Here is a 57,671-nt window from a genome sequence, read left to right as displayed (position 1 = left end):
TCGACGAACTGTGGGTCGTTCGAAAACTTGAATGTCCGCACGATATGAGGCTGAAGGCCGAACGCACGCCAGATTCGGCTAACGGTTGACCGGCTCATACCTGCTTGCTTCGCCATCTCCCGTGTACTCCAATGGGTCCGGCCCTTCGGCTTCGTCTCGAGAGTCTTGACGACGACCTCTTCGACGTCCTCATCCGAGAAGGTCCGAGGGGCTCCGACGCGAGGCTCGTTGAGCAGACCCTCCGCGCGCTTTTCGATGAAGCGCCTACGCCACTTACCGACAGTCTTGCCCGAAGTCCGAAGCCTCCTGCCAACGTCGACGTTGGAGTGCCCCTCGGCGCAGGCAAGAATGATCTTCGCTCGGTGGGCCAGTTCACGGTTCGTTCGAGCCCGGCGTGCAAAACGCTCGAGCTGCTCGCGCTCTTCTTCGGTCAGCTTCAACTCAGCCTTCGGGCGTCCCGTGCGTGCCATGTTCAGGCTTAGATCACAGGCGCTCGACTTTTGGAAGCTTTTTCAGAGACAGGGCACTAGCCCCGCATGCTGGTCTCGGCGTAGGCCGCGTGGGCGCGGAGGAACTCGGCCTCGTCCTCGTCCTCGATCTCCGCATAGACGATGTTGAGGAAGGTGTAGGCCGACGACGCGAGCAGGGTCAGCGCCCCGGGGTCGCTGGCGTAGCTCGCCAGCACCGCGCCAAACAGGGCGTGCTCGGTGTTCAGCCGCGGGCCGTCCTCGGTCCGGGCGAACAAGGGCGCGCGCCGGCCCCCGTCGGCGTGCAGCTCGAGGGACTCGAGGTGGCGCTCGGAGATCAAGCCCGTGCGCTTGCCCCGGACCAGGCGCAGCTCGGCGCGCAGGGCCTCGAGCAAGAGCGCCTCGGGGGTCGGCGGCTCGGCCTGACGACGGCCTCGCTTGCCCTTGCCTTTGCTCTTTTGGGCGCGCTCGGCCTTGCGCTTGGCCTCCTTGGCCGCCGCCTGCTCCCGCGCCCGCTCTTTGGCCTGCTCGCGCTGGCGCTTGGCCTCCTTGGCCGCCGCCTCCCGGGCCTGCCGCTTGCGCTTGGCCTCGCGCTGGCGGGCGCGCTCGAGCTCCCGGCGGCGCTCGGCCTCGTAGCGCTCGCGCTGCTCACGACGGCGCTTGGCCTCCTCGCGTCGACGCTCGGCCTCCCGCGCCTCCCGGGCCCGCTGCTCGGCCATCTCCTCGGCCGAGGGCCCGCGCCACAGCTCGAGCTCGGCGAGCTCGATGGGCCGCTCCCGCGCCGCGGTCTCGGCCGAGATCCACCGGCCGTTGCTGAGCTCGAGCAGGGGCAGGTCGAGGCAGCGGGCGTAGAGCTCCTGGTCGGTGTTCGCCGGGCCCTTCCGCTTCTTGACCCGGCGCTGGTAGGCCCTGCCCTCGCGCATGTGCAGGCGCAGGAACAGGTCGCGCAGGGTCCGACGCGTCGCGGCGAAGCGCCGGCGCCCGGGGGAGTCGATGGGCGGCGAGTCGAGCAGCTCGCGGTAGCCCTCGGCCAACCCCACCCACAGCTCGAAGGCGCGTGCGGCCAGGGTGCGCCGCTGCAGCTTGGTCCAGGTCGCGCGCTTCCAGTCCTCGTCGATGTGGATGGCCTTCGCCGACGCCGACCAGATCGAGCCGCACGCCGGGAGGTTGCCGGGCAGCTCGACGACCTGGACCCGCTTGCCGTCCTCGCCCACGGCGATGACGTTGCGCCCGGGGACGATGGCCAGCCAACCGCGCAGCCCCGCCTCTTCGACGGCCAGCTCGGCCAGCGCCTCGCGGGGCGGCTCGAGGGCCAGCTCCGCCGCGTTTTGCTTGCGCATCGCCGCCGCCCGGCGCCGAGCCAAGACCGCGCTCAGATCCACGGTCCGCCCAAACAGGGCGCGCAGGCACGGCTCGATGTCCGGCCGCTCGAGGACGACCACCGGGCCGTCGGGGAGCTCCTGGCTGACGCGATACTCGAGGGTCTGGATGGGCCCCGCGGCCGCGGCCTCGGCCAGCTCGTCGGCGGACCAGGGCCGCCGCGCCCCGGGGAAGGCCGGCAACGCGGCGAGGGCCTCGAAGCGTCGACGGTCGCGGCTGGACTTGGAGCGGTAGCTGCCCGAGCCCGGGGGCCAGCGACGCAGCAGCCGACGGACCAGGGCCGCCGCGTTGGCCCGCTCGGTCTTGGCCAGCTCGTCGTAGGTCAGCGCCAGCGAGTCGATCAGCTTGGTCTGCCACCCGCGCACGAGCTCGACGATGCGCCGGTAGTCGTCCTGGCTCGGGGCGTCGTGCTCGTCGTTGAGCTCGAGGTCGTCGATCTCGATGGCCACGCTGAGCGGGACCAGGTCCTCTTGGAGCGTGAAGGTCGAGACCTCGCGGCCCTCGGTGTAGACGCAGACCTCGGTCCGGGTCTGGCGCTCGTCCCAGACCAGCCCGACCTCGCCGCGCACCGCCGGCCACGGCCCGAGCTTGCCGAGGCGGCCGTCGATGGGCAGCACGTTGAGGGTCCTGCGCCGCGGCACGCTGCGGTCGTGGACCCGAGCCCGGCGCTCGAACTTGGACCGCCCCTCGAGCCAGTCCGAGACCTCGTCGAGGGCGCGGACGTCGAAGATGCGCTCGAGCAAGCGCAGCTCGACGGCGCTCAGGGCCACGATCGCAAAGTCGACCGTCGGCGGGTCGCGCATGATGAAGGTGTCGGACACCCAGGCCAGGGGCTCGTCGCTGGCGACGTGGTCGATGATCTGGCTCAGGCTCCAGCGCCGCTGACGCTCGCAGCGGCCGTTGACGAAGCCGCGCAGCACGGGCAGCTCGAGGATCCGCGCGGTCGCCGGGACCAGGCCCTGACGCAGCAGCGCGAGGGCCCGCTCCTCGGGGCTGACCCGCGCCGTCGGGCGCTTGAGGGCCGCCTCGATCGCCGCGGCGCCCGGGGTCTCCCCGCCCTCGCTGCGCTTGCGCAGGCGCTTGGCCACGCGCTCGAGGTCCCGCTCGGGGTAGCGCTCGAGCAGGGCGAGCAAGGCCATGAGCTCGGCGCACGCGGCCTCGAGGCCCCGCTCGCGGCGCAGCTCCAGGAACAGGCGATGCAGGCCGCCCCGACCCAGGACCAGGGCGGGGACCATGAGCGCCAGCCACCACTCGCACTCCACCGCGTCCTGGGGCGAGGCGCTCAGGCGCCCGCACAGCTTCTCGACCAGCTCGACGAGGGCCCCAAACACCGGCACGCGCAGGCCCCCCGCGTCGTGGAGGCCGGACCAGTCCTCGCGCACCCGCAGCAGCCCGGTCTGGGTGTGGTGCAGGTCGCCCTGGATCCACATGCGCAGGCCCGGCAGGGGCATGACCAGGTCGAAGCTCGCCAGCTCGCGCCCGGCGATGACCACCGACACGGCCATGTCGCCGCGCACGGCGGACTCGAGGTCGAAGCGGCGCAGCCCGAGCGCGCCCGGGATCGCCCCCTGCCCCGCGCTGCCCCCCGCGCCCTCTCGCGCCACGGCGAAGGGGACCTCGATCAACGTGCTGCCGAGCGTCGGCGTGGTCGAAGGTCGGTCCAGGAACGCCTGCCGCCGACGCAGAGCCGTCAGCTGGGGCAGGAAGGACTCGAGGGACCTGTCGCCGACCAGCGGGCGCAGCTGCTCGCGCTCGGCCTTGGTCAGGATCACCACGGGGTGCTCGATGGAGGCCGCCATGGACGCGGTCATCACCGCGCCATCCGGGAGCCAGGCCACGCGCCGGCCCGCCTCGCGCTCGGCCACCAGCTCCGCGACGCTGACGAAGCCCTCGCGCCCGCGCTCGAGCTTGCGGAACAAGGGCACGTGGGCCAGCGGGTGGTAGTCCTCGGGCGCGCCCCCGAGCTTCCAGTCTGGCCGGGTGGCGAGGTCGCGGCTGCGCGACAGGGAGCGCCGCGCCTGGCTGCGGCTGAGCCCGAAGGCGTCGAGGAAGGCGCGCTCGTAGTCCGACTCGGCCGCGCGCTCGATGTAGAGCTGGAGCAGCTTGCGGATCTCGGCGGGGACGGACTGGCCGCGAAAGCTCGCGGCGAGCTTGGCCACGGCCGCCTCGATACCCGCGAGCACGGCGACGAGCGCCCGGCCCAGGTCCAGATCCGGCTCGGCGCGATCGTAGGTCGGCGCGGGCACCAGGCGGGTCGAGACCACGGCGCGCATGCCCGGCAGCCCCTCCTCGAGGGTGATCTCGTCGAGCAGGCAGCCCTGGGTCACCAGCCGGACCCAGCTGTCGCCGCTGCCGGGCAAAAAGCCGACCTCGCCACGGATCGCGTGGCCGGCGACTCCTCGCCCCTTTTCTTGCCCCTCCTCTTTGCGCGCGGGCAGGCTGCCCTCGATGGCGTGGGTGACCCAGTAGCGCACGTCCGGGAGCTCCGCGAAGTGGGTCCGGGACATGAACTCGAGGCGCTTGAGCTGGCGCGCCTGCTCCCGGGCGAGGACCTCGGTGTAGTCGTCGCACTGCGAGCCGAACATGTGCTCGAGCAGGCGCTCGGTCTCGCCGTCGGCGTAGACCACGAAGGGCACGTCGAGGGGCGCGAACTCGAAGTCTTGGCTGGAAAAGCGCACCGGCCAGCGCGAGCGGATCAGGGCCTCGGTGCTCAGCGCCTTGGCGCCCACGGCCGGCCAGATCGGCGCGCGGGCGATGGCCGCGAACAGCTCGTCGCTGTCGAGGAGCTTGCGCAGCTGCGAGCGCCGGTAGCCCCGGCGCCGCCACCAATCGAAGCAGGCCGCCTCCAACCACTCGGGCGGATCGACGCCCGCGCTCCCGTCGACCCACGCGCTGACCAGGCGGGCGAGGAGCTGATCGTGGGCCTCGACCACGGCGCCGAGCACCGCCTCGAAGGCGTCGTCGCGCAGCAGCCGGGTCTGGGACACGTCGCGGCGCAGGGGCCGGGCGTCGACCAGGGCGCCGAAGCCCTCGACGCAGCCGTCGAGCTCCTCGGTCTCCACGGACACGCCGTTGGCCAGGAGGTGGACCTTGGGCGGGGCCAGCTCGCGGGTGCCCTCGACGCACAGGCCCAGGTAGACCTCGCCGACGACCTCGCCGTCGAGCACGACGGGCGCCCGCTGGACCGCCCCGGCGCTGTCTCGGCCGCGGACGAAGGCCTGGGGATCGGAGATGCGATCGCCGTTGATGCTCACCGGCGTCCGCGACCACCGGCAGGCCTCGCGCAGGATCGTGGCCTCGGCGATGTTGCCCCGCATGTGGCGGAAGAACTCGATCACCAGCCCGGGCCGGAAGCGATCGCGGACGTGGATGTGGGTCCCGGGCTCGGCCCCGCTGAGCGCCTCGACGCGGTCCTCGGCGTCCGGGCGCAGCTCGAGCAGGGTGCCCTCGCCGTCGCCGCCCACGCTCTGGACCCGCAGCCAGCGCGGGTTGAGGGCCATGGCCGAGTTGACCGCGAAGGCCAGCTGCTGGGCGGCGCGCAGGGACTCGAGGGCCTCCGCGGCGACCTCGGCCGGGTCCACGAACAGCGCCCCGTAGATGTTCTCGAGCCAGCTCTGGTCGAAGGGCTCGGCGGAAAAGCGCAGGTGCACGTCGTCGCTGTCGATCTCGAAGGCCAGCGCCTCGGCCCCGGCCAGGACCGCGGCCTCGACGAGCAAGAGCACGTAGTCCCGGGGGTTGGCCAGCTGGTACTGGCGCAGCTTCTCCCGCGCCTTCTCGGCGTCGATGCTAAAGCCGCCGCGTCCCTCGACCTCGCCCGCGCCGAGCAGGTCCGCCATCAGCTCGCTCATGGCGTCACCTCCCGCGCCCCGGCCGAGCGGACCCGTCGGCGTTCTCGGGCCGCGTGGGTCGCGACCAGCAGGGCTTCGTCGGTCTCCGCGTCGAGCTGCCTGCCCAGGAAGAAGGCCTTGACCGCCATGTAGGCCCCGAGCTCGGGCTCGTCGACGGCCAGGGCGGCGATGGTCCGCACGCTCGGGTGGTCGGCGTTGAGGACCACGACCCGGCGGCTGGCGAACAGGCCGCGGCCGAGCTCGCCGCAGTCCTCGCTCCGGGTCAGCTCGCCGAACTGCGCCTGGGTAATCGCCACGGCCTCGCGGACCGCGGACCCGGCGTAGTCGAGGTGACCCAGGCGGACCCCGCCGACCTTGGCCCCCCAGGTGTCGAGCAAGCGCGCGACCTGGGCGGCGAGGATCTGCCAGCGCTGGGCCTCCTCGCTGTTCCGGGGCGGCAGCGCCGTGCACCAGGCCTCGACGTCGACGACCGTGGGCGCGACGCGCTCGAGCAGGGCCCGCCCCGCCGCGTACGCGGCCGCCCACGCAGGCGAGCTCCCCTTGCCCTTGTCCTCCCGCACCCGCGGCAGCCAGACCACCAGGTGGCCCTCGGCCTCGAGCTTGACCGTCAGCTCCGAGCGCCGCGTCGCAACCACGACCTCGCGCTTGGCCGGGCGGCGCAGGTCTTCGAGAGTCCAGGTCTGCCCGCCAGGGCTGACGAACACCGGCATGGCCGCGCAACCTTCGGCGAGCTTGGCCGGGGACTTCTCGTGGACCGCCGCGCAGCGCCACAAGTAGGCGAGCACCCACGCGTCGTCCTCGGACAGCTCCGGCAGCGCCGCCGCGGACGGCCCCGTCGCGCCCGCGCGCTTGACCACGGCGTCGCGCAGGGCCTCGAACACCGCCGCGCACAGCTTGGTCGCCACGAGCTCGCGGACCGAGCGCATGAGCCGCTCGAAGCCCGCCTCGCGGATGACGTCGTCGCGGGTCAGGGTGTGCTCGAGCTTGGGCGAGTCGGCCTTGAACGCGACCCCGGGGATCATCTCCTGCTCGCACAGGGTCAGGCCGCGGTTGTAAAAGCCCGCGAAGCTGGCCCCGTCGTCGCGGTGGCCGACGATGATGTGCTCGCCGTCGACGAGCTTGGCCTCCGCCGAGATCGGCACGTCGAGGGCGAAGGGCTCGTTGATCAGCTCGCCCTCGACCCGCACGTCGCCGCGGACGTGGCGGCACCAGTAGGCGATGACCTCCGCGGCCCGCTCGCGGAAGCGGTTGAAGGCCCGGCGATCCATCTGCTTGAAGATGCGGATCTGCGTGCCCTCGACGGGCTGGTCGAGGCGCACGAGCTGAAAGCGGCGGCGCTCGTCGAACACGATGCGCCAGTGCTCGCCGGCCCGCCCGGTGTCGATGCACACCGCCTCGGGCTCGATCGCAAACACCGACACGAAGCCGATGCCGAACTTGCCGATCTTGGTCCGGTCGCCGTCCTTGCTCGACGAGAACAGCCGGGTCAGGCGGGTGTCGATGATCTCGCGGTTCATGCCCGCGCCCCAGTCGTTGACGTGGACCACGAGCTTCCCGCCCTCGTGGACGAAGTCGATCTCGACCTCCTGCGAGCCTGCGTCCAGCGAGTTTTGAATCAGCTCGCGGAAGAAGGCCATCGAGTCCGAGAACTGATTGACGAGGCGATCGAGGGCGTCGTCGACGGACAGGGGTTCGGGCTTGGCCACGGCCGGCCCAGACTAAACCGCGGGCCCGCGGGATCGCCAGGCGTCCCCGAGGGCTGCGCTAAAGACCCGTGCGCGCCCAGGTCTCGGCTTCGCTGCGGCTGGAGAAGGCCTTCATGGCCTGCCCGGCGGCGAGCGACATCGTGGCCACGACGACGTGGTAGAGGCGGTTGTCGGTCACGATCGCCACGCGGACCACTTGGTCGCGCCAGCGCTTGTTCCAGTCGACGAAGGCGTGGCGAGCGTCCAGGTCGTAGCCGCCCATCTCGGAGCAGTCGAGGATCACCGTCGCCAGGCCGACGCTGGCGATCTGCTCCCCGAGGGTCCCGAGGGTCTCGTCGAGCTGGGCCCGGGTCAGGTGCCCGTCGAGCTTGACGACGAAGGGCTCCGCGCTCAGGCGCATGCCCGATTGCGACGCCGACGCGATTGTGGCTCGAAGACCCATGACTCATGGATGGCGTACGCCGCCACAATCCACAAGTTCCACGCAAGCTTTGCCCGTGACCCTGAACACGGGCGCCCGCGGGGGTACTCAGAGGGTCGGCCAAAACGAGTTTTGCCCGACCCTCTGCCTATTTTAGCCGTCGTGGACGACGCCACGCCCTCCCTGCCCCACGTCCACGACTCAGAGACTGTGAGTAAATCACAGTCTCTGACTATTTTAGCCGTCGTGGACGACGCCACGCCCTCCCTGCCCCACGTCCACGACTCAGAGACTGTGAGTAAATCACAGTCTCTGACTATTTTAGCCGTCGTGGACGACGCCACGCCCTCCCTGCCCCACGTCCACGACTCAGCTGGGCCGCTCCCCCCACCACGCGCGCGCTTCACGACGCAGCCCCTCGCGCACGTCGACCAGCTCGCGGTCCTGGCCCGGCGCGTTCAAGATGGCGTCAAAGCCCGCGTCGAAGTCCTCGCACACCGTCGTGGGCGCCCTGGCCCGGGCCATCATCAGGACCGCCGACATGAACACGCGGACGGTCCGCCCGGCGATGCCGTCGATGTCGATGACCACGGCGTTGGCCCGGGTGTGCGGGTCGTAGCGGCGAAACTGGGCCTTGGCCCGCTCGCGGTTGTCGGCGTCGGGAGAGACCAGCGCGCCGACGCTGCGCAGCAGCGCCAGGGTGCACAGGCCCGCGGGGTAGCGCTCGACGGTCTCGTCGAGATAGCGGTCGACCAGATCCATGTCCCGGCGCATGGGCTGGTCGGACCACGCGAAGATCACCAGCGGCCCGCAACGACCGACGCGCAGCGAGCTCGTTTGTGCGAGCTCCTCCAAATATCCAGTGGAGGGCCCGCCAGCGCCGTCCCTAGCGCTCACCGCTCCAGCGTAGCGGATCGACCCCCCGCGCCGCGACCGACTTTGGATCAACTCGCGGAACGGGCGCGGACCAGACCCCGGGCGTGCCAGCCCTCGACGACGTCGGAGACCGCCCCGCGCAGCTCCTGGGACAGCTCCAAGCCGTCGAGCAGGCCCTCGACCTCGGGCTCTTCCCCCGCGCGCACCCGCCCGTAGACCGCCGACAAGCGCATGCCCAGGCGCAGGAGCTCGAGCGCCGCTGGGATGTCCCCCTCGGCGTCGAGGTCCTTGGTCACCCAGCCCCCGTCGTCGACGTGGCGGTGGTGCTCGACCCGCCCCTCGCGCTCGAGCTGCTCGAGCACCACCGGCGGAAAGCGCAGGTCGAGCTGACCCCCCCGGTGGATGTGGCCGATCTCCCGACCCCCACCGCAAAAGAAGCCCAGCGCGTTGCCCCGGGTCTTGGCCACGTGCAGACCCGGGAGCGCGCTCGCCCCATCGACGAAGCGATCGAGCACCGCGGACACGTCCGCGCGCACGGCGATGAGCGACTCCGAGGCGCGGGGCACCGCCGCGCTCACGGCCACGGCCTCGCCCGCCCGCAGCGGCGAGTCCTCTTCGTGGACCGCCTCGGCGCCCTGGTAGAGGTCCCGCGCCCAGAAGTTGGCGATCAGGGCGGTCAGCACCGTGGCCGTCGCCACGCCCGCGAAGATGCCGGCCAGGTCCGCGATCTGGCTGCCCACGTAGGCCAGGGGGATGGCCAGCAACAAGCTGCGCATGGCCGAGATCAGCGTCGAGCGCACGGCCCGATCGATGGCGTTGAAGGTCGCGCTGACCACACTGACGACGGCGTGAGCCCCGTAGGTCGCCGGGATGATCCAAAAGAACAGCCCGAGCACCTCGTGGACCTCCGGGTCGTCGGAGAACAAGCCCGCCATGGTGTCGCCGAGCAGCAGCAGGAACACCCACGCCCCCGCGCCCCACAGCAGCACGAAGCGCCGGCAGATCTTGAGCGCCTCGGCCACCCGGTCCTTGTGGTGCGCCCCCCAGTTTTGCCCGATGAAGGGGGTCAGCGCCGCGCTCAGGGCCATGGGGGCGATGAGCACCAGGCCCTCGAGGCGCGAGCCCACGCCCCAGGCTGCGATCGCGGCCTTGCCCTGGGTGGCGATGAGGGCCGTGAGCGCGCCGGTGGCCACGGGCGCGAGCATGTTGGTCGCCGCCGCCGGGATGCCGACGCTGAGGATCGAGCGCCACGAGTCCATGAGCTCCGCGCGGGTCGGCCAGTGCAGGTCGAGCATGTTCAGCCGCGGGCCCAGGACCCACAGCGCGGCGATCAGCGTGGTGACCCGAGCGCACAAGGTGGCGATGGCGGCCCCGCGCAGGCCCATGGCCGGGACCGGGCCCCAGCCGAAGATGAAGATCGGGTCGAGGATGCCGTTGACGATCGCAGCGCCCATCATGATGAACATCGGCGTGCGCGCGTCCCCGGTCGCCCGGATCGCCCCGGAGCCGAGCATCGGGATGACCAGGAAGGCCGCGCCCGCGAACCACACCGTCATGTACTCGAGCACCAGCTCGAGGATCGGCCCCTCGGCTCCGAGCAGGCCGAACACCACGCGCTGGGTCAGCAGGCCCAGGCCCGAGAGGGTCGCGACCATGGCCAGGGCCAGACCCAGCGCATGGGTGGTCAGGCGTCGGACCTTGCGCTCGTCTCCGCCCCCGATCGCCCGGGCGATGGCCGAGGTCGTGCCCACGCCCAGGCCCATGGTCGCGCTCATCACCACCATGATGATCGGGAAGGTGAAGCTGATCGCCGCGAGCTCGTCGGTGCCGAGCTGGCCCACGTAGTAGGTGTCGACGAGGTTCAGGGCGATCAGAAACACGATCCCCAGAGACATGGGCGCCGCCAGGCTGGTCAGCGCCTTGCGGATGTCCCCCTCCACGAGGGTGGCTCGGGGAGCCTTGGGGGCGCCGGGGGTAGTCATCGCGTTGGCAGTGTACGCCGCCCCGCCTGGGAGGTTGCCGGGAACGGAAACTCGACGTCTCCACGGCCCCGCTACGCCGCCACGACCGCGCGACCAGGCCAGAACCTGCCTCGGCCCCAAGCACGAGTGGCGAAACCCTCGACCGTGGTGTCCACCTACATCGAGCTCAACTTTTTTTCGGGGCCGTGGGCCCGGCCATGGGCACCAGTGAGGGCGGGGTTGCCGCTCTTCAAGATTGGGCCTTCGGATGACCGATGCGCACCGTGATCCTGTTCGAAGAGCGCAGCGCCCGGGCGAATATCGTCCCGGCCAAGACCTGCTTTCGCGCCCAGAACAGCGTCGCCAAGAGCAGCCACTCCTGGGAGCCTTTGTTATGTTGCAGGGGTGAAGGCTGACGATAGCGCGCTGCTCGAGGCCTGGCGCGGGGGAGACCGGACGGCGGCGGGGGAGCTGCTGTCCCGCCACTTTCGCAGCCTCTATCTGTTCTTCGCCACCAAGGTCGGGCAGCAGCACGAGGTCGAAGATCTGGTCCAGCGCAGCTTCACGGGCGCCCTCGAGGGCGTCGCGCGCTACCGCGGCGAGGCCAACGTCAAGACCTGGCTGCTGTCCATCGCGCGCAACGTCCTGCGCCAGTGGGCCTACGAGCGCAGCCGCCAGCGTCGGCGCGAAGCCCCGATCGGCGACAGCTCCGTGGCCGATCTCGGGGCCGGGATCAGCACGGCCTTCGAGCTCGCGCGGGAGCAGCGGCTGCTCGTCGCGGGTCTGCAGCGCCTGCCCCTCGACTCCCAGATGATCCTCGAGCTCTACTACTGGGAGAAGCTCAAGGCCCGCGAGCTCGCGGTGGTGTTCGAGGCCCCCGAGGGGACGATCCGCGGGCGCCTGCGCAAGGCCAAGGATCTGCTCGAGGTCGAGCTGGGTACGCTCGCGCGCTCGGGAGAGGAGCTGAGCTCCGTGCTCGAGGGCCTCGAGACCTGGGCGCAGGCCATCGCGGAGCAGGTCCCGCGCTGAGAGGGAGCTGGGGTGTCCGCCGAGGGTCGGTTCGGGCTCAGCCGCAGTCGTCGGTCTTCTTCTTGACGATGAGCGTGGGGTCGTCGGTGTCGGCGAACCAGTACGTGACCTGCTCGCACTCATTCTCTGTGTTAATCACCTGGGCCATGCCTCCCGCGGCGATCGTAGCGATGGAGGTGTCGGACTGATCGTAGAGCTGAACATCATCGGGCCCGCAGTTGACCAGGTAGAGCTGGTCGTCTGCCGTCCTCGTCGGCGCGAAGGGGATCCCCGCGAGGCGGCTGGCGGAGTCGGTGCCGGCGGCGGCGGCACAACCCTCGAGGCGCTCGAAGCGGACCACGGGCTGGGTGGTGTCCGCGACACGGACAGAGCGTCGATCAGAGTCGGGGGTGCTCTCCTCATCCTCCGAGAAGCCAACGAAGATGGCGTTCTCGGGCAGGATGTAGCTCGCCGTCTCGTTCGGCCGAATCACCACTCCCGAGGACCTCCAGTCATAGTTGGAGTCGTAGTCCGAGGGGCACAGCAGATAGGGAGAGCGGTACTCGTCTGAGTCACCTGTGTCACCTGCGTAGGTGCCCGTGACGCCATCAAAGAGGAGCGCGTACCACAGGTGGTAGGTCGGAGCGCTCGTGCTCTCCGAGGCGTTGGTGATGGTGATGGTGCGATTCTCGTAGACGGACACGTAGCTGCGGATCGCACGCTTGTCCTCTTGGCAGGCGTTGTAGATACACTCGAGTCCGGAGTCGCACTCGCTGGTCGCCTGACACTCACAACCGAAGCCTTTATTAGTGGCCGAACAGTCGCCAGAGGCCATGCACAGGCCGGCGTTGCACTCGAGGTTCGCATCATCGCACGAGTCGGAATCGCGGCAGGGGCAGCCCGGGGCCCCGGCAACGCAGTCGTTGAGGCGCTCGATGCCCGTGCAGTTGAGGGTGATGCTGTTTCCGAGCGGGTTCCCTTCTGCGATTTTAGTTGTGCTGCCCAGGTCTGAGTAGTTCTTGCCCTCGTCTCCCGAGTATTGAACCAGGATCGAGTCCATCGATGTGCCAAAGGCGATCCATATCTTGTTATCACTGGAGACTGTCTTTTTGACAATTGCGCCTGTGGCATTCCCACTACTATCGATCTCCTTGAGCTTGAGCAGCAGAGGATTATCACTATCATCACTCTCATTGGTCACGTAGCCGATCCCAAAACGATAGTTTGGGTTGGGCTCTGCTTCGAAGGTGAGGTTGTTGATGTCGGGGCCGGTGATGCTCCCGAGGTAGGCGAGAGAGGTGAGATCCTCGCTGAGATCGGCGCAGGTGCGAAACACACCGTCGGCGACCTCGCTCGCAGCATCGAAGGCGCACGAGCCTTCGTCGTCACCGCTAGCGTCGGCGCAGGCGAGGGGCGTGAGCGCCAAGGTCGCAATGACGAGGGGGAGCTTGGTCATGGGGAGCTTGGTCATGGGGAGTTCCTGTTCAGCAGTCGAGCTCGCTCGCGCTTCAATCAAAAATATCGCGCGAGCCAAGCTTGGATCTCGTTCTCCTTTCCGGGTAGGTCGAGGGCTCCGAACTGCGCGCTTGCAGATTCCGCCAGGTTTTGGGCCTGAGGCCGTCGCTCGAGCCCGAGCTCGGCGCGGGCGAGGAGCCAGGTGGCGTCGGCGAGCTCGAGGGGGTTGTTGCCGTGGCGCTCGAGGTTGGCGCGGGCGCGGGCGAGTTCGCGCTGCGCGGCGTCGAGCTGACCGAGGGCGAGGTAGGTCGCGCCCAGGGCCTTGCGGGGCACGTCGAGGGCCGCGCGCTCGGGCGTGCCCGTGCCCTCGAGCTGAGCGACGGCGCGCTCGAGCATGGCGCGGGCCTCGAGGACCCGGCCGTCATGGAGCAGGGCCTCGCCCAGGTTGGCCTGGAGGAGGGCGAGATCTTCGTCGGACTGGTGCTGGTGCTGGGCGAGCTCGAGGGCGAGGCCAAATGCGGTCGCGGCGGCGGCGAAGTCCCGTTCGTAAAAGGCGGCGCTGGCCAGGGCCGTCTGGGTGATGAAGCGGTCGCGGTCGAGGACGCCGAAGCGCTGTCGCAGCACGCGATCTGCGGCCTCGGCGTGGGTCCGAGAGCTCTCGAAGCGGCCCTGGATGATCTCGACGTTGGCGAGGAGGATGTGCGTATCGGCGATCCCGCGGCAGTCGGGCCCGAACTCCGCGGCGTAGGCGTCCAGGGCCAGCTGCGCGGCGTGGGTCGCCTCCTCATGCTTGCCTGCGTCCATCGCATCCTGGGCGTCGCCGTAGTGTTTGTCGCCCTGGGCTTGGACCCCGACTTCGAGGGGGGTTCGTCGCTCGAGCTCCAGGGCCGAGCGACGAGCAGCGTCCGCGCCGGGGCGGTCGTCGAGGGCGACGAGGGCCAGGGCGAGGTTGCGCAGGACTCGGGCGCGGAGTCCGTCGTTGCTGGGTCCACTGCGGGCGAGCTCCTCGCTCGCGGCCTGAAAATCGCGGGCGGCGGCCTGGTGGTCCTCCTTGAGGAAGGCGACGCGACCCCGGGCGACCAGGGCCCGCGCGTAGACTCGAGGTTGGCCGCGGAGCTTGGCGGCGAGCTCCATGGAGCGCTGGGCGCTCCACTGGGCCGCGTCGACGTCGAGCTCGAGCTCGAGCTCGATGTCGGCCTTGCGGCGCCAGGCTGCGGCGAGCAGGGCGGGGTCGTCGAGCTCTGCGGCGAGATCGATGAGCGCGCCCGCGTAGCGGTGGGCGTCCTCGGCCTTGCCGGCCGTGGTCGTGAGGGCGGTGAGGGTCTCCAGGGCGTAGGCTCGGAGGGCCGGGACGTCGAGGGCCTCGATCGAGGCGAGGGTGTCCTCGGCCGCGGCGATGCGCGCTTCGAAGGAGACCGGCTTGGCTCCGATGCGCAGGTCCACGAGCCGCGCTCGCAGCTGGGCGGCCTGCTCCGCGGTCTCTGGGTCCAAGGTGGGCTGGGCGCGAGCCTCGAGCAGGGAGGGGGAGAGGCAGGTCTGCGGATCTTGGATGTGTCGAAAGGGGTCGGCGCGCAGGGGCTCGCCGCCCTCGAGGGCGATGAGCACGACCTCGAGCTCGACGAGGGAGTTGTCGAGGCAGGCGCGGCGGCGATCGAGGGTCTCTGGGGAGCGGGTCTGCTCGACGTGGACCTCCTCGCAGCTGCGCTGGGCCGCGCCTCGCCAGCGCCCGCTCCAGTCGTCGAGGAGGGGGGCCATGACAGCGGCGGCCCCAGGCTCGAGGCCAGCGAGGAGGGCCGCCCGCCGCTCGGCGCTCAGGGTTCGCTCGAGGGCGGCGTCGGTGCGCGAGCAAGGGACGGGGGTGGGCGCTTGGCTCGTGAGGGTGGTCCCCGCGACGAGGCCCGCCGCCAGGGTCAGGCCGAGGGCCGCGGCGCCCAGCCACAGGCCCCGCCGGCTCTCGAGCTGAGCGAGGAGCGGACCCATGCTCGGGTAGCGCCGCGTGGGCTCGGGATCCAAGCCCCGAGTCAGGGCGCGTCGAACCCTCGGGCTCATGAGCCCGCGTGCTGCACCCGTTGGCGGGACCGGGGGGTGAGCTTGGGGGCGTTCACCGGTGAGCGCCTCCCACACGGAGACGCAGTAGGCGTACTGATCGGCCAAGGCGTCGACGCGCTGCCGGGCCCGCTGCTCTGGGGCCGCGTAGGCGAAGGTGCCCACGAAGGCGCCTGTCTCGGTGGGCGACGCCTCTTCCTCCGAGGCGCGCCGAAGCGCGGGCTCGGTCGAGGGAAGCTGGCCTTCGCGGCCGTCGACGCTGCGGACCAGGCCGAAGTCGATGAGGCGCACGCGCCCGTCCTCGCCGAGCAAGACGTTGTCGGGTTTGACGTCGCGGTGCACGAGGCCGCGCTGGTGGACGCTCTCGAGCCCGCGCCCCGCGGCGATCCAGTGGCGGAGCACGGCGCGGGGCTCGGGGTCCTGGGCGCTCCACTCGCGCATGGTCTGCCCGGGCACGTACTCCATGGCGATCCACACCCGGCCCTCGTGGGAGCCGACGTCGTAGACCGCGATCACGTTGGGGTGGGAGAGCCTCGCCAGACTCTGAGCTTCGCCGAGCAGGCGCGGATCCCCGCGGTCGGGGTCGAGGTCACTGCGCAGGAACTTGAGGGCGACCAGACGTTGAAGCTGCTCGTCATGGGCCAGCCACACCGAGCCCATGCCCCCGCGTCCGAGCTCCCGCTCGAGGACGAAGCGACCGATCCGCACGGCCTGGGGGGCCTCGCCCAGGAGCTTGGCGAGGACCCTCCGCTTGGCGAGGGCGAGGGGCAGGCCCCCGGTGGGGGCCTCGCCGATGGGGTTGGAGTCCTCGCTCATTCCGGGCAGCGGCGCAGGGAGATCAGGGGATCGCTGCTCTCTCCCGCGATGTTCTGAGCCCGCGAGCGAGAGCCTTGGTGGCTTCAGACGATACGCGATGGTCGAGGACCATCGCGGCAAAAATAGGTCTTTGTGCGGGATGTTTCATCCGAAATCGGAAAAGAGTCGTTCTTTGGTGTCAGTTGGCCAGAAACCCACATCGACAGGAGGAGTCAGTATCCTTCGATTTTCTTCGATCGTTTTTGGGTCGGTCTCGACCAAGGGGGCATGCAAATCGTAGCCAAACGCTCCGCCTCCTTCCTCGCCCTCCTCAGCTGCTCCATGCTCAGCCTCGCCGCGCCCGGCTGCGAGACCGAGGGCTACGAGAGCGCCCTCGACGTGACCATGCGTGACACGGGGCCCAACGTCCGCGGTGGCTACGTCGACTTCGGCGACTTCGCTGCGGGCACGGTCTGCAAGACCGAGAGTTTCGAGTCCCTTGGAGCGGGTTCCGGCCCGCTCCGGGCTCTGGTCCACGTCGACCACCGCGGCTACGCTCAAGAGCAAGACCGCGACGCGACCACGGCCTGGGTCCGGTGGCTGACCGAGGATGAGATCAAGATCTGCGTGCGCGAGACCAGCCACTCGTTCGAGAACGGCGACGGCGGCTCCCACATCGACGGCCTCGGCGTCAACTACCGGGTCTTTCGCCAAGACTCGGTCACCCAGGCCAGCCGCGCGAGCGGACGGAAGAACGGTCGGACGATGACCGGCGACGCGCGGGACTGCGGCTGGGTCGACTTTGGCAAGGACTTCGGCGAAGTCCCGGAGCTCCACGCGACCGTCTTTGGGGCCAACGCGGCCGACAACACCAACGTCCACCCCAGCGGCACCAACGTCATGGACCGCGGGGTGACGGTCTGGATGGAGAAGGTCGAGTCTGACCGCGCCAAGATCTGCGCGCGGGCGACCTCTGTCGACCCCGGAGACGACACCGAGCTCAACTACGCCATCGACTGGTTCGCCTACCTCTCGGGGACCAACCCCCAGCCGGGCTCGGTCTACGACAGCGGGACCTGGACGCCGCCGGGCGTCGACGTGCACGGGTGGATCGACAACGGCGAGACCTGCGTCCCCCAGACCTTCGCCACCGACTTCAACACCACCCCCGACGTGTTCGTCTCCATCGACCACGTCGCCTACTCGGGCCACGACGCCATGACCACCTGGATCGAGGACCTCGACACGGAGGGCTTTGATCTGTGCTTTAGCGAGCTCGCCACGCCGGGCACGCCTGGCAGCAATGACGACTCGGTCCACCGCGCCGATCTGCGCCTGACCTGGACCGCGATCGAGTCCTGAGCTCGGTGCTGGCCTGGGCAGGCCCGGGCGAGTCCTTGACGGCTCCGGAGGTCTCGACGAGGCCCCGGACGCTGTCGACCACGGGCAGGCCGGGGTCCGCCTCGCGCCAAGGGGCGAGGACTCGGCGACGCTTGGCGAGGGCCAGACCCAGAGCATGGGTCCGCCGCCACGACCGCGCGGCCAGCCCAGAACCAGCCTTGATCCCCAGCGCGAGTTGCGAAACCATCGATCGCGGTGTCCGCCTACATCGAGCTCAACTTCCGGGCCGTGGGCCCCGTGGCGCACGAACGAGCCGCCGAGCGCCTCGACGCCATCCCCGGCGTCGACGTCATCTTCGACCACACCCACCCCCTCGGCCTCCTCCAGCGCCGACGCCTGTTGGTCGAAGAGTGGGCCTGCCGGATCCTCGTGTGCGCCCAGGACACCCAAGACTCGCGGGCGCCGGACGAGCGCGTCGCCGACGAGTTCGACCCCTACCGCACCGTACAGATCGGCGGCGTGAAGCACCGCGTCCCCCGGGAGCTGCGCGCGCTCATCGACGCCCTCGACGCCAAGTACCGCCTGGTCGAGTCGGGCTGGCTGCGCTTTTCGACCCGCTACTACGAGGCCGAGATCCTCGAGCCCTTCACCGATCAACTGCGCGAGCAGCTCGAGGGCAAGACCGGCCACAAGCTCGAGCTCCGCGGCGGTCGCCTGCACGGCCGGGTCAAGGGCGCCGTCCCGACCATCCACACCTTGACCGGGGTGCTCCGGCGCTCGGGGCTGGTCCACTCCGACGCCCTGCTGGTCGGCTACGACTGATCGCGACGCCATCACTCGACAGTCGAGGCCGCCCAAACCACGGCGTCACGCAGACGCGAACGTGACCTCGACGCAGGAGTCCTTCGACCGGATGGGGCGATGGCGCGCGCGCTTTGCGTATTTTTTGAGGGTGGTGTGACAGATAGCCCCCACGGGCGCGAGCCTGCGTGCTAGGGGTGCGCGATGCCCGACAATGTGACCCCTCCCCCAGCCCCTGCTCGCCCCAACATCCTGCTGATCATGGTCGATCAGATGCGATTCCCTCGCTTCGCCTACGGCGAGCAGGGTGGCTTTGTCGACCCCCTCAAGCAGATCTTTGGCTTCCAGGGCCACGCCCACGACAGCAACGCGTTCAAAGACTTCTTCCCTGGGCTGTGGGCTCTGCGCGACAACGCCGTCGTGCTCCGCAACCACCGCATCGCCTCCTCGGCCTGCGTGCCCAGCCGGACCGTGGTGTTCAGCGGTCAGTACGGGACCATCACCAAGGCCACGCAGACCGACGGAGTGCTCAAGAACGGCGCGGACCGGAAGTTCCCCTGGCTCGGCCCCGACGACTTCCCGACCCTCGGCGACTGGATGCGCGCCAACGGCTACACCAGCCACTACTTCGGCAAGTGGCACGTATCCGGCGAGGCGACCACGGACCTCGAGGGCTACGGCTTCTCGGACTGGGAGCTGAGCTACCCCGACCCCCACGGCACCCTGCCCAACAACCTCGGCCACTACCGCGACTACCAGTTCGCCGACATCGTGACCTCCTTCCTGCGCCGCCGCGGCCTGGGCATCCCCTACTGCGTCCAGCACGCGGCCCACAACGTCGCCGAGGCGACCAAGCGCGAGCGCGACGACGTCGAGGAGCCCCAGGATCCGCCCGCGCCCTGGTTCGCCGTCGCCTCGTTCACCAACCCCCACGACATCGGCAGCTTCCCGATCCCCCGGGCGGTCTACGACGCCGACGTCGAAGGCGCGCCCTACACCCTCGCCGTGCCCCCCAAGGGCGCCAAGGGCACGCTGCCCAAGGGCGGGACCATGGCCATCGACCTCAACCCCCTCGGCTTCCCGCAAAACAACGCCGACGTCCCGCCGACCTGGGACGAGAAGCTGCGCAACAAGCCCAGCTGCCAGCTCGACTACGTCTACAAGTGGGGCCTGGCGCTCATGTCCAAGGCCGGGCTGAACGCCGCGACCTCCGTGGACAACCCCGGGACCAAGCGCGAGCAGCTCGCCCGCGCCGTGAAGGTGACCCTGGCGAGCAACGCCTCGGGCATGCCGCTGGCCCTGACCGACAACCCCGAGCTCGCCTGCCGGGCCTTCATCCAATACTACGCCTACGCGATCCAGCAGGTCGATCAGCACATCGACAGGGTCCTGCGCGCCCTCGACGAATCGGGCCAGGCGGACAACACCATCGTGATCTTCGCCCCGGACCACGGCGAGTACGCGGGCGCCCACAACAAGATGTCGGAGAAGTGGCACTCCGCCTACGAGGAGTTCACCCACGTGCCCGTCGTCGTCCGCTTCCCCGACTCCCTCCACGTCGTGCCCGGGGGCACGCGCCAGGTCGACGAGCTGACCAGCCACGCCGACTTGCTGCCGACGATCCTCGGCCTCGCCGGCGTCAAGGGCCCCGCGCTGAAGGCGACCCTCGCCCAGCTGCGCCGCACCCACGACAAGAGCTACATGCCCGTGGGCTCGGACCTCAGCGAGCTGCTCTACGGCCGCGCCGCGAGGGCCCAGGACCCCGAGACCGGGCGGCCCCGCGAGGGCGTGCTGTTCATGACCCACGACACGATCACCGCGCCCCTCGACGGCGAGACCGAGACCGACCTCGACGACGAGAGCGTGCCGCTGAGCGCCTACGACGTGTTCCTCGCCGCCGTCGACGAGCTGCGCAAGGGTCGCGAGGACTGGCCCGACGAGGTCGAAGACATCGCGCCCGGCGAGGTCTGCCAGCCCTGCCTGGTCAACGCCGTGGTGTCCCGCGACAACTGGAAGCTCGTCCGCTACCACGCCCCCGCCGACCAGGCCCCCGGGGTCCCCGACCAGTACGAGCTCTACGACCTCGACCGCGACCCCACGGAGGAGCACAACCTGCTCGTGTTCAACGGCGAGTTCCCGACCCCGGCGCCGCTGCAGTCGCTGCCGGAGGAGCACCACCCGCGGGTCGACATCGCCCAGAAGGCCGAGGCGATGATGGCCCTGCTGCGCGAGCTCGAGCAGCGCATGCTCGTCGAGCCCGTCAGGGCCGAGCCCACCTGAGCGAAGGTCCGCTCCTCGAAGCTCCAGCTCGAGGCGGAGGCGGCCGTGCTCGTGCTTGTGGGCTCCGCCTCGCTGAGGCACCCTCCGCCGCATGGCCGCCCCCTCCGCCTGGTCCGTGCCCCAGCTGACCTACGGCATCACGCCGCCCAAGGTCTCGATGGCCGAGCCGCGGCGGCGAAGCGTCGCCGCCGCGCAGAGCGAGCGCATCCGGTCCCTGCCCGTCGACGCCCTCGTGGTCTACGACCTCCAGGACGAGTCGAGCCGCACGGACGTCGAGCGCCCCTTCCCCTTCATGCGAGCCATCGACCCCCTCGACTACGCCCTCGACTACCTCGAGGTCCCCCAGCCCAAGGTGGTCTACCGCTCGGTCTCGGGCCACGACGCCGCGTCCCTCGGCGCGTGGCTGGAGCGCCTGCGCAGCGCGGGCGGGGCGACGGTGCTCGTCGGGGCGCCCTCGCGCAGCCAGTCCGTCAGCCTGCGGCTCAGCGACGCCTACGCCGTCCACGAGGCGCGCAGCCCCGACCTGCCCCTGGGCGGTGTGCTCATCGCCGAGCGCCACGCCGCCCGCGGGAACGAAGACCAACGCTGTCTGCGCAAGGTCGAGCGCGGATGCAGCTTCTTCATCAGCCAGGCCGTGTACTCCGTCATCGCGAGCAAGAACTTGCTGAGCGATCTGGTCTACCGCTGCCAGGACGAGGGCCGCGAGGTCCCGCCCATCTTGCTGACCCTGACCCCCTGCGGGTCCAAGAAGACCCTCGACTTCCTCGCCTGGCTCGGTGTCGAGGTCCCCCGCTGGCTGCAAAACGAGCTCGCCCACGCCAAGGACATCCTCTCGACCTCCATCGAGACCAGCGTCGCCGCCTTCGAAGAGCTCCACGACTTCGCCGCCCAAAAGGGCATCCGCCTCGGCTGCAACGTCGAGAGCGTGTCCATCCGACGCGCCGAAATCGACGCATCGGTCGAGCTGGTCGAGCGCGTCGCGAAGATTCTGGGGCGCTAGCAGGACATCGGAGAAGTCCTCACGACACCTCGCTTGGTCTTTTCGCCGAGCTCTTTGTCGCCAAAACTTGCGGTGGGATCCCACTGCGAGCGCCGAATGACAACGCCAGCGAGTTCCCCAGATGTGCCCTGGGTCGTGGGCTCAAACCGATCGGCGCTCCAGCCCCCCGTCCCCGAGACGGGCTTGCCCGCTCACAGGACCGAGAGGTCGGGCACCGCCTGCCTCCACGGCGACGCTTGGATCTGACACACCCGTGTGGCACTGTTTGCTATGGCCCACGTGCCCGGAGGTGCTGGTCGGAGTGCGGTCGAGACCGTCGCGGATACCGGCAAAGCAACCGTGTACCTGGAGGACGAGTGGCTGATCCGCACGGTCTACAAGCCTGGGGTGACCATCGAGCTCGAGGACGCCGAGACCGAGATCGGGATCTATCGAGGCCTCACGGAAAACAGAACCCTCGCCATCGTCATCGACCTGCGCGCGATGAAGACCGCGACCTCGGACGCCCGCGCCCGTTACGCCAGCGACGAAGACGCCGACATGGTGTGCGCGACGGCGCTGCTCACCGGCTCGGCGGTCAGCCGCGTCATCGGCAACTTCTACCTGACCTTGAACAAGCCCGCGAGCCCGACGAAGCTGTTCACCAGCGAGGCCCTCGCCGTCGAGTGGCTCAGAGAAATGCACCGCGGATGAGCGAGAGCGCCGACCAGGAGCTCGGGCCGAGGCTGGACGCGGTCCTCGACGTCATCATGGACATCGCCAACGGCGACGTGGAGGCGCGCTGCGAGCAGTCCGACCGCGGCGACATCCTCGACGCCCTCGCGTGCGGCGTGAACATCCTGGCCGAGGAGATCGGCAAGCGCCTCGACACCATCACCCGCCTCGGCGACGAGCTCGCCGCCGAAAAAGAGCAGGTCATCGCCGTCCAGGGCGACACCATCCGCAAGCTCTCGAGCCCCGCCATTCGCCTGCTGCCCGGTGTCGTCGTCATACCGCTCATCGGAGCCATCGACACCGCGCGGGCCCAAGACATCATCGAGACCCTGCTCGACTCGATCGTGCAGATGCGCGCGAGGGTAGCGATCCTCGACATCACCGGCGTCGCCGACATGGACAGCAAGGTCGGCGAGCACCTGCTCCGGGCTGTCCGCACCAGCCGCATGCTCGGGACCCAGGTCATCGTGTGCGGGATATCGCCGGCCAACGCCCTGGCGCTCCTGGAGACCAACGTGGAGCTCGAAGACGTGCTCGTCGCCGGCTCCCTCGAGCAAGGCCTGCACGCGGCACTGGCCGCGACCGGGCGACGCATCGTCGACGCCTAGTCAGCTAGTCAGCTAGCTAGGACCGCGGCGGGTGCTGGCGGATGAAGGCCGCCGCCTCCGACCCGCGATCGCACAGCCGGACCAGCTCGCCCCACGGCCGCCCCTCGCTCATGGCTCGCAGCAGCGGCCAGACCGGGAGCTTGTGGGTCCAGTGGTCCACGCCCAGCAACACCATGGGGCTCATGACCTCGCAGGTCACGTAGTGGTTTTGGCAGGCGTCCATGAACACCTCCTGGATCGTCCCCGCCGAGCCCGGGGCGTAGACCACTCCGTACTTGGCGATGGCCAGCAGCCCGTCTTCGCGCACGCTGTTGGCGAAGTACTTGGCCACGTGGCTGGCGAACATGTTGGTCGGCTCGTGGCCATAGAACCAAGTCGGGATCGCCAGGCTCTCGGCGCTGTCCCGCGGAGGCCAGCGCCGCCGCACCTCCAGGGCGAACTCGAGGTAGGCGTGCGCCCGATAGTCGGTCTCGTTGGCCAGCAGCTCGAGGGCCTGGTCGAGGGCGCCGTCGTCAAAGGGCGCGAAGTAAGCCCCGAGGTTGCTCGCCTCCATCGCCCCGGGCCCTCCCCCCGTTGCGATGAAGAAGCCGTCGCGGGTCAGGGTCCGGGCCATGCGAGCCACGTCCGCGAAGATCGGCTGATCCCGGCGCATCGCGTGGCCGCCCATGACCGCGACCACCCGCCGCTCCTCGCCCTCAGCCGGGTGCAAGAGATCGTAGACCGCGTCCTCGATGGCGTGGTCGTGGAGCCGCATCGCGAGCGCCTCCATGATCGCCACGGGCACCCCGGCCTCGCGCCGCTTGGTGAAGTAGCGGTAGATGGCGCTGTCCCGAGCGTCCGTCCAAAACGAGCCCTCGCGCCCAGGATCGAAGCCCTCGTAGAGCTCCTCGACGGTGTAGAGCCCGCTGCGGTAGGGGCGAAAGGGCAGCGCCATGCCCTCGCTCAGCGGCGGGAACAGGTCCGCGCCGGTGCGGTAGAGGTGGGCGATGGTCTGGGCGTCGAGGGTGCAGCCCAAAAAGGCCGCGCCCGCGCCCTCGATGCCCTGCAAGAGCGCGGCGTGGGGGCGCAGATCGAGCTCCTGGATCGCCTGCCCGCGGAGGTGACCGTGGGCCCGCACAAAAGCCAGGAGCGCCGCTTCCGAGTCGATCTCGTGGTGAACCATCCGCGGCCAGGCTAGCACTGGGCGAGGCGGTCACGCAGCCGCGCGACGAGGGCGTCGAGATCGGCGACCTGGTCCACGCCATGGCGCGCGCACACGATGTCCACGTTGCCCTTGCGCCAATACCCCCTCGGGCCAGCAGACGATCGCACGGCCCGCGCGCGCGTACAGGCCGAGCTCCAGCAGGGAGATCGGCGCCTTGGTGTCCGGCGCGAAGTAAAAAGCGATCCGGTCCGCCGAGTCCAGGCCGTCGAGCTCCCACTCGACCTGCCCGCGGAACTTGGGCTCGTCGATGGCCTGGCGCCAGCTCGCGTCCCACTCGCGCCGGCGCGGGTTGAGGACGAGCAAGTCGGGGACGTCCGCCAGGGCGACGCCGACCCGCGCCTGCCAATCCTCCAAAAAGTCCCTCCCCCCTCGACCACTCGTGACCAGAGTCAGGGCGCGCTCAAGTCCAGCGGCGGATGGCCGCGACGATGAGCAGGCGCGAGGGCGTGCGGACGTGGCCCAGGCTGACCTCCACGGGGAAGACCGTCCCGTCCCGGTGCTGAGCTTCGAGGGGCAGGCCGCTGGCCATGGGTCGGACCGCGGGATCACGGACGAAGCCGGCGACGTGGCCCTGGTGGCGCGCGCGGGAGGCCGCGGGCACGAGCGTCTCGATGGGCGCGCCGATCAGCTCCTCGCGCGGGTAGCCGAACAGGCGCTCGAGCTGGGCGTTGACCCGCACGATGACGCCCTGAGCGTCGGCGACACAGGTCGCATCAGGGGCGCACTCGACCAGGCCGCGGGCCTCGGCCTCGGACTCACGCCGCGTGGTGACGTCGCGGCCGACGAGGTAGAGCTCGGACTGGCTGGGCAGCGCCCGGGCGGACCAGTCGACCCACCGGGTCGCCCCCCCGGCGTCGGGCATGCGGGCCTCGAAGCTGGCCTGCCCCCCGCTCGCGCGCAGCTCGGCGAGGGTCGCCCGGACGGCCTCGCGGTCGCGGGGGTCCAGGCGCGCGAGGAAGGGCGCCCCTGGGCCGCGCTCGGCCGCGCCGACGCCGAGGGCCTCGGCCCACGCGGCGTTGGTCTGGATCAGCGCGTCGCTCGAGTCGACGAGGGCGAGCAGGTCGAGGGAGAGATCGAAAAAGCGCTCGCGCTCGGCCTCGTCCCGGCGGCGCTCGGCGAGGGCCCGCAGCCAGCCCTGCACCACCTCGGCCAGCTCGGCCGCCGAGCCCGGACGATCGCTGAGGTCCTTGGCCAGGCCGCGCAGGCACAGGGCCTCGAGGGCCTCGGGCACGTCGTGGGTGAGCTCGCTGGGCGGCAGGGGCGGCTCGTGGAGCACGGCGTGCATCACCGCGACGGCGCTGTCCCCCGAAAAGGGCGGGCCGCCGGTGAGGATGGCGTAGAGGATCGCCGAGAGGCCGTAGACGTCGGTCTGAGGCCCGAGCTGATCGATGGCCCCGCGCGCCTGCTCCGGGGCCATGTAGGCCGGCGTGCCCAGGCGCTCGCCCTGCATGGTCTGGAGCGGGCTGGTCATCGACTCGGAGGCTTCCCCCGTCGCCGCCTCGCCGCCCTCGTCCCTGTCCGCGACCTCGCTCTCGATCTCGACCACCTCCGCGGCGGCGATGCGCTTGGCCAGGCCCCAGTCCAGGACCACGACCTCGCCGTAGTCCCCGATCATGATGTTCTCGCCCTTGAGGTCGCGGTGGATGATGCCCCGCGAGTGGGCGAAGGCCACGGTCTTGCACACGCTCACGAAGGCGCCGAGCAGGTCCACGAAGGCGCCAGCGATCAGCGGCTGGGCCTCGCGCATGCGCGTGTCGTGGAAGTCCGCGATGACCTCCCGCAAGGTTCGGCCGCGAACGAAGCGCATGGTGTAAAAGCTGCGCGAGCCGTCGGGCGCGGCGTTGAAGTCGTAGACCGGGACGACCCCTGGGTGCGCGAGCTGGCCGGTGATCTTGGCCTCGCGCATGAACCGGGCGCGGTTGCTGCCCGCGTCGCGATCGTCGCGCAGCCGCTTGAGCGCGACCTCCCGCTCGAGCACCTCGTCGAAGGCGCGCCAGACCTCGCCGATGCCCCCCGACGAGTGCAGCCCGCGGAGCTCGAGGCGCTCGCGGACCGACACGCCGCTGCCCTCCGGGACGAAGCGCAGCGGGCCCAGGCGCGAGCCCACGAGGGTCGGGCGCCCGTAGCCGAGCCCGGCCGCGGGGGTGGCGTCCAGCCCCGCCGACGAGGCGATCAGCGTGACCGTGTCGCCCTCGACGAGCCCGCCCCCGCCGACCTCGGGGACCACGAGAGAAGGGCGCAGGGGAGGCTCGGTCAGGCGCTCGACGAGGGCGGCGTGGGCCTCGGCGTCCAGCCAACCGCGCTCGATCAGGATCGCGTCCACGTCGCGCGCGCCGTCGGCCGCCCACAGCAGGCAGGCCTGGGAGAACTGCGCCCCCTCGATGAGGCCGTACTCGAGGGCGAGCGCGGCGATGCGCAGGCCGTTGTCTGGGGTCCCCGTCAAGGTGTCGAGCATAGCGGAGAGCGAGCGCCAGCCTCCCCGCATGATTTACCCGCCGGGCGCCTCAACGTCGCCGTCCTTGCGACGACCTCCGAGCTCGCCGCGAGCGAGGGCTCGGCGCTCGCCAGCGCGCCTCATCGTCGTCGTCGCGGGTCCAGCCGAGCGCCTCGACGACAGCCTCGAGCTGCTCTCGACGCACCCCAACGAGCCCCGCGAGCTTCGCCCCCTCCCGCCCGTCGAGCCCGACCCCAGCCCCGCCGTCGAGGCGCGCGAGCTCGCCGAGCAGGCGCTCGATCATGTCCGCGCGGATCGCCCGATCGCCGAGCACGGGGTAGCCCAGGGCCGTGTAGGCCCCCGCGTCGACCTCGGGGTTGGGCGCGAAGGACACGGCCCCGCCCGGCGGCGCGGGCACGGACACGCCCTTGGGGAGCGCCGCGGAGCACAGCGCCGCGCGCTGGCGCAAGGCCGGCGCGCGCAGCAGCTTGGGCGCCCAGATCAAGCGCTCGCCCACGCGGACGCCGAGGCTCTCGAGGCGCTTGCGATCGCGGCCGTCGAGGCGGCGCAGCTGGGCCTCTGCGGCGCTCCGGTGGATCGTGCCGAGGCCCTGCTCGAGCTGGTAGACGAGACCCCGCGCGTCGCTCGACAGCGCGTCCGCGGCCCCCGAACGCAGCGCGCCGAGCAGGCGCGTGACGGCGTCGCGGGTCCACGCGACCAGGCGCCGCTGCACCCGAGCGCGCGCGCCCGCGCCGAGCGCTTCGCCCACGAGCAGGGAGACCTCCGGGCGCAGCAGGTCGACGCCGCGGCCGAGGCGGGCCAGCTCAGGCGCGTCTTCGCTGTCCTCGAGGTCGACGATCCACCCGCCCTCGCGCAGGGCGAAGCGCTCGTGCGGCGCCTCGACGAGGGCCTGGACCCACGCGTCGTCCCGGACAGCTCCCGACGCGTCCGACCCGGCGCTCGGGCGCAGATCGAGCTCGAGCAGCTTGGCGAAGGGACCCTCGGCCACCGCGGCGCGATCGAGCTGGGGCCGTCGACGCTGGACCGTGGTCGAGCGCGTGCGCTTGCGAGCCCGCCGCTGCTCCCGGGTCGCACGGCCGCTCGCTCGCGCCCCCTCGCGCTCGACGAAGCGGGCGACCAGGCGCTCGTGCAGCGCGTCGCTGAGCCGGTCCTCCACGGCCCGGGTCCGCGCCTGCCAGGCCTCGGCGTCGACGATCCACCGGCGATGGTTGCTGACGTAGGTCCACGTCCGCACGAAGGCGATGCGCGTCATCAAGGTGTGGATGTCCCCCTCGACGTCGTCGATGCGATCGATGCGCTCGGCCATCCACGCCGGGTCGATGCGCCCGCGGGGGCTCGCCAGCTGGCGGTAGATGTTGGCGAGGAGCTCGACGTGGCCGTCGAGCAGCAGCTTGCGAAAGTCGGGGATCTGGCACACCTCCCACAGCAGCTCGACCGACGCCTGCCCCTTCGCCAGGGCCTGGATGTCCTCGCGCGCGCTCAGCTGGACCAGGGTCGAAAAGTCCTCCGCCGCGCGCACGGGCTCGAGCACGCGCCGCGGCGGCCGGGCGCGCAGCGAGGCCGTCAGCGACTCGAGGGTGCGAAAGTCGAGGTCCGAGTTTCGCCAGATCACCCGGCGCATGACCGGGAAGTGGTGGGTCTCGATGGCGTCGACGACCGCGCTGGGTAGGGGCCCTGCGGGGGACAGGCAGCAAAACTGTCCGTCGTTGTGGGCCCGCCCCGCCCGGCCGGCGATCTGCGCGAGCTCCCCGGGCTCGAGCTCGCGGACCTCGACGCCGTCGAACTTGCGCAGGCCCGCGAACGCCACCGTGTCCACGTCCATGTTGAGGCCCATGCCGATCGCGTCCGTGGCGACCATGTAGTCGACCTCGCCGGACTGGTAGAGGGCCACCTGGGCGTTGCGCGTGCGCGGAGACAGGGCCCCGAGCACCACCGCCGCCCCGCCCCGGCGCTGACGCAGGCGCTCGGCGATGGCGTAGACCTCCTCGGCCGAGAACGCGACCACGGCCGTGCGCGGCGGGAGGGCGCCGAGGGAGAGGTTGCCGATGCCGCGCAGCTGGGACAGGCGCGGGTGGGTGTGCACGTCGGCCGTGGGCACGAGCTCCTCGAGGATCGGGCGCACGGACTCGGAGCCCATGAACCAGGTCTCGAGGCGGCCGCGGGCGTGGAGCAGGCGATCGGTGAACACGTGCCCGCGCTGGCGGTGCCCGGCCAGCTGGATCTCGTCGACGGCCACGAAGTCGACCTCGCGGCTGACGGGCATGGACTCGACGGTGCACACCCAATAGTCCGGCCGCGGGGGGATCCGCTTCTCTTCGCCGGTGACCAACGCCACCCGGTCCTCCCCAATGCGCGCGGTGATCTTGTCGTAGACCTCCCGCGCGAGCAGGCGCAGGGGCAGGCCGATCATCCCGCTGCGGTGCTCGAGCATGCGCTCGATCGCCCGGTGGGTCTTGCCGGTGTTCGTGGGTCCGAGGGCGGCGGTGATCCCCACGGGGGTCGCGCCAAGTCCGCTCACTCCCCCACGGTAGCAGGCCCCAGCTCTAGGGCCAGGAATCCCCTGTCGGGCTCGCCCAACTTTTTTGATCTCGGCGGTGACACGAGCCCTCTCCGGCGGTGTTCGAGGGCCGTGATGCACCGCAAGACCCGCCGCCCGACCCTCGCTTTCTTGCTCCCCCTCTCCCGCAAGCGGTCCTTGAAGCGCGCCCCGGCCGTGGGGCGCCTGGCCGCCCTGAGCCTGCTGGGCCTGTCCCTCGGGACCGCGAGCGCCTGCGTGATCTCCGTCAACGAGGGCGGCTGGTGGGAGGAGGACGCCGAGCAGTGCTACGACGACTACGACGACTGCCTCGACGACGCCGAGAACCCCGACGACGCCCAGTACTGCGCCGACGCCCTCGACGAGTGCCTGGCCAACTGCGGCAAGGCCGACGGGGGCGGGGACGACGAGGCCGGTGAGGCCGACGACGGTGAGCCTCCCCGCGAGGACGAGGGCGGTGACGCGGAAGACGACGGCGGTGCCGAGGACGATGGCGGCGCCGAGGACGATGGCGGCGCCGAGGACGATGGCGGCGCCGACGATGGCGGTGCCGAGGACGGCGGCGCCGACGATGGCGGTGCCGAAGACGGCGGCGAGGACACGGGCGGCGAGCCCGAGCCCGACCCGGCCTGCTACGACATCCTCTCCGCTTGCATCGACGCCGCCGAGACCCTCCAGGACGTCGAGGCCTGCGAAGCCCTGTTCGACAACTGCATCGACCCCGAGCCCTGCGACGACCCGATGTGCGAGGAGCCCGAGTGCCCGCAGGAGCTCCTCGACGCGTGCGTGGCCGACTACGGCCAGTGCTCGGAGAGCGCCGCCACCCCCGAGGACGTCGTCGGCTGCGGCGAGGCCTTCGACGCGTGCGTGAGCGAGTTCGACGTGAGCCTGTGCCTGCCCAACTACGACGACGAGCTGCTCGAGGCCTGTCTGGAGCAGCACGCCCTGTGCACCGCCTGCGCCCCCGATGCCGAGGGCCTCGCCGCTTGCCAGAGCACCTTCGACAACTGCCTGGAAGGCTGAGATCCGCGGCCCCAAACAAAACACGAGCGAGGTGGCCTCACCTCGCTCGTCTTTGTTGGTTCAAACCAGGCTCACATCGACGCGAGCTCGAAGACCATGTCGGTCTGGTCGCTCTCGTCGTTGACGTTGGCGTGCTTGTGGACCTTGGCGTAGACCCCGGGCTTGTCGGCGATCATCCACACGGTGTAGTGCCCGCCCATGAAGCCCTCGAGCTCGGCCTGGACGGTGTCGAAGGTCCCTGCGGCCACGGTCAGCTCGGCGCGCTCGACCAGCGAGACCTCGGTGCGCTCGGTGGTGAAGAAGGGGCTGTACTGGTTGAAGTCCCGGGTCGCGACCTCGTTGGCGCCCTTGTCCTCGCTGGGATGGTTGACCCCGTTGCAAACGGTCCCCACGGCGGTGCCGGTCGCCGACTTGACCTGGCACTCGTAGTCGTCCTCGACCTCCTTGCCCTTGGCGTCCTTGCCGGTCTGCTTGTAGGTCAGCGTGGTCCCGGCCTTCATCGCGCCGGACACGTCGCTGGTCTTCCAGGTCCACTCGAGCTTCTTGGGCTCGTCGGCTTTGTCGGCCTCTGCCTTGTCGGCCTCGGCCTTGTCGGCGTCTGCCTTGTCGGCGTCCGCCTTGTCCCCGGCCTCGGCCTTGTCCCCGCCTTCGGCGGGCTTGTCACAAGCGACGGTGAAGCTCAGGGCCAGGCAAGCGGCGGAGGAGAGCAGGAGCTTGGAGGTGCGCAGCATGGGCGGATGCTAGCAGCGTTTTTGCTCTCGGAGGCTCGCGGTTGGCTCACAAGCTCGCGCCGTCGTACCAGTTCGCGTCGGCGAGCAGGACCTGGGCGTCGCTGCCGTCCACGCAGCGCAGGTTGACGGCGTACATCGTCGCTCCGGACTCTGGATCGACGCCGTGGGCGAAGGGCTTGATGCCACACACGCTGCAAAAAGGGTGATGGATATGGCCCTTGCCAAACTGGTAGTCGCGCAGCTGCGCCTCGCCGGCGTCGAGGGTGAAGCGATCGGCCACGACGAAGACCATCAGCGATCCGGCCCGGCCGCACATGCTGCAGTTGCAGGCCAGGACCCCCGCGTCCCCAAAGGCGGTCCCCAGCGCGCTCCCCTGCCCCTCGACGCTGAAGCGGACCGCGCCGCAGTGGCAGCTGCCCCGGTGTGTCGTCGGCTCTGTGGTGGTCATGATCGCCAGGCTATGATCGGGGTCCGGACGAGTCTTGAACAAACGCGACACCCACGACCTACCCTCGATACGGGGGGCCATCTTGCGTCCGCAGCAGGCCGAGCGCGCCTTCCGTCTGCGCCGCCTCGAGCCCCCGCCGGATCTGCGCGCCTTCGTCAGCCACTACTGGCTCATCGACTGGGACCTGCCGGCGCCCTTCGTCCAGTCCGTGCTCCCCAACCCCGCCGCCAACCTCGTCGCCGAGCACGACCAGCTCAGCCTCAGCGGGGTGTGGACGCGCCGCTACGATCGCCACCTCGAAGGGCGCGGCTCGGTCTACGGGATCAACTTTCGACCCGCGGGCTTCCACGCCCTGCGCGCGGCCCGGGGGCCCATGCACGCGCTCACGGACCACAGCCGAGACCTCGCCCCCGACATCGGCGTCGACGCGCCCGCCCTGCACGCGCAGCTGCGCGAGGCCGAAGACGACGCGGCCCGAGCCGAGCAGCTCTCGGCCCTGCTGCGAACCCTCGACCCCGAGGCCTACCCCGGGATGGCCCAGCTCGACGCCCTCGTCGCCCTGGCCCGGGAAGACCGCGACCTGGTCCGCGCCGAGCAGCTCGCCGAGCGCGGCGACATGACCCTGCGCTCGCTCCAACGGCGGCTGCGCGAGCACGTCGGCGTGGGGCCCAAGGCGCTGATTCGACGCTTCCGGGTTCAAGAGGCCGCCGCGCGTCTGGCCGAGGGCGAACGGGTCGACCTCGCGGCCCTCGCCCTGAGCTTGGGCTACGCCGACCAGGCCCACTTCAGCCGGGACTTCAAAGCCACCGTCGGCGCCTCGCCCCGGGCCTACCTGGCGAGCCTCGACGCGCAGCCTCGGCGTGAGCCGAGCGATTGCTGATCGCTTACACCCCCGCCCTTCGAAAGATTCATCGCCGCGCATCGAGGACCAGACAGAAAGTCGATCGGGGTCTCGGAACGTTGGGGCCTCGCAATGGTCGAGAGAGTGATGCGCCCCGCCCGAGCCCTCCCCCTCGCGCTGTTTGGAGCCGCCGTGCTCGCCGGCTGTGCCCCCCACGAGACCCTCGAGTCGCTGTCCGAGGAGTTCACCCCCGAAACCAGCGGTCCGAGCGGCCCCCCGCTCGCCGAGCCCGAGCCCCAAGCCGAAGAAGAGCCCAAGGCTCCCGAAGCTCCCGAGCCCTCGGCGCTGCGCTGGACCACCGCCGAGTGCGACCTCGCGCCCCTGTCACTGACCAGCAGCGACGGCGTGGGCCTGGCCCTGACCAAGCTCGACGCCCGCGTGGTGGTCCACGGGCCCCTGGCCTTCACCGAGCTCCACCTCTCCTTCCACAACCCCCGCCCACGGCAGATCGAGGGCCGCTTCGAGGTCACCCTGCCCGAGGACGCGGCGATCAGCCGGCTCGCCATGGCCATCGACGGCGAGTGGCAAGAGGGCGAGGTCGTCGAGCGCCAGGCCGCGCAGCGAATCTACGAGGACATCCTCCACCGCAAGGACGATCCGGCGCTGATGGAGAAGCAGCTCGGCAACGTCTACGGCGCCCGGGTGTTCCCCATCCCCGCCAACGCCGACAAGCAGCTGATCGTGTCCTACTCGCAAGAGCTCGCCGGCGACGAGACCTACCGCCTGCCCCTGTGCGGCCTGCCCGAGCTCGGCCAGCTCGACGTCGACATCCGCGCGCAGCCCTTCCCCGGGCTGCCGGGCAGCAAAGACCTCGAGCGCTTCGCCGTGCACCAGCGCGCCGTCCGACCCCGCGGCGACGTCGAGCTGACCCGCCCGGCCTGGGGCGGGCTCGAGCGCGGCCACGGGGTGTGGGCCGGCGACATGGTCGTCAGCTCCGTCGTCCCCCTGCCGCACACCCAGAGCCGGACCGAGGGGCCGGGCGACGCCCCGCTCGAGCGCGTGACGATCCTGTTCGACACCAGCGCGTCCCGAGCCAACGACTTCGACGGCCAGGTCGCGCGCCTGGGTCAGCTGATCGCCGCCCTCGACCAGGCCGACCCCGCGCGCAGCCTCGAGCTCGAGCTCATCGCCTTCGACCAGAGCGTCGAGACCCTCTACACCGGGACCGCCGCCGGCTTCGACGACGCGGCCCTGAGCGCCCTGCTGCGCCGCGGGCCCCTGGGCGCGACCCGCCTCGACGTGGCCCTGGACGCCCTGGCCTTCCCCGCCAACCGGGCGGCCGAGGGCGACCCGCCCACGCGGGTGATCGCCATCACCGACGGGATGCTGACCGCGGGCGAGGAGCTCGCGGGGCTCCAGGCCGCCCTCGGGCGCCTGCGCGACCACGGAACGCGCCGCCTCGACGTGATCGTCGACGGCAACGCCTCGGACACGGCCCTGCTCGAGGCCCTGGTCCGCGCCGAGCTCCCCGATCCCGGCCTGGTCATCCGCCCGGGCGAGTCCCTCGACGCCCTCGCCACCCGGCTGCGCTCGAGCGTGCACTCGGGCCTGCCCGTGACCGTCGAGGGGGCCAGCTGGGTGTGGCCGGCGACCGTCGACGGCGTGCAGCCCGGGGACGCCGTGCTGGTCTACGCGCGCATGGACTCGGGCTTCGAGGGGGACGGCGAGGGAGCCCGCGCCCTCGAGATGCGCATCGGCGATGAAGCCATCCCCGTCGCCCTCGAGGCCGCGCCGGCGCCCCTGGTCGACCGCGCCCTCGCCCGGGCGACCATCGACGCCTACCAGCGCCAGCTCGCGGCCATGTCTGATGAAGCGTTCGCCAGCGAGCAGGGCAAGCGCCTGCGCGAGCACGTCGTCGACACCTCCGTGCGCGCGCGGGTACTCAGCGACTACACCGCCCTGCTCGTGCTCGAGACCGAGGACGACTACGACGACTACGGCATCCCCCGGGACGACCTCGCCGAGATCCTGACCGTGGGCTCCGAGGGCGTCGAGGCCCTGATCCGCGACCAGACCGAGATCGTGGTCGCGGCCCGCAACGCGTTCGAGGACCACGACAAGTACGCCTTCGGCAGCGGCAGCGGCATGGGCTTTGGCGCCTCGGAGGAAGAGGACGAAGACGTCTGGGGCGGGCTCGCCGGTGAAGAGGTGTTCGAGGCTTCCACCTACGGCTCGGCGCGAGCGGTGGCCGCGGACCGGATCCGCCTCGACCAATCGGGCTCTCCCCTCGAAGGCCACGGCGTGGGCGGCGGGGCAGGCTTCGGCGGAGGCGTGAGCGCCACGTCCGCGGGCGCCTCCGCCGAGGCCCCCCGTCGGCGGGCCCTGTCCGGTGTCGAGGCCATCGACCGTCGCCGCCGCCTCGCCGAGCGCGTGCTGCTCGAGGTCGACGTCCCCCGCCACGTCCTCGACGAGGCGGACCACTCCAAGCCCTACACCGGGCGCTACGCCGAGTTCATGGCCCTGCTCACCCGCGAGGAGCTCGACGCCGCCCTCGCCCTCGCGACCGCGTGGGTCGAGGAGGCCCCCGGCGAGGTCCTGGCCATGGTCGCGCTCGGGCAGGCCTACGCGGCCCTCGACCGCAGCGAAGACGCGGCTCGGGCCTTCGGCTCGCTCATCGACCTGCACCCGGGTCGGGCCGACATCCGGCGCATGGCCGGCGCCCGCCTCGAGGCCCTCGGCGAGCCCGGCTGGGCCCTCGCCCTCGACACCTACTCCCGCGCCCTCGACCAGCGCCCGGATCACCCCACGGCCTACCGCCTCGTGGCCTGGACCCAGGTCAAGCTCGGCGACCTCGAGGCCGCCTTCGACACCCTCGAGGCCGGCCTGAGCTCCCCCTATCCCGAGGGCCGCTTCTACGGCTACGAGACCATCCTCCGCCAGGACCTGGGCATCGTCGCGGCGACCTGGATCGCCCGCGCGCCCGAGCGCGAGGCCGAGATCCGTGAGCGCACCCAGGCCCGCTACACCCGAGTCAACACCCGCGAGTCGCTCCGCGTCGTGCTCAATTGGGAGACCGACACCAACGACGTCGACCTCCACGTCATGGACAAGCGCGGGCAGGTCGCCTTCCACGGCTCCCTGGCCATCCCCAGCGGCGCCCTGGTGGCCGACGTGACCACGGGCTACGGCCCCGAGGCCTTCGTCAGCTACGGCCGCTGGTCTGCCTTCCCCTACCGCATCGGCCTGCACTACTACTCCCGCGGCCCCATGGGCTACGGCATGGGCAAGCTCCAAGTCATCGAGCACGACGGCGAGGGCGGCCTCGAGTTCATCGAGCGACCCTTCGTCATCATGGCCGACAACGCCGCGCTCAACTTCCCGGACCTGCGCATGCGACCGTCCACGGCCCGGGAGCGGGGCGTCGACGCCATGAAGTGAAGTAAACCCTTCCGCTCATTCGGGCAGCCAGGCGATCACGCCGGGCTCGGGAGCGGGGGTCCACACGTCCTCGACGAGGTCGTCGATGCGCCAGACCGCGTCGGGGTCGTCGGACACCGGCCGGGCCGCGCACACGCCCCCGGGGCTGACCCGCGGGCGGCTGCCGTAGTCGGAGATCACGCTCACCCCGGAGCTCGGCCGCAGCAGCTGCAGCGAGGATCCAAACAGCGTCTCCGGCGGCGTGTTCTCCCAGTTGAGCGCGGCCCCGCAGACCCACTCCTCGGGTCCGTAGCCGCGCAGGTAGGTGACCTCCCCGAGGACGCGCAGCTGCGATCGGTGGAGGTAGGCGATGGGCAGCAGCGAGTCTTCCACGACCCAGTCCATCCCGGGCGCGTCCTTGCGCCACACCCGGTCCCCGTCGGCGCCCCGCCAGGTCGAGAGCAGCTCGCCGAACTGGTTGAAGGTCGCGTTGCTGTAGCTGCACGTCGGCTCGACCTGCCCCGGCGGCGGGATCAACGAGAACTCCTCGCTGACGTCGTCGTCGCGCATGTGCAACAGGATCTCCTGGTCGTCCATGTCGAGGATGAGCCAGCGCTGGTCGACGCTCGACTTCGACAGGCCCCAGCCCTCGGCGAAGCGCGCCTCGACCTCGGGCCAGGGCGTGATGTCGAGGACCTGGCCGAGGTACTCCTCGACGATCGAGATGGTGTCGTCGGCGTTGGAGATGGAGACCAGCACGCCGTCTTCGTCGAAAGAGTCCAGGCCGATCTCGAAGCCCCCGTAGGACCCGCCCATGGTCTCCAGGGTGTCGGCGTTGCGCCAAAAATTGCTGTCCTCGCCGCCGTTCATGGTCATCCAACCGTCGGCCCCCGGAGCGCCGTAGGCGTTGCCCTGGCCCACGTTGAGGATGCCGTCGGCGTCGACCACCCGCGACGAGTAGGTGTCCTCGTTCTGGCCGACCTCGTCCGCGGTGAAGGCCGCCCGACCGTCGGCGCTGATGAACACGCCCCAGATTCCCACGGGCTCCCACGCCGTCTCGCCGTGCTCCCAGACGATCGCCCCGGTGTCCCGGTCGTAGGCGCGGTAGCGCGACAGCGCGTGGTCCAGCCCGGACTCGGCGTCGTAAGCCCCAACAAAGACGTACTCGCCCCCGCTGGCGGTGATCACCTCGACGTCCGCGTCCGCGGCCGCGCCGGGCAAGCTGGTGTCGAGGAGGATGGTGTCTCCGTCGGCGCGCAGCAGCCGAACCGTGGGCGGCTCTTGCTCGCCGACGATCATCGCCACGACGCGATCGGGCGGCCACTGCCCCGACGCGCAGAGCGTCTCGCTCAGCTCGCCCGTGTCGCTCGAGCCGTCGGTGACCTCTTCCCACTCGTTGCCCTCGGAGCTCGACTCGCTCTCACTCGTCGACGCCGTGCTCGACTCGCTCTCCGTGCTCGACTCGCCCTCACTCGTCGACTCCGTGCTCGACTCGCTCTCCGTGCTCGACTCCTCCTCCGTGCCCGTCGTGCTCGACTCCCCGCTGCCATCCTCGCCAACCTCGTCCGTCGACACGACGTCGTCGGCACACGCCGAGCCCAGCGCGAGGAGCGAGAGGGCGAGGAGGGAACGGCCCTGCCCGCTCGTCCAAGGGAGCCGGCGGGGCGTACATGACGAAGACATGGGCCGAGTATAGGGCGACGCGCCCCCTGTTCCGGCGACGCGCGAGCGATTTGGAGCGCGCCCACGCCCGAGCGCTGGGGCGCCCCAGGCTCTGTTCTCGGTTCAGTCGTCTTCAGGCGACTCGAGCCACTCCGCGCCCATCTCGCTGTACTTCGCAATGTTGCCCTCGAGCGCCTCCATCGCCTCGGCGTTGGCCTCGAGGTCGGCCTTGGCCAGGTCCGCGAGCAGCCCCTGGCGCATCTCGAGGGCCGCCCCAAACATGGCCGCGTCGGTCAGGCACTGGGCGGCCACGAGGCGCTCTTCGACGCTGCCATCGTCCTCGAGCGGCGCGACGCAGTCCTGGCCCCACTCCGTATCGAGCCCGGCCTCGGCGTCGACGATGCTGGCGAACAATCGACGCAGGGAGGCCTTGGCGTCCTCGGCGTAGAGCGAGTCGGGGTAGCGCTCGAGCAAGGTCCGGTTGATCTGCACGCCGTAGCCGATGGCGTGGGCATCCTCGGCGCAGTTCCCCGCCTCGACGAGGTGGCCGACGGCTCCTGGAGCGTCTTCCGGGCCGGCGTTGAAGGCCGCGATCGCGTCCTCCATGCACTGGCGGGCCTCCGCCCGGCGATCCACCGACGGCACCTCGTCCTCGACCGCCGCCTCCGGAGCAGCGGGGCGCGTCGGAGCAGACACCGGCGCGCCCGCGGGGCCCCCCGGACCCACAGGCGTCGCCGGTGCCTCGACCTCAGCCTCCTCGGCCGCGGGCAGGTCTGCCTCGACGGGCGCCGCCGCAGCTTCGACCCGCGCCGCCACCGGTGCCCTCACCCCGGGCTCTTCTCCCTCACCGAAACCGACCATCGACGCGACCAACACCGCCGCGACGGTCAGGCCGCCGACCGCCATCAACTTCAGCCCCGTCGCCGCGCTGGCGGCCGGCTTCGCCGGCTCCGCGACCACGCCCGGACCCGCGAACGCGAGCATCATGCCCATCCACGGCCGCTCCTGCTCGTTCGAGCGCGCGTCGAGGGCCTGGCGCATGCGCTTGAGCCCCTCGCTGCACCGCCAGCGCACCGTCCCCGGCGGCAGGTCGAGCTCCCGGGCGATCTCCGCCGCGCTCCGCTCTTCGAAGTAGCGCAGCTCGAGCACCTCCTGGTAGGGCTCGCCGACCTCGCGCAGGACCTCCCGGAGCAAGCGCGCCGCCTCGTGCTCGGCCACCTGCGCCTCTGGCAGCTCCGAGCTCGCCCCGCTTGCCGGCTGCTCGACGTAGTGCGCGAGCTCCCGCCGCCGACGGTGACGCCGCGCCTGGTCCCGGACGTTGTTGCGCAGCACCTGGCGCATCCACGGACCCGCCGAGCGCGGCGCCTCGTGACTCAGCGCGGCGACGTAGGTGTCCTGAACGTGATCCTCCGCGTCCTCCCGGGTCAGCACCCGCGCGAGGGCGCGGAGCCCGTCGTCGTGGGCCAGGAGCTCGGAGCGGTTGGCGGGAGCGGTCACGAGTGCGTTCATCGTATGGGCGAGAGGTGTGAGCGGTGCGAAGTGTTGGGTGCCCGCTCGATTTTTCTTCGCCTCCGCCTGGCGCTCTTGACGCACCACCTTCGGCCGCCCCTGACATCGGGCTAGGCTCCCCACGCCCATGTGCGGTCGCATGTCCCTCACCGGCCCCGATCCCGACGCCTTCATCGAGGCCCTCGGGCTGACGACACACCCCGGCGCCCTCCCGGACTACCGACCGCGCTACAACATCGCCCCGACCCAGCCCCACTGGCTGCTGCGCCGAGGACCCACCGGCCGGACCCTCGACCGCGTCCCCTGGGGCCTGCCCAACCCGCGCGGCGGCGCCCTGTTGATCAACGCCCGCTCCGAGCGCGCCCTCGAGCCTGCGCGCAGCCTGTGGTCCACGGCGCTCCGGCGCGGTCGCTGCGTGATCCCAGCCGATGGCTTCTTCGAGTGGCACCGAAACCAAGGCGGCGCCGAGAAGACGCCGCACTGGTTTCGACGCACCGACGGAGGGCTCTTGTTGTTCGCCGGGCTCGTCGAGCGCGGGCGCTTCGTCGTCCTGACCACCGCGCCCTCCCCCGACGTCGCGCCGATCCACCACCGCATGCCGGCGATCCTCGAGCCCGAGGCCGTCGGGCTGTGGCTGAGCGACGCTGGGGCCGAGGCCGCCCCCGAGCTCCTGGTCCCGGGCCGGCGAGGGCTGCTCGAGGCCACGCCCGTGTCGAAGCGGGTCAACGACGTGCGCAACGACGACCCCGCGTGCATCCGCCCCGCTCCGCCCGCTCCCCGGCAGCAGAGCCTCTTTTGAGTCGTGGACGTGGGGCAGGGAGGGTGTGGCGTCGTCCACGACGGACAAAATAGTCAGGGACTGTGGATTCATTCACAGTCCCTGAGTCGTGGACGTGGGGCAGGGAGGGCGTGGCGTCGTCCACGACGGTTAAAATAGACAGAGGGTTGGCCAGAACTCGTTTTGGCCGACCCTCTGAGTCGTGGACGTGGGGCAGGGAGGGCGTGGCGTCGTCCACGACGGTTAAAATAGACAGAGGGGCGGACAGGACTTGTTCTGGCCGCTCCTCTGAGTCGTGGACGTGGGGCAGGGAGGGCGTGGCGTCGTCCACGACGGTTAAAATAGACAGAGGGGCGGACAGGACTTGTTCTGGCCGCTCCTCTGAGTCGTGGACGTGGGGCAGGGAGGGCGTGGCGTCGTCCACGACGGCTAAAGTAGACAGAGGGTTGGCCAAACTCGTTTTGGCCAACCCTCTGAGCTGCAGATGATCCAGGCCAGAACACGGGCCACCGGAATTTGCGCCGCCAGTGCTGAACATCGGCGCAGAACATGCTAGTCCCTCGGCCGTGCTCGACTACCTGCACATCCGGGGCCTGGCCCTCCTCGACGACGTCGCCCTCGAGTTCGAGCCGGGCATGAACGTGCTCACCGGCGAGACCGGAGCGGGCAAGTCGATCATCGTCGACGCCCTCGCCCTGCTCCGGGGCGCGCGCGGTCGGGGCGAGCTGGTCCGCGAGGGGGACGAGGCGGCGCGAGTCGAGGCCCAGTTCACCGTCCGCGAAGGCGTGCACGCCCGCCTCGGCGGCTTCTTCGACACCCACGACCTCGACCTCGAGAACGGTCAGCTGGTGGTCGAGCGCAAGCTCAAGCGCTCGGGCCGGGGGCGCGCCGCGGTCCAGTCCAACCTGACCACGCTCTCGGTGCTCAGCGAGCTCGGGGGCGAGCTGCTCGAGATCTGCAGCCAGCACGAGCACCACAGCCTCACCCACGTCGGCCACCACCTCGAGCTCCTCGACGCCCACGCCGAGCTCGACGGGCCCGAGGGTCCGCTCGAGCGCTACGCCGCCGAGTACCGCGGCTGGCGGGCCCTGGTGCAGCGCGTCGAAGACATCCGCGACCACGAGGCCGAGCGACTCCAGCGGGCGGACTACCTGCGCTTCCAAATCGAAGAGCTCGAGCGCGTCGCCCCCGAGCCCGGCGAGCACGAGGCCCTGCGCGAGCGCCTGACCCTGCTCCGTGACGCCCACGAGCTCGGGCGCTTCTCCGCCGAGGCCCACCAGCTCCTCTACGAGCGCGACGACGCCATCGCCTCCCGCCTCGCCGTGCTCCTCGATCGGGCCCGGCGGCTGGGTGAAGGCAAGAAGCTCGCCGCCCTCGACGAGATGGCCGAGCAGCTCGAGAGCGCTCAGATCGCCGCCGAAGAGGCCGCCAGCGCGGCCGCGCGCATGAGCGACGCCATCGAGTGCGGTCCCGGAGAGCTCGAGCAGGTCCAAGACCGCGTCCACGAGCTCGAGCGGCTGCGCCGTAAGCACGGCTGCGACATCGACGAGCTGCTCGAGCGCGTCGCCGCCATGGGCGAGGAGCTCGAGAGCCTCGAGGGGGCCGAGGAGCAGCTCGGCGAGCTCGAGGCCGAGGCCCTGAGCCGGCACCGGCGCTGCCTCGCCCTCGCCGACGAGCTCCACGAGCGGCGCGCGGCCGCGGCCGGCAGCCTCGCCCGCGCCGTCGAGGCCGAGCTCACCGCCCTGCACATCCCCAACGCCCGCCTCGCCGTGGCCATCCAGCCCTTCGACGCTCGGTCCGAGAGCGACGCCGACGAAGCCCCCAAGCTCGGCCCGCGCGGCCGCGATCGGGCCGAGCTGCGCTTTTCGGCCAACCCCGGCGAGCCCCTCGCGCCCCTGACCAAGGTCGCCTCCGGCGGTGAGCTCAGCCGCGTGCTCCTGGCCGTCAAGAGCGTGCTGTCCACGGAGCAGCGCGTCTCCACCTACGTGTTCGACGAGGTCGACGCGGGCGTGGGCGGGGCCGTGGCCGAGGCCATCGGCTCGCGCCTGCGCAAGGCCGCGAGCCACCACCAGGTCCTGTGCATCACCCACCTGCCGCAGATCGCCGCCTTCGCCGACGCCCACTTCCGCGTTCAAAAGCAGGTCGTCGACGGGCGCACCGTGACCCGGGTGGTCGCCCTCGACGAGGACGCCCGGGTCGAAGAGCTCGCCCGCATGCTCGGAGGCAAGCGGGTCACCGCCAGCGCCCGCGAGCACGCCCGCGCGCTCATCGACGAGGCTCGGCGCTGGCGAAGCGCGGGCAAGTCCGCCAAGAAGAAGACGGGCAAGGCGACCAAGGCCGTGAAGAAGAAGGCGACCAAGGTCGCGAAGAAGCCCAGCGCCAAGAAGTCGACCGCAACGAAACCCGCCAAGAAGCCGACCGCAAAGAAACCCGCCAAGAAGCCGACCGCAAAGAAACCCGCCAAGTCCCGCAGCAAGCGGCGCAGCGCATGACCGCCCCCGCTCGCCTCAGCGTCGCGGCCTACCTCGAGCAACGCGAGCGCTGGCCCCAGACCGGCCGCCACGTCCTCGCCCATTACGACGACGAGGCGGTCGTCGTCTACCAGGCCTACAACCCGGCCATCGCGGCCTGGGCCGTGAAGCATCAGCGCTTCGGCGGTCCCTGGTCCTTCGAGCGCATGAGCTGGATCAAGCCCAATTTCCTGTGGATGATGTTCCGCTGCGGATGGGCCACGAAGCGCGACCAGGAGCGGGTCCTCGCCGTGCACCTCGAACGCGCGGGCTTCGACGCCATCCTCGGCCAGGCCGTGCACTCGAGCTTCGTCGCCGAGCGCTACGCCGACCGGGCCACCTGGCAAGCTCGGGGGCGCCGCAGCGACGTGCGCCTGCAGTGGGACCCCGACCACGGACCCCGCGGAGGCAAGCTCGAGCGCCGCGCCATCCAGCTGGGCCTGCGTCGCGCGACCCTGCGCGCCTTCGCCGAAGGCTGGTGCCGGGGCATCGAGGACATCACGCCCTTCGTCCACGCCCAGCGCACCTTCGTGGACAGCCGTCAACTCGGCCGCCTCCAGACGCCGCTCGAGCGCGTCTACCCGGTCCTCGACGCCGAAGTCGCCGCGCACCTCGGCGTGACTCCGGGCTCCTGAGGAGGGAATCGCGTCGTCGTGCTCGCCCGGCTGGTTGGGCATGGGCATGGGCGCGAACACTCCCTCCTGTGGCCCACTGACGGGCCGCCTTGGCCGACGACCGTGCCAGCCCCCGCGTTGCCCTCCATCATCGACCGTGACATGGGCTGGAGGTGCCCTCCTTCCTCCACCAAGGATTGCTGGTCCTCATCAAGGCCAACGCGCCCCTGCTCTTCGAACTCGCCCGCCACTTCGACGCCGCCGCTACGCAGGGCTGCGAAGCGAGCTTCGAGACCCGCGCGAACGAGCTGCCCCATCCAGCCGCCCCCGACGCGGTGCTCCACGCCGACTGGATCGTCGCGCGCCCAGACGCCCTCGCCCTGGCCGTCGAAGTCCAGACCTCCGCGGACCGGCTCAAACGCTACACCTGGCTCAGCTACGCCGCCGGCGTCCGGCGCCTGTTCGAGTGCAGCGGTTGGACCCTGGTGGTGATCCCCGACCCCAAGCTCCGAGAGTGGTACCAGCAAATGTTCGAGGCGGAGCCACGTGCATCGCCATGGTTTGTCGAGCCTCGAATGTTGCCACCCATGACCAATACCGGGGACGCGCGTCGAGACCCCGCCCGCGCGACCTTGACGACCCTCTTTCACGCCCGGAGCGAGCACGGGGCGGCCTGTGCTCGGGCCACCCTCGACGCCCTCCGGCAGCTCGACCCCGTGGACCTGCCCCAGCGTCGGGTCTATCGTGAGTTGGTGTTGACGACATTGACCCGCGAGCAACTCGAGGAGCTCCCCCCAGAGCTCCTCGAGGTCGATCCCCACGCGCCGCTCGGACCCATGGAGCGGACCAACGCCTACTTCACCCAAGGCCGGGAAGAAGGGCTCGAGACCGGCCGCGCCGAAGGCCTCGAGACCGGCCGCGCCGAAGGCCTCGAGACCGGCCGGGAAGAGGGGCGTTGCCGCGAGCTCGCGCGCGTGCTCATCCAGGTCCTCGCCAGCCAAAACCAGAGTATCGACGAGGACACCCGGGTGACCATCGAAGCCTGCCGCGACCTCGACGAGCTCCGCACCTGGCTGGACGCCGCTCTCGAAGGCCGAACGCGAGTAGAATCGTCTCCCTGAGCCCTGCCGCGGAGGTAGCGCTCGCCGCCCTTCCCCTCAGCCCCTGCCGCCTTGGACACTTCGGGCCCAAACCATACTTCTCCCACCGTGGCCATCGAGACGACCTTGGCGGACGACAGCGAGCGCGAGTCGGCGAGCTCGGCCAGCTCGGCCAGCGACGGAGAAGCCAGAGCGCTGAGCTCCGGCCAGACCCTGCCCAAGCTCGAAGCCTTCGACTCCCCCCTCGAGCGCCAGCTGGTCCTCGATGGGGTGCTCTCGGCGATGTTCAGCGCGCCCAACGCCGACTCGGCCAAACCCGAGAGCACCGGGGCGGTCGCGGCTCGCATCGGTCGCTACTCGATCCTCCGCAAGGTCGGCCAGGGCGGCATGGGCGTGGTGCTCCTCGGCTACGACGAGCAGCTCCACCGCAAGGCTGCCATCAAGCTGCTCCGAGCCAGCCGCAGCGGGCCCGAGGCCCACCAGCGCATGCTTCGGGAAGCCCAAGGCCTCGCCCGACTCTCACACCCCAACGTCGTGCAGGTCTACGAGGGCGGCATCCACGAGGACACGCCCTACATAGCGATGGAGTTCATCGAGGGCCAGACCCTCTCGACTTGGCTGCGCGCCGAGCCTCGCCCCTCGCACGAGGCGATCGCCGAGGTCTTTCGAGCGGCCGGTCGGGGCCTCGCCGCGGCCCATGCCGCCGGTCTGGTGCACCGCGACTTCAAGCCCGACAACGTGATGATCGCCGAGGACGGGCAGATCAAGGTCATGGACTTCGGCCTGGCCCGCGCCATCGCGCTGCCGGACGAGCTCGCCGCGCTGACCGAGAGCGGTGCGCCTGGGAGCGAGGCCATGCCCACTCCGGCCCCCGAGCGCAGCGGCAGCAGCGGGGACTTGTCGAGCTCCGGCCTCTCGACGCCGCTGACCCGCACCGGCGCCCTGCTCGGGACACCGGCCTACATGTCCCCCGAGCAGTTCGCGACCGGAGAGTTCGACGCGCGCAGCGATCAATTCTCCTTTTGCGTGGCGCTGTGGGAGGCGCTGTTCGGCGCCCGCCCCTTCCGCGGGCGCAACCTCGTGGAGCTCAGCGCGGCGGTCAGCAGCGGCCGCATCGAGACCCACAGCGCCGACGTCCGCATCCCCACCCACGTCGAGCGCGCCCTCCGGCGCGGCCTGGCCGTCGACCCCGACGAGCGATGGTCGGACATGGGCGCGCTCCTCGACGCGCTCGCCCAAAACCCCACTCAAAAGCTGCGACGCTGGGGCCTGGGCGCGGGCCTGGTCGCCACGGTGGCCGCCCTCGCGCTCTCGCCCCTGGCCCGCGACGCCCCGCCGCCGCCCCCCGAGCTGTGCCCCGACGCCCGCGACCAGCTCGCCGAGAGCTGGAACGAAGAGCGCCGCGCGGCCCTCCACGCCCGGCTGGTCGAGGTCGGTGGCGCGCACGGAGCCCGGCTGAGCGAGAGCGTGATCGGAGACCTCGACGCCTACGCCGACGCGTGGGTCGCCGGCCGACGCGACGCCTGCGAGGACACCCACGTCCGCCACGAGCAGTCCGCCCAGCTCCTCGACACCCGCGTGCGCTGCCTCGACGGCCTCGCGGGCGAGCTCGCCTCCGTCGTCGACGTGCTCGCGGAGGCACAGGGCGACCTCGAAGGGGTCGCGCGCGTGGTCGCCAACCTCGCCCCCGTCGAGGCCTGCAGCGACCGCGACTACCTCGAGGCCCATCGACCCATCCCCGCCGACCCCGAGACCGCCCGCGCCGTCCGCTCGATCCGCCAACGCAGCGCCCAGCTCCGCGCCCGCTACATGCTCGGCTACGCCGACATGAACGCCCAGGTCGAGGGTCTCATCGCCGAGGCCGAAGCCCTCGGCTACGAGCCGGTCCGCGTCGAGCTCCTGCTCCTGCTCGGCGAACTCAAAGCGGGCTCGGCACCCGCGGCCGAAGCCCGCGAAGTCCTCGAAGAGGCCATGCTCGCCGCGGTCCAGACCGGCCAGGACCTGATCGCGGCCGAGGCCGCGACCAACCTGACCTACGTGGTCGGCTACCGCCTGTTCGAGGTCGAGCCCGCCCTGCGCCTCGCCGCCCTCGCCCACGCCTGGCAAGAGCGTTTCCACACCTCCCGCATCGCCCGGGCGAGGCTGACCCTCAACGAGGCCCTGGCGCTCTCGCGCAGCCCCGAGGCCGAGCACCAGCTGCGCGTCGCCGACAAGGTCGACGAGACCTTCGCGCTCCTCGCCATCGACTACGCCGACGGCAAGCTCCAAGGGACGGAGCAGCTGACCAACTCGGAGCACTTCATGGCGACCCTCGCCCTCAACATCATCGCCATTCGCGCCTACGCCACCAACGACGTCCACGCCTCGCGCACGGCCATGCTCGAGGTCCTTCGCCTCCGGCGCGAGAAGCTGATCCCCGGCCATACCCAAATTCAGCTCATGGAGATCAACCTCGGCGGCGTGGGCTCTTACCTCGGCCGCTGGGTCGAGGCCGAGGCTCGACTGCTGTCCGTGCGCGAGGACGTCCGCGCCCGCAGCCGGGGGCGCCCCCAGGACCTCGCCAACCTACACATCAACCTCTCCGAGGTCATGGTCGGCCGCTTCGCGGTGCTCGGCGAGCCCGCGCGCGAAGCCGCCGTCGCCCAGCTCACCGACGCCAGGACCGATCTGGTCGGGTTCACCGAGCGTCCCGGCGTCAACAATTTCAGCCTCGACATCCTCGACGCGCGCCTGCACCGAGAGCTCGGGGACCTCGACGGCGCCCAGGCCCTCCTCGACCGCGCGGGTACGCTGCTCGCGGGCCACGCGGCCACCGTCGAGATCGAGCCCGCCGACCTCGCCACCCACACCTTCGAGCTCGCCCGCCTCGTCCACGCCCGGGGCGACCGCGCCGGGGCCCTCGAGCTCTACGACCAAGCCCTGGCCGACATCGAGGAGATCGCAAAGGGCCCGGGCGACCCCGAGGTCCTCCACGCCCTCGCGCTCCACTGCCGGGCCGCGCTGCTCCACGAGCTCGGCCGCGACCCCGAGGCCCTCGAGCTCGCCGCGGCTGCCCTCGCGCGCTGGACGGACCTGCGCGCCGACGGCCACCCGCGCGCCGCCCTGACCCTCGACCTGCTCGCGATCCTCGATCCTGCCAAGGCCGACGCGTACGAGCGCCAGGCCGAGGCCATCCGCGAGCGCCTGCGCACCCGCCCGGCCTCGGAGCTCGCCCTCCTCGAAGCCGACTGAGCCCTCTCAGCCCTCTCAGTCCTGGGTCAGGTCCTCGTTGTAGTCGTCCCCGCCGTCGGGGTTGATGAACCGGCAATTGACCGAGTCCGTGGACGGGTCGAAGGTCAGCACGCAGCCCCGGGGCTGGCCCGCGCCGTAGTCGAAGTGCCCCGACAAGGTCAGGCTGCTGCCGAGGATGTTCGTATTGCCGCCGGTCACCGCGATCTCGCGGGTGCGCGCCGCCAAGTTCGCTCCCATGGACTCGATGCGCGACACGAAGCACACGTGGAAGTCGCCGGAGATGAACCAGATGTTCTCGATCTGCTCGTCGTCGATGAAGTTCAGCAGCTCGCTGCGCGAGTCCGGGAAGCCCTCCCAGCGATCGCTGGCCGCGATGTCCCAGATGAAGGGCATGTTGGTGATCGGCACCGAGTTGAGGATGACCTTGAAGTGGCAGGGGCTGTCGAGCAGGGTCTGCTTGAGCCAGTCCATCTGCGCCTGGGTCATGTACTCGCCCTGGGAGGGGAGCCGCTCGTAGCGACAGTCGAGGACGATGAACTCGGCGGTCAGGCCCCAGCGAAAGCTCCGCCACAGCTGGAAGTTGCCCTCGCCGCCCTCGATGGGCAGGACCTCGAAGTAGGCGTTGAGCGCGTTCGACTTCTTCTCGAGCTCGTTGGGGTCGTTGGTCTCGCGGTCGAAGTCGCTGTTGTCGGTGATCTCGTGGTCGTCCCAGGTCGCGTACAGGCCGGCGAGGCCGTAGACGTCCTTGAAGCCCTGGGCGCTGAGGTATTGCTTCCAGCGATCGCGGTACTCGCCCGTCGAGAACGCGCCGTCGTTGTAGGCCATGTCCCCGAGGTGGCAGAACACGTCGTAGTACTCCTCGGCGGTGCGATCGAGGGCGGGCCAGTCGAAGGAGCTGCCGTTGCAGGCCGACATGGCCACGACCACGGGCTCGAGGGAGTCCTCGGCGATGGCCGTGCGCACCTCCCCCAGGAGGCTGCGGCCGAGGAAGCTCTGGCCGTCGGAGGTGAAGTAGCCGTAGCGGTACCAGGTTCCCGGGCACAGGCCGTCGACGGTGACCTTGAGGTAGCCGTCGGCGTTGGGGGTGACCTCCATCTCCTTGACTAGCTCGACCTGGCCGGGGGTGTCGGTGGGCAGCCACACGCGCAGGGTCTTGGGCTGCGCGTCGTCGATGTAGACCGCGAGCATCACCGACTCGGGGCGCATCTCGCCGGCCATGACCGCGAGGGGGAAGAGCTGCTCTTCGTAGTCGAGGGCCTCGGGGTCGAAGTCGATGATCTCGCCCTCGAGGCAGGGGTCCTCGCCCCCGGTCGTGTCCGTCTCTTCGCCCTCGGTCTCCGTCGACTCCTCGGTGGTCTCGGTCGTCTCGGTCTCGGTGCTGTCGGTGGTGTCGTCGGAGCTCCCGGTCTCCGTGCCGGTCTCGTCCGTGCTCCCGACCTCGTCGTCGCCGCCGGTGTCCGTGCCCGTGTCCTCGCCGTCTCCGGCGACGCCGTCGTCCGCACACGCGGTCACGGCCAGAGTCGCCGCCGCGCCGGCGCCCATGCGCAGGAAGGTGCGGCGATCGACCCCGAGCTCCGAGCCGACCTCGGCGGCGGCCTCAACGGCGTCGGTAGCGGCAGGGACAACGTTCTCGGGACACTCAGGCTCAGTCATGATGCTCGCATGATGCCCGCCTCGCGGCCGGAGCCAAAGCCAACCATGCTCAGCTTCGCGACGCTTTGGTGACGACCGGCCCGCAATCCTCGAAAGCCGATTACAAGCTCGACACTGCGTGCGCGGCGACCTCCGCGTTCAGCAATTTCTGCCCACTCGAGGTCAACCCGGCACGCCCGCGGGAGACTCGCTAGCGTCATGAGCGTTTTCGTCTAGGCCCCGCTCGATGGCAACGGCCTCGACACTGGCGCATCCATGCCTGGCTCGACTCGGCTCGATCCGAGCCGCCCTCGCCCTGCTCGTGACGCTGGCGTCGGCCTCGTGCACCTCCGCCGAGGAAGACGCCGACGCGAGCTCCCAAGCGGCCGCGGAGAGCGGCGACACGGACACCGAGACCGAGACCGGCGAGCCCGATCCCACCCAGCCCCTCGGCGAGCGCCCCGCCTACGGCTACGCCTGCGACCAGGCCCCCGTTCCCACGGGGCTCTACGTCGACGACGTCGCCCCCGACGTCGTCGGCCTCGATCAATGGGGCGAGCCCATCAGCCTGCACGCCGACCTGTGCGAGCGCACCGTGCTCTTGGTCCGCGCGGGCTTCGACTGCGGCCAGTGCAACGAGGAGGCGCCCAAGTACGCCGCGCTCGTCGAGCAGTACGGCGACCAGGGCTTCACCGTCCTGACCATGCTCCACGACAGCACCCGCACCATCGCCGCCGAGGACCTCAACCTGTGGGCCAACGTCCACGGCCTGAGCCACCCCGTCGTCCTCGACAACGCCTTCGAGCTGTCCGACACCTACTGGCCAGGCTTCGCCGGGCGACCGATCTCAAAGCTCCTGGGCCCCGGCGCCGTCGTGCTCCGCGACAGCCCGAGCATCGAAGACATCGCCGCCGTGTTCGAGTGAGCCCGGCGCTCAGACGTCCCGGACCGAGAGGTCGATGGCCTTGCTCAAATTGCGCTTCCAGGGGATGTCCAGGTAGGCGCGGAGCTTCCAGCGAATCGGCGAGGCGGTCATCGAGCGCACGGCCTGGGCCGCGTTGAGCACGTCGCCCAGGGTCCCGCCGACGTCGACCTTGGCCTCGATCGAGTCCGGGATGTGGATCGCAAAGCGGTGCCGACCGCTGACGAAGCTCTGCTCGCCCTCGACGTCGACCTGGTGATCGACGAGGGTCTCGGTCCGCTGGACCGGGGCGACGCGGCCGTCGGAGCCGCGCTGTGCGGTCATCCGCTTGCGCGTGGCCACGAGCGCGACGACCAGGCGGCGGGCGGGGATGGGCTCGGTCAGGTTGAGCTCGACGGTGCCAGCGATGGTGTCGCCGAGGGAGTAGCTCGTGCGGCTCGGCTTTAGGGTGATCGTGCCGACGTTGATGCCCGCGACCTTGCGCGCCTCGTCCGTCGCGGTCCGCAGGCCCTCGCCCGCGACCTTGAGGCCCTCGCCCGCCTTCTCGGCGGCCGTGTCCAACAGCTTCTTCCAGTCCGGCACGGGCGGGAGCATAGCCAGCCCGCGGAGCTCGCGCGACGGCTTTCACTCGAGCTCGGCCAGGAGCGCTTCGGCGCGCTCGATGCCCTCCTCGGCCCGAGCGACGCTCGCGTCCTCCGGGCCGCGGGCGCGCTGCCACAAGGTCCGCGCCGTCCCGCACGCCGCCGCGGCGCGCTCGGCCAGCGCCCGCCGCTGCTCCGAGCCCGCGCTGCCGGCCTGGCCGAGGAGGATCGAGCACAGATCGAAGTGGACGTTGGCGACCGTGACGTGCTCGGGGCCGAAGGCCGCGACCCGCAGCGCCAGGCCGCGCTCGATCAGGGCCTGCGCCCGCCCAAAGCGCGCCTCCCGGCCCTCGGCCTCGGCCTCGCCCCGGCCCTGCACGGCCAGCGCCAGGCCGACGAGGGTGTCCGACACCTCCGTGTGCCCGGGCCCGAGCTCGCGCTCGCGGGTCGCCAGGGCGCGCCCGAACAGCGCCTCGGCCTCGGCGTAGTCCCCCCTCGCCGCGGCCACCTCCCCGAGGTTGTAGTCGGTCCGCGCGACGTCGAGGCTGTCCTCGCCGTAGGCCGCGGCCCAGATCCGCCGCGCCTCTTGGAACTCGATCTGCGCGTCCTCGATCCGGCCCTCGAGCAGGGCGACGAGCCCCAGGTTGTTGATCGCCGACGCGACGTCGGGGTGCTCCGGGCCCACGGCCTCCGTCCAGATCCGCCGCGCCTCCTCGAAGCTCGCCCGCGCCTCCTCGAGCTTGCCCTCGTCCTTGGCCACGAGCCCGAGGTTGTTCCAGCACAGCCCGACGTCGACGAAGTCGGACCCGTTCGCGGCCGTCCAGATCTGCCGCGCCTCCTCGTAGTGGGCCCGCGCCTCGTCGAGCTCGCCGAGGTCGTAGGCCACGAAGCCGAGGTTGTAGAGGGTCGACGCGACCTTGGGGTGGCCGTCCCCGAGCAGCTCGCGCTTGATGTCCAGGGCGCGCCCGTAGTAGGCCCCGGCCCGCTCGAGCTCGCCCGCGAACTTGACCACGCCGCCGAGGTTGTTGAGCGAGACCGCGACCGCGAGCCGGTTGACCGGGACCTCGGCCTCGCGCTGGGCGAGGGCCTGCTCGAGCAAGGGCCGCCCGGCCTCGACCTCGCCCGAGCTGGCCAACATCACCCCGGCCGCGTTGAGGTGCTGCGAGCGCGCCCGCCGATCCCCGTCGGCCTCCGCGGCCTCGGTCAGGGCGAGGGCGAGCGGTCGCAGGCGGGCCCCCTCCTCCGCCTTCGCCAGGGCGTAGCCGACCACGAACAGCCGCGAATTCGCGGCGCTGGCCGCCTCGGGCATCATCTTCAGAGCCAGCGCCTCGTGGGTCAACGCCTCGAGCGCGGCGTCTGCCGCCTCGTACTCGCCCTGGTTGGTCAGCCAGTCCGCCCGCTGCAAGCGCGCGCGGACCAGCAAGGGCGCGTAGTCGAGGGGCTCCGCGTCGGCGAGGACGGCCTCGACCATCGCCTGGCTCTCCCGCCACTTGCCCGCGTCGGCCCGGGCCTTCGCCGCCGCGAGCCGCTCGTCGAGCTCGCGCACCCGAGCCGCCACCGCGGGGTCCTCCGGCGGCGCGAGCTCAGCCATCAGGGCCTCCGCGTCGGCGCAGCGCTCGAGCCTCGGCAGCTCGAGCGCCGCCTCCACGGCGCGCTCGACCGTGTCCGCGTCGGCGCGCGCGAGCTCCCCCACGAGGCCGCGCAGGTGCGCCCGCCCGCGGTCCAGGCAGATCATTCGACGATCGACCAGAGCCGGCGACTGCTCCCCCCGCTCCCCCGCCAGGCAGGCCTCGGTCCGCGCCGCCGCCCAGCTCGCGGCGTAGGCGTCGAGGCGAGCGCCGACGCGCGCGGCCGTGTCCTCGGCGTAGCTGAGCTGTGTGGCCGCGAAGCTCGTCTCCAAGCTGGCCCGCGCGTCGGCGCTCCACACCTCGGCGACGATCTCCTCGGCCTCGTGGGCCTGGCAGCGCGGCGGATCGGGCTCGACCAGCCGAGCCCCTCCCCACACCGCGCCGACCACCAGGGCGAGCGCCCCCGCCGCGGCCCAGCGCCGCCGCCGACGGGGCACCGGATCGTCGGCCAGGGCCTCGAGCAGCGCCGCCATCGACGGCCAGCGCGCGTCCGGATCTTTCGCCAGACCACGGACGACGACGCGGCGCAGCCACGGCGGCGCGCTGCGCCGCGCAGGGGCCTCCCGGACCGCGCCCTCGGTGACCGCGAGCACCAGCTCGCCCAGGGTCTCGCCCGCGAAGGGCAGCTCGCCGTAGAGCCCCTCGTAGAGCGCGACGCAGAAGCTGAACTGGTCGCTGCGCGCGTCGGCGGGCTGGCCCGCGAACTGCTCCGGGGGCATGTAGGCCGGCGTGCCCATGAGCGCGCCGGTCCGGGTCAGGCGCTCGCCGTCGAGCTGCGAGCGGGTCCACTCCGCGCCGCGCCGCGCCGCGCCCGGATCAACGCCCGGATCGACCCCAGCCTCGGCCCCAGCCTCGGCGTCCGCCCTCGCCTCGCCCTCTCCGACCTCGACCCGCGAGATCCCAAAGTCCATCACCCGCACCCGCCCGTCGTCGCCGAGCATCACGTTCTCGGGCTTGAAGTCGCGGTGCACCAGGGCGGCCTCGTGGGCGGCGCGCAGGCCCGCCCCGGCGGCTCGGAACACGAGCAGCACCTCCCGCCAAGGCCGCGCGCCCTGCCCCGCCTTCAACCACTCGTCGAGGGTCTGCCCGGCGACGAACTCCATGGCCACGAAGGGCTGGCCCCCGTGCTCGCCCACGTCGTGGACGCCGACGACGTTGGGGTGGTCGAGCCTGGCGAGGGCCTGGGCCTCCCGTTGGAGGCGCTCGCGGGCGGCCAGCGATCCGCCCCCGCTCATCTTGAGCAGCTTGATCGCCACCTTGCGGTCGAGCTCCGGGTCGTAGGCCGCGAGCACGACCCCCATGGCCCCCGCGCCGAGGCGCCCGAGGACCACGTAGCGGCCGAAGACGTCGCCGCGTCGAGGCTCGCGCGCGGCCCGGTCCAGCGCGCCGCCCCCCGAGCCGCGCGCCCGCTCAGGCGCGCTCCCCATCAAGGTCTCGCCGAGCTCGTCGCCCCCCTCCGACGCCGCGAGGGTCTCCCCCAAATCCGCCCCCGCCTCGGGCTCCATCCCGCTGATCATAGCGGACCTCACGCGCCCGCCGGCGCCTCTTTCAACCGGAACTCGCGTGGTATTCTAGGAGCCATGCGCGCTTTCCACTTGCCCCCCCTGGTCCTCGCCGCATCCTTGGCGCTGGCCTGCACCGACGACGGCGCCCCCGCGGACGACGACGCGACCACCGAGGAGAGCGAGTCCGATGAGTCCGGCGAGCCCCTCGAGCCCGAGCAGCTGACCATCTTCGACGAGATCATCTTCTACGACGGCTACGCGGGCGTCGTCGACGAGCCCGTGCCCGAGGGCGTCATCCGTCACAGCAACGCCCTCTACGCCACCAAGCTCACCGAGGAGCAGCTCGCCAAGATCCAAAACACCCTGACCCTCGGCGTGATCAATGGGGCCCTGTGCGACAACTACGATCGCCTCGGCCACGTCAACCTGGCCATGGTCCCCAAGGGCGCCGACACCTACGTCCCCGCTGAGGTCGACCGCCTCGAGGTCGCCCGCCTGGTCACGCCCTTCATGGACATGAACAAGGACCCGACCTCCGTCCCCTACCAGTGGGAGGCCGACAACCTGGTGCCCATCCTCAAGGACGAGGCCCTGCTCGCCGAGTACGACTTTTGGCTCGAGCTGAGCATCTTTGGGGTGCCCTACGCCGCCAACGACGAGATCCCCGGCTGCGAGGGGCGCAACGACACCCAGCTCGGGACCTTGCTGCTCTACACCACCAGCGAGCGCGAGGCCCTCGCCTTCGACACGCTGATCCCCATCGCCGTCAACGAGGGCTTCAACAACTACGGCGAGGGCGCCAGCGACGAGCTCGGGACGACCCGCAAGACCCGGAGCTTCGAGCTCGACGGCGACAAGGAGTTCGTGCAGCTCGTGCTGATCACCAGCAACCACGGCGCCAACGAGGGCGGCGAGGAGTACAACCGCCGCGACCACTTCGTCTACGTCGACGGGGAGCTGGTGCTCGAGTACAAGCCCGGGCGGACCAGCTGCGAGCCGTGGCGCAAGTACAACACCCAGTCCAACGGCATCTACGGCTTCTACCCGCGCACGGACGAGGAGTGGCAGTCGTTCAGCAACTGGTGCCCCGGCGACGTCATCGACACGCGCATCATCGAGCTCGGGGCGATGCGCGCGGGCAGCCACGAGTTCGTCATCGACGTGCCCGACGCGGTGTTCGTCGACGGCCAGGGCAACATCCCCTTCTCGCTCTACGTCCAGGCGCGCTGACGCGGCCCCGCCCGGCCCCCATCGACGGACTTGGTCTTCGGATCAAGTCCGTTTGCAATTGTTCGCGGAAATCGTGATTGCGCTCGGTGAGAGCTCCGCCGTGAGCGAGCCCCGGCTTGCATTAGTAAGGTTTGTACGGCCAGATGGTGACAAGCGTTCAATTCTATGCGAATCACTAACGCGGTTAGGAGGTTCAGGCTACGGAACCTCGCGAAAAACCAGCTGAAACGAGTTCTCCATGACACTCAAGCTTCGACAGACACTTCATGCCACGATTGGGTTCGCCGTTCTCTCCGCGACCGGCTGCGGAGGACCCTCGGCTGACGAGTGCATCGTCGACCAATTCGACGCCCAGGCCCAGTCGCGCTTCGTCGCGGGCGAGACCTACTACCTCCCGGTCATCGCCGACACGGCCAGCTGCGCCGACGTCGGCTGGACCGTGGCCGAGCGCCCGGCGGACAGCACCGATCCCATCGTCCGGGGCAACGACGGCATCTGGCGCATCACCCCGGTGACCACCGGCGACTACCGCTTCGAGCTGAGCAACACCACCGACGGTCAGTCCGTGGATCTCGGCGTGGTCCCGGCCGAGTCCCGGCCCTTCTCCAACCTCAACTACTACGCCGCCCACGCGGCCAGCTCCGTCGGCGAGGAGCTGTGGATCGCCAACGTCCAGCGCTCGACGGTCTCGCGCGTCGACCCGGACAGCCTCGCCCTGCTCGGTGAGATCCAAGTCGGCCCCTGGCCCGTGTCCCTGGCCTGGCGCGAGGGCATGGACGTCGCCGTGGTCGCCCAGCGCGGCAACGACACCCTCGGCATCCTCGACGTCGAGACCGGGCGCCTGATCGACGCCGTGTGGGTCGGGGACGAGCCCGCCGAGGTCGCCCTGAGCCCCGACGGGAGCACGGCCTACGTCTCGCTCAAGGCCGAGAACGCCGTCGCCGTCGTCGACCTCGCCCGGCGCGTCCGCACGGCGCGGATCGACGTCGTCACCGACCCCCTGGCCATCGCCGTGTCCCCCGACGGCGCCACGGTGTGGGTCGCCAGCCACCGCTCGGGCCACCCCGACCGCTTCCCCTACGACGACGATCCGGTCGAGAACGAGCGCGACATCGCGGTCATCGACACGGCGACCAACGAGGTCGTCGACTGGTGGCTCGACTTCGGCACGACGATCACCGAGATTCTGCCGTCCGAGGACGGCGAGCGCCTCTACTTCAGCCGGCTGCGCAACGACACCGAGGCCAACCTCGGCTCCGTCGACGAGCCCAGCTTCATGCACGAGATCGCCATCGTCGACGCCGGCAGCGGGGACGAGCTCGCGTCCGCCGATCTGCTGCGCCAGGACAGCTCCGGGGGCCACGCCGTCTCGCTGCACGGCATGACCATGGTCGGCGACCGCCTGTGGGTCGTCGCCGAGGCCTCGAACCTCGCCGTCGCCCTCGACCCCGAGACCCTCGCCGAGCTCGGCCGCACCGAGGTCGCCGGGCGCCCGCGCAGCGTCGCCATGGTCGAGACTGGCGCCGGGCCCACGCTGTTCGTGCACGGCTCCCAGGCCGCGACCTTGACCCGGGTCAGCGACTTCGAGACCACCGACGCGCTGATCCTGACCGAGGATCCGCGACCCGCCGAGGTCATCGACGGCCAGGCCTACTTCACCGGCGCGGGCGAGCAGTACGCCGAGAACTGGGCCTGCAACTCCTGCCACGCCGACGGCCTGTCCGACACCCTGGTGTGGAACGCCGGGCCCTTCTCCGGGCGCAAGGTCAGCCGACCCTTCTTCTGGCTCGAGGGCACCTACCCCCTGGGCTGGGACGGCTACCTGAGCTCCGTCGACAACTACGCGTTCACGGTCAATACCAACGTCGGCATCCGCCCGACCACGGCCGAGCACCGCGCGCTCTCGGGCTACCTCGCCTCGATCATGCCGCCGCCGGCCGAGAACGGCTACACCCGCCGAGACGGCACCCTCTCGCCCCTGGGCCTCGAGGGCAAGCAGGTGTTCGAGAACGAGGCCAACTGCGCCAGCTGCCACCCCCTCCCGCTCACGACCAGCCGGGCCGTGCTCGGCCAGGGCGTGACCGAGGGGACCACCGACGTGCCCGGGCTGATCGGCAGCTACCGCCTCGCGGTGTGGCTCAAGCGCGGCGAGGCGACGGACCTCCACGGCGCCATCGACCAGGTGTTCGAGAGCCTCGGCGACCCCGGCCTGAGCGAGGACCAGCGCGCGGCCCTCGATCGCTTCATGCTCGAGATGACCGCCCGCGACTTCTTCGTGCTCAGCAGCGACCCCCGGCCCAACGCCAAGACCCTGGCCGTCGACCAGTCCGTCGAGCTGGTGTTCTCCCACCCCGTGTTCGACGACCCGGCCAACCTCGCCAAGGTCACCCTGCTCGGCCCCGACGGCGCCGAGGTCCAGCTCGAGCGCAGCCTCGACGCCGACGGCCGGCACCTGACCCTGACCCCGAGCGCGGCCCTGGCCCACGCCAGCGACTACACCGTGGTCGTCGACCCGAGCTTCGAGAGCTTCGGCGAGCAGACCCTGTGGACCCCCGAGGGCGCCGACGCCGAGGAGCGGAGCGCCTGGGAGATCGCCCTGACCACCGTCGAGCCGGCGCAGCTGAGCCTGTCCGGGGACTACCTGTGGATCGTCGACATGCCCACGGCCGACGTCGCCGAGCAGCAGTTCGACCTCGAGAACACCCTCGAGACCCTCGTCCCCTTCACGGTCACCGCGGGGACCACCGACGGCGGCGAGCTGCTCCTCGACTACGGCGACGACCTCATCCTCGAGCGCCTCGCCGTGGTCAGCGGGGACCAGCTGCTGACCCCCGCCCTGCCCATCCCCATCGGCCCGAGCTTCGCCGACGGCAGCGGCATGCAGGCCACCCTCGTCGACCTCGACGAGGACGGCGTCGGCGACTACGCCGAGGGCACCTTGACCATCTCGGGTCCGGGCTTCGTCGAGTCGGGCATCACCTGGCGCATGACCCGGCCCACGGCCGAGGGCGAGTGCCCCGAGGGGCCCCAGGGTGACCTGCCCGTGAGCGTCGAGTTCGTCGACGGCAACCCCGTCGTCGACTGGGAGGGCTCCGACGCCGCCGACGGCCTCGGCGTGTACTTCATCGGCCCCGACGCCACGCCCCCCGCGGGCCCGGGCCAGCCGGTGACCGGCGGCGAGGTGTTCTGGGCCGTGCAGCTCGAGGCCTTCCCGCAGGGCTTCGCCGGCCCCGTCACCTACGCCACCGTGCCGCCCGGGGCCGTCGACGAGACCGCCAACATCGGCGGCGGCGACGGGCCCGTCGCGCTCGAGTCGGGCGACTGCGTCAAGGCAACCGTCACGACCACGGCCTTTGGCCAGGGCGCCGTCGTGTTCGCCGTGCCCTGAGCGCGACTTCGCCGCTTCG

Annotated in this window: 37 protein-coding genes (1 of these 37 running past the window's edge); 18 read left to right on the top strand and 19 right to left on the bottom strand. The window is 71.0% G+C overall.

Features of this window, described 5'->3' with window-relative positions; genetic code table 11:
• The 6 genes from PPSIR1_RS27040 to PPSIR1_RS27015 form a co-directional block, all read right to left on the bottom strand.
• On the bottom strand, positions 1-470 hold the beginning of the coding sequence (locus PPSIR1_RS27040; protein ID WP_006974381.1) for an IS630 family transposase. It extends 634 nt beyond the left edge of the window; 470 of the gene's 1,104 nt are visible here — the first part of the coding sequence; the start codon lies at positions 468-470; its stop codon lies beyond the left edge, outside the window.
• Between the two features lie 56 nt (positions 471-526).
• On the bottom strand, positions 527-5,695 hold the full coding sequence (locus PPSIR1_RS43905) for a hypothetical protein (protein WP_006974380.1): 5,169 nt from the start codon (positions 5,693-5,695) through the stop codon (positions 527-529).
• Entirely contained in the window at positions 5,692-7,401 is a 1,710-nt protein-coding gene (locus PPSIR1_RS27030) for an ATP-binding protein (protein ID WP_006974379.1), read from the bottom strand. Before PPSIR1_RS27030 ends, PPSIR1_RS43905 begins: the two co-directional genes overlap by 4 nt.
• Before the next feature lie 58 nt (positions 7,402-7,459).
• Positions 7,460-7,801 carry a SpoIIAA family protein gene (locus tag PPSIR1_RS27025; protein WP_006974378.1) on the bottom strand — a complete coding sequence of 114 codons (342 nt, stop codon included), beginning with the start codon at positions 7,799-7,801 and terminating at the stop codon, positions 7,460-7,462.
• A 390-nt stretch (positions 7,802-8,191) separates the two neighbouring features.
• Complete coding sequence (locus tag PPSIR1_RS27020; RefSeq protein WP_157596034.1) at positions 8,192-8,677, bottom strand: hypothetical protein; 486 nt, start codon at positions 8,675-8,677, stop codon at positions 8,192-8,194.
• An 89-nt stretch (positions 8,678-8,766) separates the two neighbouring features.
• Entirely contained in the window at positions 8,767-10,680 is a 1,914-nt protein-coding gene (locus tag PPSIR1_RS27015) for an MATE family efflux transporter (RefSeq protein WP_086001733.1), read from the bottom strand.
• Positions 10,681-11,064: 384 nt separating this feature from the next.
• Here PPSIR1_RS27015 and PPSIR1_RS27010 point away from each other — a divergent pair, with 384 nt between their 5' ends.
• A complete protein-coding gene (locus PPSIR1_RS27010) occupies positions 11,065-11,688 on the top strand; it encodes an RNA polymerase sigma factor (protein ID WP_006974375.1) in 624 nt (207 codons plus the stop codon).
• A 37-nt stretch (positions 11,689-11,725) separates the two neighbouring features.
• On the opposite strand, the gene PPSIR1_RS27005 is transcribed toward PPSIR1_RS27010, so the two are convergent.
• Positions 11,726-13,138, bottom strand: a complete 1,413-nt coding sequence (locus tag PPSIR1_RS27005) for a hypothetical protein (RefSeq protein WP_006974374.1) — start codon at positions 13,136-13,138, stop codon at positions 11,726-11,728.
• A 41-nt stretch (positions 13,139-13,179) separates the two neighbouring features.
• Complete coding sequence (locus PPSIR1_RS27000; RefSeq protein ID WP_006974373.1) at positions 13,180-15,984, bottom strand: serine/threonine-protein kinase; 2,805 nt, start codon at positions 15,982-15,984, stop codon at positions 13,180-13,182.
• Positions 15,985-16,251: 267 nt separating this feature from the next.
• Here PPSIR1_RS27000 and PPSIR1_RS26995 point away from each other — a divergent pair, with 267 nt between their 5' ends.
• The 6 genes from PPSIR1_RS26995 (at position 16,252) to PPSIR1_RS26970 (ending at position 22,707) form a co-directional block, all read left to right on the top strand.
• Positions 16,252-17,325 carry an H-type lectin domain-containing protein gene (locus PPSIR1_RS26995; RefSeq protein WP_006974372.1) on the top strand — a complete coding sequence of 358 codons (1,074 nt, stop codon included), beginning with the start codon at positions 16,252-16,254 and terminating at the stop codon, positions 17,323-17,325.
• A gap of 234 nt (positions 17,326-17,559) precedes the next feature.
• A complete protein-coding gene (locus PPSIR1_RS26990) occupies positions 17,560-18,126 on the top strand; it encodes a hypothetical protein (RefSeq protein ID WP_006974371.1) in 567 nt (188 codons plus the stop codon).
• Between the two features lie 183 nt (positions 18,127-18,309).
• Complete coding sequence (locus tag PPSIR1_RS26985) at positions 18,310-20,385, top strand: sulfatase-like hydrolase/transferase (RefSeq protein WP_045116826.1); 2,076 nt, start codon at positions 18,310-18,312, stop codon at positions 20,383-20,385.
• Between the two features lie 91 nt (positions 20,386-20,476).
• The gene (locus tag PPSIR1_RS26980) at positions 20,477-21,385 is read left to right on the top strand and encodes a methylenetetrahydrofolate reductase (RefSeq protein ID WP_006974369.1); all 909 of its coding nucleotides are present in this window, start codon (positions 20,477-20,479) and stop codon (positions 21,383-21,385) included.
• Positions 21,386-21,724: 339 nt separating this feature from the next.
• Positions 21,725-22,078 (top strand): DUF7793 family protein, encoded by a 354-nt coding sequence (locus tag PPSIR1_RS26975; protein ID WP_006974368.1) that lies wholly within the window; start codon positions 21,725-21,727, stop codon positions 22,076-22,078.
• A complete protein-coding gene (locus PPSIR1_RS26970; RefSeq protein ID WP_006974367.1) occupies positions 22,075-22,707 on the top strand; it encodes an STAS domain-containing protein in 633 nt (210 codons plus the stop codon). Before PPSIR1_RS26975 ends, PPSIR1_RS26970 begins: the two co-directional genes overlap by 4 nt.
• A gap of 16 nt (positions 22,708-22,723) precedes the next feature.
• Here PPSIR1_RS26970 and PPSIR1_RS26965 read toward each other — a convergent pair whose 3' ends face one another.
• The 4 genes from PPSIR1_RS26965 to PPSIR1_RS26950 all read right to left on the bottom strand — a co-directional run bounded on the left by PPSIR1_RS26965 (position 22,724) and on the right by PPSIR1_RS26950 (position 28,884).
• Positions 22,724-23,869 carry an LOG family protein gene (locus tag PPSIR1_RS26965; protein WP_006974366.1) on the bottom strand — a complete coding sequence of 382 codons (1,146 nt, stop codon included), beginning with the start codon at positions 23,867-23,869 and terminating at the stop codon, positions 22,724-22,726.
• A 30-nt stretch (positions 23,870-23,899) separates the two neighbouring features.
• Positions 23,900-24,265: a nucleoside 2-deoxyribosyltransferase domain-containing protein gene (locus PPSIR1_RS26960; RefSeq protein WP_006974365.1), complete on the bottom strand. Its 366-nt coding sequence runs from the start codon at positions 24,263-24,265 to the stop codon at positions 23,900-23,902.
• Positions 24,266-24,311: 46 nt separating this feature from the next.
• On the bottom strand, positions 24,312-26,354 hold the full coding sequence (locus PPSIR1_RS43900) for a protein kinase domain-containing protein (protein ID WP_157596033.1): 2,043 nt from the start codon (positions 26,352-26,354) through the stop codon (positions 24,312-24,314).
• A 61-nt stretch (positions 26,355-26,415) separates the two neighbouring features.
• Entirely contained in the window at positions 26,416-28,884 is a 2,469-nt protein-coding gene (locus PPSIR1_RS26950; RefSeq protein WP_232296554.1) for a helicase-related protein, read from the bottom strand.
• A gap of 150 nt (positions 28,885-29,034) precedes the next feature.
• Between PPSIR1_RS26950 and PPSIR1_RS49590 the strand changes: the two genes are divergently transcribed.
• Positions 29,035-29,925, top strand: a complete 891-nt coding sequence (locus PPSIR1_RS49590) for a hypothetical protein (RefSeq protein ID WP_198154622.1) — start codon at positions 29,035-29,037, stop codon at positions 29,923-29,925.
• Positions 29,926-29,996: 71 nt separating this feature from the next.
• Here the strand turns inward: PPSIR1_RS49590 and PPSIR1_RS49585 are convergent, their stop codons facing one another.
• Positions 29,997-30,656: a hypothetical protein gene (locus PPSIR1_RS49585; RefSeq protein ID WP_006974361.1), complete on the bottom strand. Its 660-nt coding sequence runs from the start codon at positions 30,654-30,656 to the stop codon at positions 29,997-29,999.
• A 46-nt stretch (positions 30,657-30,702) separates the two neighbouring features.
• The gene (locus tag PPSIR1_RS26935; RefSeq protein ID WP_045116825.1) at positions 30,703-31,104 is read right to left on the bottom strand and encodes a GFA family protein; all 402 of its coding nucleotides are present in this window, start codon (positions 31,102-31,104) and stop codon (positions 30,703-30,705) included.
• Positions 31,105-31,186: 82 nt separating this feature from the next.
• On the opposite strand from PPSIR1_RS26935, the gene PPSIR1_RS26930 reads away from it, so the two are divergent.
• Both PPSIR1_RS26930 and PPSIR1_RS26925 read left to right on the top strand, forming a co-directional pair.
• The gene (locus PPSIR1_RS26930; RefSeq protein WP_006974359.1) at positions 31,187-31,984 is read left to right on the top strand and encodes a helix-turn-helix domain-containing protein; all 798 of its coding nucleotides are present in this window, start codon (positions 31,187-31,189) and stop codon (positions 31,982-31,984) included.
• A gap of 108 nt (positions 31,985-32,092) precedes the next feature.
• Positions 32,093-35,383 (top strand): VIT domain-containing protein, encoded by a 3,291-nt coding sequence (locus PPSIR1_RS26925; protein ID WP_006974358.1) that lies wholly within the window; start codon positions 32,093-32,095, stop codon positions 35,381-35,383.
• A 15-nt stretch (positions 35,384-35,398) separates the two neighbouring features.
• Here the strand turns inward: PPSIR1_RS26925 and PPSIR1_RS26920 are convergent, their stop codons facing one another.
• Both PPSIR1_RS26920 and PPSIR1_RS26915 read right to left on the bottom strand, forming a co-directional pair.
• Positions 35,399-37,045 (bottom strand): hypothetical protein, encoded by a 1,647-nt coding sequence (locus PPSIR1_RS26920; protein ID WP_157596032.1) that lies wholly within the window; start codon positions 37,043-37,045, stop codon positions 35,399-35,401.
• Between the two features lie 102 nt (positions 37,046-37,147).
• The gene (locus PPSIR1_RS26915) at positions 37,148-38,521 is read right to left on the bottom strand and encodes an RNA polymerase sigma factor (RefSeq protein ID WP_198154621.1); all 1,374 of its coding nucleotides are present in this window, start codon (positions 38,519-38,521) and stop codon (positions 37,148-37,150) included.
• 151 nt (positions 38,522-38,672) lie between these two features.
• Between PPSIR1_RS26915 and PPSIR1_RS26910 the strand changes: the two genes are divergently transcribed.
• The 5 genes from PPSIR1_RS26910 to PPSIR1_RS43895 all read left to right on the top strand — a co-directional run bounded on the left by PPSIR1_RS26910 (position 38,673) and on the right by PPSIR1_RS43895 (position 46,766).
• Complete coding sequence (locus PPSIR1_RS26910; RefSeq protein WP_157596031.1) at positions 38,673-39,332, top strand: SOS response-associated peptidase; 660 nt, start codon at positions 38,673-38,675, stop codon at positions 39,330-39,332.
• A 545-nt stretch (positions 39,333-39,877) separates the two neighbouring features.
• Complete coding sequence (gene recN / locus PPSIR1_RS26905; protein ID WP_006974354.1) at positions 39,878-41,803, top strand: DNA repair protein RecN; 1,926 nt, start codon at positions 39,878-39,880, stop codon at positions 41,801-41,803.
• The gene (locus PPSIR1_RS26900; RefSeq protein ID WP_006974353.1) at positions 41,800-42,456 is read left to right on the top strand and encodes a DUF4291 domain-containing protein; all 657 of its coding nucleotides are present in this window, start codon (positions 41,800-41,802) and stop codon (positions 42,454-42,456) included. Before recN ends, PPSIR1_RS26900 begins: the two co-directional genes overlap by 4 nt.
• 152 nt (positions 42,457-42,608) lie before the next feature.
• Positions 42,609-43,556: a hypothetical protein gene (locus tag PPSIR1_RS26895; RefSeq protein WP_045116824.1), complete on the top strand. Its 948-nt coding sequence runs from the start codon at positions 42,609-42,611 to the stop codon at positions 43,554-43,556.
• A gap of 87 nt (positions 43,557-43,643) precedes the next feature.
• Positions 43,644-46,766 (top strand): serine/threonine-protein kinase, encoded by a 3,123-nt coding sequence (locus PPSIR1_RS43895; protein WP_006974351.1) that lies wholly within the window; start codon positions 43,644-43,646, stop codon positions 46,764-46,766.
• Positions 46,767-46,781: 15 nt separating this feature from the next.
• Here PPSIR1_RS43895 and PPSIR1_RS26885 read toward each other — a convergent pair whose 3' ends face one another.
• A complete protein-coding gene (locus tag PPSIR1_RS26885) occupies positions 46,782-48,419 on the bottom strand; it encodes an alkaline phosphatase D family protein (protein WP_006974350.1) in 1,638 nt (545 codons plus the stop codon).
• A 226-nt stretch (positions 48,420-48,645) separates the two neighbouring features.
• Between PPSIR1_RS26885 and PPSIR1_RS26880 the strand changes: the two genes are divergently transcribed.
• Positions 48,646-49,323 carry a peroxiredoxin family protein gene (locus tag PPSIR1_RS26880; protein ID WP_086001729.1) on the top strand — a complete coding sequence of 226 codons (678 nt, stop codon included), beginning with the start codon at positions 48,646-48,648 and terminating at the stop codon, positions 49,321-49,323.
• Positions 49,324-49,332: 9 nt separating this feature from the next.
• Here the strand turns inward: PPSIR1_RS26880 and PPSIR1_RS26875 are convergent, their stop codons facing one another.
• Together PPSIR1_RS26875 and PPSIR1_RS26870 are read right to left on the bottom strand one after the other, a co-directional pair.
• The gene (locus PPSIR1_RS26875; protein WP_157596030.1) at positions 49,333-49,902 is read right to left on the bottom strand and encodes a vacuolar protein sorting-associated family 26 protein; all 570 of its coding nucleotides are present in this window, start codon (positions 49,900-49,902) and stop codon (positions 49,333-49,335) included.
• Positions 49,903-49,944: 42 nt separating this feature from the next.
• Entirely contained in the window at positions 49,945-53,034 is a 3,090-nt protein-coding gene (locus PPSIR1_RS26870) for a serine/threonine-protein kinase (RefSeq protein ID WP_198154620.1), read from the bottom strand.
• Between the two features lie 75 nt (positions 53,035-53,109).
• On the opposite strand from PPSIR1_RS26870, the gene PPSIR1_RS26865 reads away from it, so the two are divergent.
• Both PPSIR1_RS26865 and PPSIR1_RS26860 read left to right on the top strand, forming a co-directional pair.
• Positions 53,110-54,264 carry a peptide-N-glycosidase F-related protein gene (locus PPSIR1_RS26865; RefSeq protein ID WP_006974346.1) on the top strand — a complete coding sequence of 385 codons (1,155 nt, stop codon included), beginning with the start codon at positions 53,110-53,112 and terminating at the stop codon, positions 54,262-54,264.
• A gap of 238 nt (positions 54,265-54,502) precedes the next feature.
• Positions 54,503-57,652 (top strand): Ig-like domain-containing protein, encoded by a 3,150-nt coding sequence (locus PPSIR1_RS26860; protein ID WP_006974345.1) that lies wholly within the window; start codon positions 54,503-54,505, stop codon positions 57,650-57,652.
• Positions 57,653-57,671: the final 19 nt, after the last annotated feature.

The organism is Plesiocystis pacifica SIR-1, assembly GCF_000170895.1.
Classification (GTDB): Bacteria; Myxococcota_A; Polyangia; order Nannocystales; family Nannocystaceae; genus Plesiocystis; species Plesiocystis pacifica.
This window is presented reverse-complemented; position numbering and strand designations above follow the sequence as displayed.

Coding starts and splice junctions, on each gene's coding strand:
- PPSIR1_RS26910 (WP_157596031.1), top strand. CDS start 38,673: ATGTCCCTCACCGGCCCCGATCCCGACGCCTTCATCGAGGCCCTCGGG.
- PPSIR1_RS26900 (WP_006974353.1), top strand. CDS start 41,800: ATGACCGCCCCCGCTCGCCTCAGCGTCGCGGCCTACCTCGAGCAACGC.
- PPSIR1_RS27005 (WP_006974374.1), bottom strand. CDS start 13,138: ATGACCAAGCTCCCCATGACCAAGCTCCCCCTCGTCATTGCGACCTTG.
- PPSIR1_RS26985 (WP_045116826.1), top strand. CDS start 18,310: ATGCCCGACAATGTGACCCCTCCCCCAGCCCCTGCTCGCCCCAACATC.
- PPSIR1_RS26860 (WP_006974345.1), top strand. CDS start 54,503: ATGACACTCAAGCTTCGACAGACACTTCATGCCACGATTGGGTTCGCC.
- PPSIR1_RS43905 (WP_006974380.1), bottom strand. CDS start 5,695: ATGAGCGAGCTGATGGCGGACCTGCTCGGCGCGGGCGAGGTCGAGGGA.
- PPSIR1_RS49585 (WP_006974361.1), bottom strand. CDS start 30,656: ATGCTGCGCACCTCCAAGCTCCTGCTCTCCTCCGCCGCTTGCCTGGCC.
- PPSIR1_RS26970 (WP_006974367.1), top strand. CDS start 22,075: ATGAGCGAGAGCGCCGACCAGGAGCTCGGGCCGAGGCTGGACGCGGTC.
- PPSIR1_RS26870 (WP_198154620.1), bottom strand. CDS start 53,034: ATGGAGCCCGAGGCGGGGGCGGATTTGGGGGAGACCCTCGCGGCGTCG.
- PPSIR1_RS26920 (WP_157596032.1), bottom strand. CDS start 37,045: ATGTCTTCGTCATGTACGCCCCGCCGGCTCCCTTGGACGAGCGGGCAG.
- PPSIR1_RS26995 (WP_006974372.1), top strand. CDS start 16,252: ATGCAAATCGTAGCCAAACGCTCCGCCTCCTTCCTCGCCCTCCTCAGC.
- PPSIR1_RS26980 (WP_006974369.1), top strand. CDS start 20,477: ATGGCCGCCCCCTCCGCCTGGTCCGTGCCCCAGCTGACCTACGGCATC.
- PPSIR1_RS26965 (WP_006974366.1), bottom strand. CDS start 23,869: ATGGTTCACCACGAGATCGACTCGGAAGCGGCGCTCCTGGCTTTTGTG.
- PPSIR1_RS26935 (WP_045116825.1), bottom strand. CDS start 31,104: ATGACCACCACAGAGCCGACGACACACCGGGGCAGCTGCCACTGCGGC.
- PPSIR1_RS26925 (WP_006974358.1), top strand. CDS start 32,093: ATGCGCCCCGCCCGAGCCCTCCCCCTCGCGCTGTTTGGAGCCGCCGTG.
- PPSIR1_RS26880 (WP_086001729.1), top strand. CDS start 48,646: ATGGCAACGGCCTCGACACTGGCGCATCCATGCCTGGCTCGACTCGGC.
- PPSIR1_RS26865 (WP_006974346.1), top strand. CDS start 53,110: ATGCGCGCTTTCCACTTGCCCCCCCTGGTCCTCGCCGCATCCTTGGCG.
- PPSIR1_RS26885 (WP_006974350.1), bottom strand. CDS start 48,419: ATGACTGAGCCTGAGTGTCCCGAGAACGTTGTCCCTGCCGCTACCGAC.
- PPSIR1_RS27015 (WP_086001733.1), bottom strand. CDS start 10,680: ATGACTACCCCCGGCGCCCCCAAGGCTCCCCGAGCCACCCTCGTGGAG.
- PPSIR1_RS27000 (WP_006974373.1), bottom strand. CDS start 15,984: ATGAGCGAGGACTCCAACCCCATCGGCGAGGCCCCCACCGGGGGCCTG.
- PPSIR1_RS27025 (WP_006974378.1), bottom strand. CDS start 7,801: ATGCGCCTGAGCGCGGAGCCCTTCGTCGTCAAGCTCGACGGGCACCTG.